This window comes from bacterium (genome assembly GCA_030647555.1).
Lineage (GTDB): Bacteria > Patescibacteriota > Andersenbacteria > UBA10190 > CAIZMI01 > CAIZMI01.
In genome coordinates this window covers 1-40,998 of sequence record JAUSJG010000015.1, presented here as the reverse complement: position 1 = coordinate 40,998, position 40,998 = coordinate 1, and the positions used below count along the sequence as shown (strand labels likewise).

The following is a 40,998-nucleotide window of genomic DNA, read 5'->3' as shown; positions in this document are numbered from 1 at the left end:
GAGCCGTTTTTGTTGTGATTTTTTCGGATGAACACTAAATAATTCTAGCAATACAGTACCCAAATAACCATCTGAAATAAAAGAAATCGGCTTAAATCAGCCAGTATTTAAAAACGAAAAAACCGTCCGCCGAAGACAGGGGCAAGGCGTGGCAATCTCAAGTATTTGTACGATTGATTTACGGGAGATTGCTTCGCCTCGCTTGAAAGCGATGGCTCGCAAAGATGGACGTTAAAATTGTGCTAATGCTTTGTTAAAACCATGTTTTGCGTATGACCCATGACAACCTTGTTTTATCGAACATTTTGCATTACCTTTCCTTTATGACTTCTTCCACTATTTCAGACGACGAAATCTACAAAAAATATTCATTGATGTCACGGCCGGATATTCTGGAAGCGGTAAAACGAGGAGATATTTATTACGAGGATGGCAAAGAAGACAATATAAAATCCTCCAGCGTGGATTTGACGCTCGGTCCGTGGTATTGGGAAGAAACTTCTCCAACAATTGAACGGCGGATTTTTAATCCCAATTCGCAAGAAGACGTTAATCGTGTTTGGGGTCGGCTTTGTTTTGCGCCACGTCACAGTTGGTGGTTGCATAATCGTTTTATTGAAAACACTCTTGAGGGTTTTCATCCGGAAGATAGGATCTATTTTATCGCGCCGCAAAAGCAATTACTTACCAGTACCCGCGAATTTATTGGTGGCACAACACGTGATATTACAACAATGATGAAAGCGCGTTCCGGGGCCGGGCGCAGTTTCTTGGAAGTGTGTCGTTGCGCGGGGTGGGGCGATATTGGTTACCACAACCGTTGGACGATGGAATTCAATAATTCTTCGGATACACACTATATTCCATTGAAAGTGGGGCAACGTTATGCGCAACTTGTTTTCTTCCGTGGCCGCGAGTTGGGACAGAACGATACGGATTACCGGCAAGACGGAAAGTATCAAGCCAACGTTTCGCAAGGCGTGCGCGCCCAATGGACACCCGAAATGATGCGTCCTGCCATGTTCCGCGATCCGGAAATTATGTGCAAAGATTGCGTGCAAAAAGTTTATTACCGTTGCGAAAATCCGGCTTGTGCCAAGGATGGTTCGGCTGTGATTACTGAGGTGCCGCGTCAGTGCATTGCTTGTAATACGCGCGTCAGAGTATATGAAACGCCACCGGCGATCGAAAAAGTATGGCCGCTTTATGACGTTTGTGTTGATTGCGGTTGCATTCACGGGGTGACGCAAAAAGCGACGCGTAATGAAAGTCGGGCATATCGCGCCCAACAGGAAGCGGAGCGAGGAAAACCATTGTTGTGCGACAAATGTAAAATTGGTTTTCGGCATTTTGTGGGTGGTGATTATGAAGTTTGGTTGCCTGATGCTACCTGCTTGCAATAAAACCCTGATTTAAAATTTTAAATTCCAAACCAATGATTCGCTCTGAAATCCAAAATCTGCTCGCATTCTTCGTTTCGCGAGAGGTGCCAAAGCGGTCTACCGGAAACGATGATGCGATAGAAATTTATTCGGCGACCCAACAGGTTGATTCCGCGTATGAAAGGTTTCGTAATTTGTTGGATCCGGGAGACGAAGATGTTTTAAGACGGAAGGCGATTGGACGCTTCATTAATTTGCGTTGGGAATTGTCATCCGAGACTGAAAAATTCGCGCTAGCGCTACTGAAAGATTTGGCCCGTGGTCATTATATTCCTGTGACAACATCACGAACTTTAGCGGTGGATATTTCTATTGTTCTTAAACGTGCCGTACGTTTTATTAATCACAATAACCAAAACGTGCCAAAATGGTTTTTACCAATGGTGGCCGTGGAGGTGGATCGTGTTGTCTACCCGCGCGATGGAGATGACGCGCTGGTTTATTTCTTTTTTGAAGAGTTGGAGAAAAAAACAATTTGGAAAGATGATACCATCGACGCTGAAGATAAAAACACGCAATTGTTTCTTGCTTGTCACCGCGTGCTGGCAAAAACCGATGAAGCGGAACTTTTCTGGCATCTTTACAGAACGGCAGAGCCGGTGTGGCTGAAAAAAGATTTGAATGATTCGGAATTAGATTTGGTAGTGAAAAATTTTGGACACTTACAACAGGAAATAGAAACGGCGCTTTATTCGCCAATGTCGGTGAGGGTGTTGCGCAGGCTCCACGGACCGGCTGTACCGTATCGTATTTTGCGCGACGTTCTGCGACAGCCGAATGCCACGGTAATTCTTGCTAATAACGATTTATTGGCCGTGAGCGTGCGTGATTTGTTGTTGCGAAGAATTAAAAAGACCGAACAGCAAATGCTGAAACGGGTTTGGCACGCGGCCGCTTTTCTTTTTCTTACCAAAAGTATTTTGGCTATCGCGACGGAAGTGCCATATGAATTGTTTCTTGGCGGGGTACGATATTTTCCGCTAATGATTAATTTACTATTTCCATCCACTCTGCTTTTTTTGATGGCGGGAACAGTAACGCGACCGGGGAATGATAATACAGAACGGATGGTTAAGCTTGTTCAAAATATTGTTGCTAAAGACGCCAGCTTGCCCGATGTGCGTATTCCAGCGGTCGAAGGGAAGTCTTTTCGAAAAAACATGTTTGCGACATTTTACGTTTTGACAGCCATTATTTCTTTGATTGTTATTGTGTGGGTGCTTAATTTTCTTAATTTTTCCTTGCTTGGCGGGTTTTACTTCATTATGTTTTTGGCATTAGTTAGTTTCTTGGGGTTACGCCTACGTTCCGCAATGCGAGATTTTCGTGTCGTTACCAAGAAGCAAGGTTTCTTTTCGTTTGTTTTTGATTTCTTAACGGTACCGGTAATAGACTTTGGTCGGGAGATATCAATGCGGGCGACACAGATTAACATTTTTCTGTTTATTATGGACGCGCTTATCGAGGCGCCGTTTAAAGTGGTGTTGGGACTGATTGAGGAGTGGTTTTCGTTCGTTCGAGAACGGAAGGAAGATCTCGTATAATGATCAATTTTCAATGGTCAATTATCAATTAATGATCAAGTCTTAAATTATCAAAAGACGACGCCGTAATTGATAATTGAGCCATTGCCTGCCGGCCGAAGCTTTAGCGAAGGCTGGATAATTAATTGAAAATTGGGAATTGATAATTGAAAATTCGCCACTGTGTTATATTAAAACCATGTCTGTTAAGCACATAGTTAGTAACTATAACTCTCTTATCTCAACGCCTTTGCGGCGCGTTGCCTTGGATATTTTTGAAGCGGGAATGACGGCGGTAAGCACGGAAACGGCGATTCGGAGGCATGTGGCTGTGAATGGAGGTAATTTGCGGGTGGGAAAGAAAGTTTACGACTTGGAAAATTACGAGAAAATTTTTGTGATCGGATGCGGTAAGGCATCGGTAGAAACAGCGCGAGTTTTAGAAAAAATGCTGAGCAAACGCATCACGGGGGGCGTGGTGATCGATGTGTGCAGTGCCAAACTGCAACATATCAAAAGTATTGCCGGAACTCACCCTTTTCCAAGTGCTAGAAATTTAAAAGCGACGGCGGAAATTGTCGCTCTGCTTAAACAAACGGGTCCGAAAGATCTGGTGATTACGATTGTTTCGGGTGGGGGCTCGGCGCTGCTTTTCTGGCCGTACAGTATTCGACTAGAAAACTTTGTTTGTGTGACAAAAAACCTGATGCGCGCCGGAGCAACGATTAAGGAAATGAATACTGTCAGAAAACATTTGTCGGCATTGCAGGGTGGGCAACTGGTGAAAATGGCGCATTCCGCAACAATTGTTGGGCTGATTTTTTCCGATGTGCCCGGTGATGATATTGGGATGATTGCGTCGGGCCCGACGGTGTTAGACTCTACGACAGCGAAAGACGCAAAACGTATTTTAATAAAGTATGGGGTGGCGAAGACGTGCAAAATCGTTGCCGGTGATTTAGTAGAGACGCCAAACGACACAGGATTGTTTAAGAAAGTCCAGAATGTTTTAGTTGTAAACAATGTTGTGGCGGTGCGAGCGATGGTAGAAGCGGCGCGAAAAGCGGGATTTAAACCGCGGGTCTTATCGACCGCGCTGTCCGGGGAAGCACGTGAAGTGGGGGAAATGCTGGTAAAAAGCGTGAAGCGCGGCGAAGCTTTAATTGCTGCCGGAGAGACGACGGTTCATATAACAGGACGTGGCCATGGAGGTAGAAACTATGAAGTGGCCATGGGGGCTTTAGAAAAAATTCCAGTTAATACAGTTTTGCTTTCGGTTGCGTCCGACGGTCACGACAATTCTGCTGCCGCTGGAGCGTTGACCGATACGGAAGTCGTATTAAAAGCAAAGAAATTGCGACTGGATACGAAAAAATATTTAGCCGAAAACAACTCCTTCGAATTTACTAAAAAAACCGGCAGCCAGGTTTATACGGGTCTAATGAACATCAACATATCAGATTTGTTTTTGGTGTTAAAAAAATAATTTAATCCTGCACCGTTCACGGAGCGGAGCATCTCCCTTCGCACAATGCTACGGGGGACAAAGAGGTTGCTCCGCTCCGTGAACGGTTGCTTGGACAACAGGATACTAAACACAAGGATGTTGCAGGCAGGGTTTTTGTGTCCATTGGAAAATTTTTGATTTGTGATATGATGGGAAAATGGTTGAATTTAACGAAGAAAAATTAAAAGAGATGGCAGAAAAATACAGCTTGGCTGATGTTTATCTGTTTGGCTCAAGAATTTCCGGTTTTGCGAGAGAAGACAGTGATCTTGATATTGGAATAAGGTTCAAAAACGGCCTGCCTAAAGAAGAAGAAAGGGGAAAATTATATGGGAACATTTTTTCCGATTTATCGTCGTGTTTTGCCGAAGCAAAAATTGACTTGGTTTTTATTGACGAGGTCTTGTTGCATTTTCAGTATAAAATTATCAACGACGGTCAGTTGATTTATTCAAAAAATAAAGAAAATTCGATGAATTTTGAGGAAAAAATCGCCAATTATTACAGGGATTATAAATATTTTATAGATGAGTATTTTAAAGGCGTCTTAGCGTTTTCTGCGAAATAAAATGATGGAAGAAAATTTCAATAAAGAAAAAATAATTGAACGGATAGGCGATATTAAAAACGTTGTTTTGGAATTGGAAAAGTTTCAGAAGATGGATTTAGATGAATTCTTAAAAGATAACGACAATTACAATCTATCGGCTTATCATTTAAGAATTGCCATTGAAGCGGTTTTGACAATCGGAACGCATATTTTGTCGCGAATTCCTCAAAACGGAAAGAAAAAGGACTATACCCAGGTTATTTTGTCATTGGGTGATTATAACGTCTTATCAAAAGATTTTAGCCAGAAAATAAAGGGAATGGCGGGCTACAGAAACCGATTGGTACATCTTTATTGGAAAATAGAACCGAAAGAACTCTTGACGGTTATAAAAGAAAATCTAGGCGATTTGGGTGAATTCATCAGTTATATTGAAAAGTTTTTGAAAGATACAAAGCCCCTAAATTAAAGAAATCCACCTATTTGTACTCGCGAGAGCCTTGGATAAATGGATAACGTACCGACTATATCAAAATGGCGAAGAATGTCAATAGCGTAAAAAGGAGCCGGTATAGATCCAATCTATGCGACTCCCAACGAGGTTAACCCTAGCAAAACTTCACAACAATATCAAGAAGCCTTTGTGTAATCACAGGTTAAGGTATTTGACATAGTGGCCACATCGGAAGTGGGCGCGACGATTCTACGTTTTCTTGATCATTGTTCGGTTGTGCTTCAATGACAAAGCGGTTTTCGTGCTACAATAATCAGGAATACAAATACGTATGTTAAGAACTTTTAAATCGGTCTTTCTTGTCACTCTGACTGTTATTTTATTTATGGGTTGGTTTAGCTATGCCACGCCGAAGCTTTCCGCGGAGGAGGGCTTTGCTTCATCGCAAGAGACCAGTACCACTCCCGAAGTGGACACGTTGGCCACTTCGGGAGTGGTACTGGGTGAAGCAACTCCCACTTCAACACCGATGTCCACTTCTGATCCAACACCGACTCCAAATCCTACACCGCTACCAACTCCCGATCCAACGCCCGTCGTTACTCCGCCCGTTACCCCCGTTCCTAATCCCAGTCCCACGGCGACACCGGAGGGAAAGCCCAATATCACGAAAACAGAAGAAGACACGGATACGGGGAAGCTGGTGACACTTTCCGCACCGGACGAGACGGTAAATCCCAATGTCCAAATCCCAAATCCCAACAAAACCCTAAACTCTAATGACCAAAACGCGACGACCGGCGCCTCCGCCTACCAAAACGTCGTCACCGGCACGGAAATCCCCGAGATTTACAAAGTGGGGCAAGAAAACAAAATCCAAATCAAATGGCAGAACAACAATAACCAAGCCATGCCGTTCAAAGCCGAAGACAGAAATGATAACGGCAAGTTGGATTACATCGAATGGACCGTCCCGCATCTCTCCACCCAAGTCTTTGAAATCATCTACATCAGTAAAGCTTTTCAATTAGACGAGAACAAAGAAATAATCAGTGACATCTACGACAAGGTAAAGAGTCAAGACGGAAGCTGGGCAAGTATCAAACAAAACCAAACTGTGAGAGTCACTTTTCAGCAAGTGTTAGATAACACTAAGGACATCACCTTGTTCGCAAGGAATTATCAATTATCAATTTTCAATGATCAAAAACCAAAGATTGAAGTCTATCCGGTTTATACAGACGAAGACGGCAATGTTAAAGAAGGAGAAAAGATTGCAACTTTTGAAAACATTGATAAAGAAAACACCTACCAAATCCTTCTCACCAACCTCCAGACCCCCACAGACGAGTTTGACTTGAAGGTGGTCGGAGGTGGTGTTGAATTTGACTACATTGTGGACCCGGCGGGGTGGTACACAGGTTGGTCTTACAGAAAACAGCTCACCGTCTCAAGCACAGTTGTCTCCACCTCTGACCAAACCAACTTCCCGCTTTTAATCTATTTTGCCACTGACGCCAATATCGCCGCCAATGCTCAATCAACCGGCAATGACATCGTGATTACCTCTTCAGACGGCACAACCAAGCTCTCCCATGAAATAGAAAAATACACCTCGGCAACAGGCGAGCTCTGGGTGTGGGTGAAGATTCCCACACTATCTGTCTCAACCAATACCACCCTATACCTATATTATGGCAATACCTCTGCCGCGAGCCAGCAGGATGCGGCGAATGTGTGGGACGCGAATTATAAAGGGGTGTGGCACTTGAAAGAAAATGCCGCCAACACCACCGTTTCTGAATCAACATCAAATGCCAATACCGGCACAGCCCAGCAGAATACAAGCGCACTGACCACCACAGGCAAAGCTGATGGCGCGCTGACGTTTAATGGGACGAGTGATTATTTGAGCACGCTTTCAGGGATGTCGTATACGTCAATGACTTATACAGGATGGTTTAAATTTGTCAGCTTTCCAGGGGCTTGGCCGGGTTTATGGCAACGCGGTGCTCAAGGGGGTAATAATTTCCAGTGGCTCTATATAGACAGCGGAACCAACACCCTGCAACTTCAGTGGTCCGACGGAAGTGTAGGTTCCGTTATTGGCACATCCAGTGCACAAACATGGTTGGATGGCGGTTGGCATTATATTGCGGTCAGTGTCGATTCAGTCGCAAAGACGATCCGTATGTATAACAATAATAATAACATCCTTGACGGTTCGTTTTCGCAAAATAATCAGACTATTAGCGGAATACCAGGATATATCTCATCCTATCAGACAAATCCAGGCGGTAACTATTCTTTTACCGGTACTCTTGACGAAGTCCGCATCTCCTCCACTGCCCGCTCCGCCACCTGGATTGCCACGGAATACAATAACCAGTCCTCACCTGCGACTTACCAGACCCTCGGCTCGCAGGAAGCTATTACTGGCGGAAATTTTGTCTGGACCAATGGTTCGGGCGACAACTTGTGGAGCACAGCCGGCAACTGGCAAGGCGGAGCGGTTCCAACCGCCAGCGACATTGCAGTGTTCAATTCCTCCGCCACCGGTAACGCCACCATAGACCAAAACGCCAGTGTCAAAGGCATCAACATTGCCAGCGGTTACACCGGAACCATTACACAATCAGCAAGCTACACCGTCACCGTTGGAACCAACGGCTTTACCCAAGCCGACGGCGTGTTTTCCGCAGGCGCCGGAGCAATTACTGATTCGGGCACTTTTACTTTAAGCAGTGGAACTTTTGCATATGCGGGTAGTGCTGTTTCAGTCACCGGAGACATTACCATCACCGGCGGGTCAATCACTCGCACAAGCGGGACATTCAACTCCGGTGTTGTCACTGCGGATGGCACGACTCTTACCATCGCGAAAAACGGCGCAACTTCTCCAACCTTCACCGGCGCGTTCACGGCGACGTATCCGGGCATTCTCCTAAACGGTGGCATTTTTAACGGAACTGCCACATTCACCAAGACCGGGTCTTCAAACGATGCTGGCGTAGGTGGAAACACTTTTAACTCAACGTCTTCTTTTGCTAACAGTGGAAGTGGATATTTTAGCATAGCCCACTCTAGTGCGAATATTTATAACGGTGACATTGCTTTTACTAACACCGGAACGTCTGGTATAATAGTTTATCTTAACAGTACGGGAAACGTCTTCAACGGAAATATTATTGTCAACAACACGAATGGAACCGGCGGAGCTCAGTCAGGGGTTTTTCTGGGACGGTTTAACGAACAAAATTACACTGGCACAGGAAGCCTTGCGTCTACTAAAACCATTTCTGTCGGCGGGAGCGGATTTTCAGCAGGGTTCTTGTCTGTACGAGGTTTGACTTACAGCAATACCGCCGACCTTTCACTGACTCTTACAGGCTCAGCCAAGTTTTTGGTGGGTGGAACCACCAGCTTTGCCAATAACATCACGGTGGTTGCTCCGGACATTCAAATTAGTGGGGGTACATTCAACGGCACTGCCGCATTTACCAATAATGGCGACGGTGAATTGGGTTATGGCGCGGCAGGAGCGGGCGGGGCAGTTTTCAATTCTACCGCTTCATTTACCAACAGCAGCAATAACAAGTATTTGCTGCTTGGCTCTAATGCGGGAGACACCTTTAACGGTGATGTTTCCTTTACCAACAGTGGCTCAAACTCTATTTATATTGCCTACGGGGCGTTCACTACCACTTTTGCCGGCAATGTTACTATATCTGGCGGAACATTTCTCATTGGCGCTAATGGAGGCACCATGCAATTTACCAAAGCAACAGGCATACAGACTTTAGACACAGGTGGTAAAACAATACCAAAACTTGTCCACTCCGGAGTCGGCACGTTGCAACTCACAGGAAACAATCTGACGGTTACCACCACTCTCACCAACTCCGCAGGCACACTTGATCTGAATGACAAAAATCTTACAGCCACCAGTGCTACATTTTCCAACGACAACGGAACAATCGCTCTGCAGGGAGGTGAAACCATCACCGGACTCACGCAAGACGCCACGCACGGCACATTTTTGTACTATGGCACCAGTGGTCCTTATACTCTCAAGAATTACACCTATAATAATTTAACAATCAACGGCAGTGGCGCCACATTCAATTTACCAGCCGCGCTTACGGTAAACGGCAATCTGACAATCACCGCGGGCACATTGGACGCAACTGCGTCTAACTACGGTTTGAATGTTGCCGGCAATTGGAGCAATTCCGGCACCTTCACCGCCCGTTCCGGCACCGTCACATTTAACAAAGCGGGAACGCAGACCGTTAACGCCGGCGGTAGTCCTTTCTATATCCTTTCTATTTCCTCTAATTCCACCGTAAACACCAGCGGTAACAATCTTTCCATCACCACGCTGGATAACAACGGCACCCTTGAAGCCCTTGGATCCGAAACAATCACGATTACTAACGTTGATATTAATTCCGGCATCATTCTTTATGACGGTGGCGGGAGTTACACGCTTTCCAATCTTACCCCATATTATAATCTAACATTTAACAATGTATCAGGCAGTTGGACTTTACCGGCGGACACGGTGGTCAATAATAACCTCACCATCACCGCAGGAACATTAAACTTGAACGGCAAGAACCTTACCGTGACCGGAACATTCAGTAACCTCGGTAACCTCCAATTAACCAATGCGGAAACCTTAACCCTTACCGTAGACACCGATTCGGGAACGGTCACTTATACCGGCACAGGCATCCAAACCACTTGGAACTATCCGAGCAATAATCTCTTTTATAATCTCACGCTTAACGCGACAGGTGGAACATACAAACTGCCAGGTCTGCTCACTGTTAATGGCAACCTCACCTTGACCGAAGGAATATTGGATCTGAACGGTTTTAATTTAACGGTCGGCGGTAATATTGTCAGAACAAACGGCACTTTTGCCAACACCACTGGTCGAACCCTAACACTTAATGGTACCACTCAAAACATCAACACCGGGGAAGTCGCTTGGGACACGGTAACAGTTAACAGTGGTGTCACCGCCGGTTCCAACCTCTCCATTACCAACCTGTTATCCATCGCCGTCACTAAAACCCTTTCTCTCGCCAGCTACATCTGGTCTCTTGTTGGAAATCTCCTAAACCTCGGTACCATCAACGAGGGAACAGGCCGTCTTGACGCCACTGCCACTGATTTTCTTATCACCGACAGCAACTTTGATGAAGCCGGCGCCATTTCGCTTGACGTAGACAAGTTATACATCACCGTCTCGGACAAAGATGGCAATCTCAACGGCACGGTACCCGACACGATCACCGGCGCCGTCGCCGTCACTTGTGGCGCGGACGAAGAATCATTAGTCTTAACCGAAACCGGTAACGCCACGATGGTCTTCCGCTACACCGGCGGGTTAACCGTCAATCTCTTATCCGGCAGTCCCACGACAGAGAACGGCATCTTGGAATGCGCGGATAACGCCACCATCACCGCCCAGTACACCGATCCGCAAAATAATAGCGATCAATTAACGGATACCACGCTGGCCACCGTGGATACGGTTCCCGTTGCACCCAGTGGTTTAACCGCCACCGTTCTTTCTTCTTCTTCCATTAAGTGGGACTGGACGGATAACAGCAGTAACGAATCCGGTTTCAAACTGTATTCTTCTACAGGGACGCTTCTTGCGACCGTTTCAACCGGGGTAACTACATACACCGAGACGTCTCTTTCCGAAAACACCACCTATAACCGTAAAGTCGTTTCATACAACAACGCCGGCAACTCCGCTTATTCTTCTACCGTTTCCGCGCTTACCAAACTAAACGCGCCATCGCTACTTTCCGGTACCGCCATTTCTTCCACCGCCATCACTTGGAGCTGGACGGATAACAGCAGCGGGGAAACAGGCTTCAAACTCTTTGATGAGAATAACGACCTGATCAAAACCATTACCACAGCCAATACAACTTCTTATACCGAAACAAGTCTCACCAGGGGCCAGTCATACACCCGCAAAGTGGCTTCATACAACAACGAGGGCACCTCTATTTCTTCCAATTCCGTCACGGTAGCAACTCTCGCCCTCGCCCCCGCTTCCCCCAAGCTTTATGCTCCCGCTCCCGACAGTGAACTATCCACTCTTACTCCTTCCTTCACCTTTGGCCGAGTTGCGACCGTAGACGGTATCAAGTCGTACACCCTCTTCATCTATACAACAGCCGGCACAACTAAATCATACACAATAGACAATCTCTCCCCCGGTTCTACCGTCGACAACTCCGACTACACCGCTTCAGCCAACCAAGACACCATCACCATTACCCTCAAGTCCGAAGCGGGTCTCGTCAAAGGTCCCCACACCTGGAAGGTACGCGCCACGGACAACAACAACGCAACGGGCGATTCCGACTTTCTCTCCTTTACAATAGTGCTATTGGAAACAGTCACGACGGTTCCCAGTCCGGTAGTTTCTGTTTCGCCTACTCCCGCCCCGCTGGAAGAACTGGCCGTTAAACCTCTCACCCCCGCTGAAATAACCAAGCAGTACCAAGCCGGAAAAACTCCCTCCCGCACTTCTCCCGCTCTCTGGTTGGACAACCTGGAAAAACAGGCGGAGTTAAGAGCGGAAAAACAAGCCTTAAATCTGGACGCGTTCTTAGGTAGATTTTTCCCCATCGACAAACTGATCGCGTTCACTAACGGCATTATTTCTTTCTGGGAAGGACTTAAGAGTACGCTTCTTGCCTGGTTTAATTTCGCCAAAGATCAAACGATCGCCTTCTTTATGAATGCCAACACCACTATCCGCTACCGTGTTATCACCATCGCCATGACCTTTATGCAGGACACGGAGAACTGGTGGGAGAGAATGATGTGGGAAGGAAGAAGCAATAGATTAGCCCTTGCCGAACAAAGTGAACGCTTTACCAATCTGGCGGTTAATCCCGCCCAAAGACTGGCAAACAACCTTCAAGCGAGTGTGTTTGGTATGATGGAGAAGATCCAAGGGATCAACGTGCCGAAAGATGCCATCCTTGCCGATATCACGGCCAACCAGACCGCGCTTAAGCAATCTACCAATCGTCTGGTCGAAGGTACCGTCGATTTCTTCGGCCGACAGTTTAACGCGACGAAGCAGACCACCATCTCCCTCTTCGCGGGGGCGCACACCACGTTCCGTTATAAGGTTTTGGCGGGAACGGTAACAATCGCGAAGAACACCGGCACTTGGCTTCACAACCTCATGAGTCAAGGCCGAGAGAATCGCTTGGCGTTGGCGGGAGGAGGAACGCGGGTGGCGAACTTTATGGTGGAGCCGGTACAACGGGTGACGGAAAGATTGCGTCTTGCTTCAGTTGGTTCGTTAGAAGCTTTGCAGGGAAAATATGAACAAGGGCTTTCCATCGGAGACATTCATCTTTCTGAAATTACCAACAACACGGCCGTACTTAACTGGACAACCTCCCACGTTACTCGTGCCAAAGTCAATTACGGCGAATCGTTAATGTACGGCCAGGAGATATTTATCAACGACTATCGCAATCAACAAACGGCGAAGCTGACTAACCTCAAACCCAATACAAAATATTACTTTGAAATTATCGTCACCGATCTACAAAAGGAACAAACGTATGACGCTTATTATGGTTTCGTGACGAAAGGGGAGTAGAAGGGCACATTATTGTGCCCGAAATTCCCAATGTCTAATTCCTCAGCGAAGTGGATAGCGACGGCTGAGATATTAGTAATTAGAAATTCTTAAAACATATATTTTTTGTAGTATCTCTGATTTAGCGTTATACTGTTCACATTAACAAATAAGTTAAATTAACACTCCATGTTCCAACAAATAAAAAACAAACTAAATCTTGTTACCGTCGGCTACTTTTTCCTCCCGATTCTCTTCTTCATCCTCTCTTCCGTTAAACCGTTAAACAGTCTTTTGTATTTTGTCATCGCGTTGCTTTGTGCCGCGCTTCTTTTGCTAAAGTTTCTCCCTAAGCGCACTCCGCAGTTAGCCATCCTGCTTTGGGCAGTGTTCACTTGTGTCGTCGTCTCCGTCACCGGTTGGTTCCACTCGCCGTTCTTCTTCGCGCTGTACCTGCTTGGTGTCGGCCTTTCTTTCATCTATCCGTTCCGCGTTTCCGTCGTCTATACCCTCTCTCTTATCTTTATCTTTCTTTTCTCCGGTGATGTTGAAGGCAGTTTTGACATTATGCTCTTACTGTCTCTTCTTTCCGTCATTCCCATCTCGCTGGCGTTAAGACGTGACTTCCTTAAAGTCCAACAAGATCAAAAAGATATTCTTGTTCTGGAAACAGGAGATGACAAAAACAACTCCGCCTTGGAGAATCTCCTTCAAAACTCCGTTAACAGAGTAGGCGTCAATCTCCGTCAGCCCGTCACTTATCTTAAACAAGGATTGGCCGAGTTGGAAGAAGAAAATCTCTCTCCCAAAGAAGCCGCGACAATGTTGAAGAAAATGCGCGATACCGTAGAGGAAATCTTCACCATCATCCGTGAATTCGAGCACGGTGTTACCAAGAACCTCTTTTTAGCCAAGAAAGATAAAGGAACTAAAACAAAATGACTGCTGAAATCATAAAATCCATCCTCCTTGTTGAAGATGACGAAGCCTTAAGAGAGATGTACACGCTTATAATCACAAAAGCAGGGTATACATTAGAAACAGCCACCGATGGGGTGCAGGGTATCGCCAAGTTACGTCAAGGCGGATACAACCTTATCCTGCTCGATCTAATGATGCCTAACCTTGACGGTATCGGCGTCTTAAAAGCGATGCAAGAAGTGAGCAACAGACCTAAAAAACCGAACGGACCGGTTATCGTCCTCTCCAATGCCGGCTATAATAAAGTGGCGGAAGAAGCGTTATCCCTGGGCGCCAAAGGCTTCTTAATGAAAGCGGAACTGACACCGAAAGAGCTGGTCAAGGAGATACAAGACAGGATTGGGTGATTAACCTGTACCACATTCCAAGTGGACCAAGGTTGGTCCACTTGGAATGTGGTACAGGTATTAAGCAATTATTGTCCCGAAAGACAGCGTGTGATTTCGGTTCCACTTAATCCCGGTGTTAGATATTCCGAATATAGAATGCGGATTATTTCGCGATCAATCGGGCCGTAGGACGCGGTGCTGGAAGGGGGATTAGTGGTATGATCAATATTGTTATGATTAACGGCACATAAATTTTAAGCATATTATCAGTTGACTTGTCTGGAGAAGTATTCATGTTATTATAAAGGAAACTGAATGATAAGATAAATACACATGATGAACGATCTACAAGCGAAAGAAACAAACAGTAATCAACAATTGGTTTCGCTCATTGGCGTTTTTGTCCTGCTTGCGTCTCTGGTGGTGCTGGCGGTTATTTTGATAACCGTAGGAATGAAGTCGGAACTTGGTAAAAAAGTGGTAACAGATGCGACGATCTATGTTGATCTTTCAGGAAGAATAACCGTCGATAAGGTTTTGCAGATGAATGGCCCAAACGCTGTTCCGGTAACGGCTGGCACACATGAGCTGGTTTTCTTGGATCGTACTGATCTAAAACCAGTCACGTTGACCGTAAAAAGCGGGGGATTTGTTTACGTCCCGGATAATCAAGGAAAAACTTATAACTATAGCTATAATTACAACCCCGGCACCACCGGTTTGGTGCAGGTGGCCGTTTTTCCGCCGGACGCGAAGATATCCATTCCTGATTGCACACCGGTCGGGTCTAAATATCCCCTGGTCTGTGACGCGCAACATACGCAAAATGTTAAATTGTCTCCGGGTAATTACGTTGTTCGTTTTACCCACCCGCTTTTTACTGCAGTGGAAAAACCGATCACAGTTGCCCGGGATGGTGTTGTACGTGTTTCTCATTCGTTTATTTCCACTAATACGGAATGGGAAAATTGGCGTAACAACAATGCTGATGTTTTAATCCGTTTTGGCTATGGTAGGGCAAATTACTCTCGTGGTGAAGATGTTTTTCTTTTGCCTTTTAAGGCGGTAGGTTCAGTTCTTCGTGAATTATTTAGATAAGGGAACAAACATATGCAAGAAAATTTTGAAGAAAACTTAATAAAGAAGATCGATGAGTTGAGTGGCAAGGTTGATTATCTTCAGTCGCGTCTTTCCGTGGTGGAGAGTGCTGTAAAACAAGGGAGCGGTGAAAACAAACAAACAGTTGCTCCGATTGTTTCCGGACAACAAAAGACTATGGCTGGGAATATGTCGGAACAAGAAATAAATAGCTTGTATGGTATTAAACCCACTGGTGTTTCTCAAGTTAAAAAACAACCACAAAATAAGTCTGCGGAATTTGAGATTGGGCAGAAGTGGTTTAGTGTCGTTGGAGTTGTCCTGCTTTTTCTAGGGATCTTGTTTTTGGTCACTTATATGTTTAAATTCTTTGGTCCCGGCGGTAAAGTTGTTCTTAGTTACGCAGTTGGCGGAGTTTTGTTTGGTGTTGCCATCTTGACCTGGAAAAAATATCAACAGTTTGCGCAAATTGTCGCGGCGGGCGCTTGGGGTGTTGTTTATCTCGCAACGTATGCGATGTATTTTTTCTCGGCCACGAAGATTATCACCTCACCGGCTTTAGAACTTTTCCTCCTTGCTTTTGTGGTAGTAAGTCTTTTGGTTTTCGCATTGTTTGAAAAATCCCGTCTTTTTGTGGCGTTAGCCCTGATATTGGCAACACTCACCACAATTCTTTCTCCGTTGTCGCTGTTTTCAATTATCGGCTCGGTAATTATCGTCGCGGGCGTTGTGATTATCGCGCGTTTTATGCCCTGGGAAGCGCTTCTTTTGCCAGGTACACTTGGAGCTTATCTTTCCTATATTTTCTGGAGCATAAAAGTCGGTGGTTTATTGCCCGGGCAGGGTGGCGGTTTGTTTGAGAAGAATTTCCTTGGGTTGATTTGTTTAATCATTATTTGGGCTTTGATTGTTGCGGGGATCATTTTTTCCCGCGGTAACGAAAAGAGTGAAATTCCCAACTTTAATGTTATTACGCTTTTAATCTCATCTTTTGCGACAGTATTTTTTGGCCTGGCGGCGCTAAATCCGCTAATCGCTTCCTTTGAGCGTTTGGGTACAGGATATTATCTTTTTGTAATCTGCGGCTTGCACGCTGGTTTATTTTTGCTGTTCTGGGGAGAACAAAAGGCTCGTTCGTTAATGGTGGCTGTAGCATTATTTGCGTTAGTCACCGGCTTATTTGGCTTACCATTCTTGTTTGTTGAAAATAGCTCTGTTGTGTCTTTTGTGTGGGCACTTATCGCTTGGATTATTATTTGGGGGGCAATTTTGGTAAAGCGACCAAGACTGGTGGTTTATGCGTTATTACCTGTCGTTTTCGCGGTAGTTCGCTACGTCATCAACGATATCGGTAGCAACGGAATGCTTGATGTAATTCCAACGGATGTAATCACGGGGATAATTATTGCCTTTCTTTTTGTAATCGGCGCAATTCTTGCGCGGGGCACAAGGACGGCGTTTGTAAAAACATCCAATATGCTTCGGGTGCCGGCGATTATTCTCGGGGCGGGTTTGCTTGTTCTCTTTATTATGACGCAAAAAGAATTTTCAGCTGCTATTCCCTCTATCTTGTGGGGTTTAATCGGTTTGGTCGTCGTACTGGGTGGCTTTATGGGGAAGTGGGGCGATGCTCGTGTATTGGGTTTGGCGGCATTAGTAATTACGGTAGTGCGGGTGTTTGTTAATGATTTAGCAAATCTGGATATTGTAGCGCGAATTTTTTCGTTCATGATTTTGGGAGCCATTCTTTTGGGTATCGGATTTGCCTACAATCTCAACAAAGACAAATTACAGCACCTATTAGAAGAGTAGCTGTATCTTTTATGTTTCGCATCAATCGCACAATTCAACTGTTGATGGTTTCGGACATTTTTGTTTTGACCGGTTTTGGATTGATAGATCCTATTTTGGCTATTTATATTAAGGATGGTTTGGTTGGTGGGACCGTTTTTTCCGCCGCTTTTGCCAGCACGCTTTTCTTACTCGTTAAGTCACTTGTGCAACTACCATTTTCGCGAAGCGTGGATAAAATGACGGATGTTTCGCGCGGACGGTGGTTGCTTTTGGGTACTGTTTTTATTGCCGTGGTTCCTTTTATCTATATTTTCTCTTCATCAATTTCCTATATTTACTTGGCGCAGATTTTGCACGGAGCGGGGAGCGGGCTGGCTTATTCCGCCTGGCTTGGTATTTGGAGCACGCATCTCGATAAGGGGAGAGAAAGCTATGAGTGGAGTCTGTATTCCACAATGGTGGGGATCGGCACGGCGGTTTCTGCGTTTATCGGGGGATTCGTGGCGCAATACATCGGTTTTCGGCTTACTTTCGCGCTGGTTGGAGTGTTTGCTCTGGCGGGATGTGGGTTTCTGTTTGTACTACTGCGTCAAAAGAAGAATCTTGCAAGGATACAATCTTAACTGTCAATTTGGCATTTAAAACCCAAATCCCAAACCCCAATGACCAACAAAATCCCAAATAATTAATACCCAAATTTTACCGTTTTAGTCATTTGAGATTTTACGGTTTTGTTGGGATTTGGACATTGGGATTTGGGATTTAAATGTATTGTTTTTCGTTGTTGACACGGTTTTTTGACGAACCTGTTTTTAGGGAGGAGTATTACCTTTCGAAAGGGGGTGCTAACAAAAACATGCACAATCGGTCGGAGGTGCTCACGCACCTAAGGGAACACCAAAAATACCCAGCCCAAAAAGTTGACCTGACGCGCGCGTGCGATAATATGGCGGATCTGGAGCCGGAAGATCGCCAGTGGTTAGCGGAAACGCTAAGAGAAAAGCGTTATCGATCGGCGAGTGAGGTAATAGAAAATCTGGGTTGGTAATAGGTGTTCCAAAACAACAGGAGGCATTTGCCTCCTGTTGTTGTTGTGTCGTTCCAAATTGTGTTACACTAAAAACATAATTTATAACAAATAAAAAATGTCGATATCTTCCTGGTTGGCAACCGACGGGCAGACTACGCAAAAAAAGACACTGGTGGTGGGTGGCGTGGTTTTGCTGTTTGTAATAAGTATTGCCATGGTTTCGTACGCGTTTAGCGGTTATCTTAAGACTTCAACGCTACTCAAGGGTAGTAGTTCTAAACCAGCATCAACGCCCGTACCCCGACCCAGTGCCGCCGCCGTGAAGGTTCCCGTGGTAAATATTGCTTATTATGATGCAAAAAATTTCGATTTGAAATTTGCCTCAAATATCGGCGGAAACTGGGCATTGGCGAGCGTGGATTCTGAAGGAAAAGTTGGTCAAGATACGTCATTGGTTGTTGACAAAAATGGCAAAATGCATATTGCTTATTACGACGCGTCAGATAGTAATCTTAAATACGCTACGAATGCTTCTGTCTCGGGATCGTGGGAAACGACTGTTGTTGATAGTGTTGGCAACGTCGGTTGGTATCCATCGATAGCGTTGGATGAATATAATAAGGTCTATATTGCCTACGCGGACAATACCAATAAAGATCTTAAATTTGCGACTAATGCTTCCGGCAGTTGGGTAATGAGTGTTGTGGATAAAGGAGTTTCTACTCTTGACGTTCCGGGGCGATATATTTCCTTGGCTTTGGACAAAAATGTCAAAGCGCATGTTGGATACCAATTTCTTAGTGGCGGTAGAATTGGTTCATTAAGATACGCGACAAACTCAAGTGGAGTTTGGGTTACCAGCATTCTGGATAGAGAAAGTTATTCCGGTTTCGGTGTTTCTGTCAAAACTGACGCACTTGGAAAAGTACATATAAGCTATTACGGTAAAAATAAACCGAAATATATTAATAATGTTTCCGGTAAATGGGTGGGCTCTTTGGTGGATTCAGGACCGACAGCCGGTATTGGTATTGTTGGTTTTAATACGTCGTTAGCGCTTGATGTTAATAATATCCCATACGTTTGTTTTACCGGTGGTGCAAGTATTGTTAATTATCAGTTAAAATGTTTGAGTATGGTTTCCGGAAGATGGCAGTCATTAACGACAATAGGTCAAGGAAAAGTTGGGAAATATAACTCATTAGCGATTGATGATAAAAATAATTTGTATGTGAGTTATTATGATGAGGTAAAGAGAACATTGGAATTTGCTTCAAATGCCTCGGGTAGTTGGGCAACAACAACGGTGGACAGTGAGAGTCCTGTGGGCACGTGGACTTCGTTGGCGATGTCTTACAATTATGTTGTTCCGCCAACACCGCCGGTACCATACGGTCCTTATGTGCCGTCAACTCTACCGTTACCTTATGGTCCGTATGTTCCACCAACGCCACCGTTGCCTTATGGTTCTAATAATCCAGCAACACCAACGCCACCACTACCATATGGTCCTTATGTTCCGTTACCATACACGGGTCGCTAAAAAGATATATAAAAAAACGGCTCCCGTTGCGGGGAGTCGTTTTGTTTTTAGGTAAAGTCAAAGCATACTAATGAGTATTGAAATGAAAGAATTAAATTGGAAAAAAACTGGACTGATAGTGAGTGTGATCGCGATTGGACTTGCGTTGCGTTTGTACTTTATGTTTCATATGCCGTTTACGAATGATGAGGGGGCATATCTTTATGACGCAAAAACGATTTTGCGCGGGGAATTGCCGGGCGGTGATGTAGTTACGAAATCGCCGGTCGCGATTCTTTTATTTACTGTATTTACTTTTATTTCTAACGGGTCTCTCTTTTCCGCGAGGGTGACATCGTTAATATTTGGTTTGGCGACGTTACTTCCTTTGCTAATAATTGTTCGCTATGGACTTGAAAAGAATTTAATTATGGCGTCGACTATTTGGTTTACTTTTTCTGCTCCGGTCGTGCTTACAGGATTGGGGCATACCGAAGCGATTGCCGGCTTTTTTGCGGCAACTACTATCGCGTTGGCTATTTGGGCTGTTCGGAAGGAGAGACTTGGTTGGTGGATTGTATTGAGCGGGATATCATTTGCGTTGGCTGTAGGCTCACGCAAGATTAATTTGGTGTTGCTTGTGCCGTTGGTGTTGTTGGTTTTACAGAAGCGGAAAAATATTATATCAATTCGTAAATTTTTCTTGTTGTTCGGCTTTGGATCTGTTTTGGTGTTACTGCTGCTTGGGATTTTAATACTGAAACTTTACGGTTATTCTGGTTTAGGCGAATTATTTGGCAGTGGTTATGCACATATTATTGGTAGTCGGATTGCCGGTGACTCCAGTGTGAATATTTGGGGTATAACAATACTTGATACTATAAAAATTCTTGGTCGAATTGCGACGGCCCATGTCGTCATCGTGTTATTGGCGGTTGCGGGGATAATTCTAAAACTTACCAATTTCAAAAATTGGAAGTTTGGTAATCTACTGTTAATGGGGGTTTCGTGGATTGTTGCGCTTACGGCGCTTTATGCCACCTGGCCCACGTTTCTACCTGACTACGTTGCGGATTTTTTGGTACCGATCACTGTTTTGGGTGTCTGGGTAATTTCAAAAATCTGGAAACAAAATATTTTGCTTGTTAAAGTGTTGGTTGTTCTTTGTTTTGTTGTGTTAAATGTTTTGAGCTATGTATCGGTTTTTACTGCTCCTTGGACCGGCATGTTTACTGCTGACGCTTCCGAAACCATGGCCTTGGAGATGAAAAACCTGATTCCAAGCGACCAGTCGGTATTAACCGCGGCGACAGTCGTTCCTTATTTATCCGGTCATAAAACCTTATTCAATATCAGTCATCCATTGTGGTATCGGTATGATTTTATTGCCGAAGATGAGAAAAATTTGTTTTTGCCGCCCTGGGAAAAAGTTTCGTCTGCGATACAAGACGGGGAAGTGAGGTGGCTTTTAATGGAGCATCTAACGGATTACGCGTACTTTCGTAACGCCGATCAATTAATTAACTTGTTAAATCAAGATTGGGAATTGGTGGCTGTAGTGCCAAATAATACCGGTTTTCGGTCGAATATGTTAAAGTTGTATCGGCGGAAGTGAGACATGTTTACACCACATTTAAGAAAGAATATAATAGTGTCAACATCGAACATTAACAAATGAAAATGAATAATATTTCCAATGACAGTGGGTCGACGATAAATAAGACTTTAATCAAGAAGGTTTTTTATGCCGTCGGTGCGGGGATCGGTGCGGCACTAGTTTTGGTTTTTGTCGTGTTTTTCAGCGATTATCTTGGGGCATTGGTCTTGCAGGCAAATTCACCGCGTATGGCGGTAAAACAGGGTGAAATGATAACTTTGCCGTTACCGGCAGTAAAAGGTGTAACGGTGTATAAAATTGAGGTTTGTTCTCTCGTGAAACTCATAACTGTTTGTAGGCCGATTCCTTACAAAGTCCTGGATAAAACAATGAATTTTCAGTTACCCGCCAATTACGTGTTGGGAAAAGCGTATATCAAGATTACCGGAAGAGATAGTAATGGCAAACAGGTCGTTGTCGGCAAAAAGGCGTTATTGGTGAATAAGGCAGAGATTATTGCCGATGGTGGAGGAGAGAAACCTGAAAAAGGCTATGGCAGTTCGAATTCGAGCACGAATAGTGCGCCTACGCCTACACCAGTTGTAGCGTCCGCCACCCCAGTTGCCACGTCAACCGCCACGCCGACTCCTCCTGTTTTAGGGGCTAATCTTCCATGTCCATCGTCATATCTTGACGTAAATGGTGATAATAAACTTACGGCGGATGATGATAATTTAGTAAAAGCCTATTTGGACGGTGTTCCACGGACAATTACTAAAACGGGAGCAGTGTGGCAGAACCAATTAAATCCAGTAGATGTGAACAATAACAATATCGTAGAGGCGATGGATTCAGCTCTTGTTGTGAACGCAATCAATTTATATGGGGCCGGTGATATCGCGCCAAAAACTTGTGGTCTTGATTTAGCCTGTCCACAACCATATTTGGACGTGAATGGTGATAATAAACTTACGGCGGATGATGATAATTTAGTAAAAGCCTATTTGGACGGTGTTCCACGGACAATTACTAAAACGGGAGCAGTGTGGCAGAACCAGGTAAATCCGCTAGATGTTGATGGTAATCTAGTCGTCAACGCAACAGATTCAATCACCGTGGTAAACGCTATTGATCAAGGGACGGGTAATATTATGTCGCGTACGTGCGTGGCACCGTGAATTAAATAGTTTTATTATCGGTTATCTTTTGCTTGAAAATATAAGTGAACATAATGGTGCCGGAGTATTTATCACCAAGGTTGGGGATGGTAGTTTTTCTATCAAAGACGAGCAGGGGATTTTGGTGGGTTTAAAAAATCGTCAGCAGATATTTGCTGAAAAAAAACTTGCTTTAGAAAAAGCCGTATTTTGCCAACAAACACATAGTGATCATATTTTTATCGTGCGCGAGAGTGATGCTGGGCGGGGTAGTGTAGATTTTAATACCGGCATTCCTGATACAGACGCGTTGCTGACCAATTTACCTGAAATTACCCTGATGATTTTGGTGGCCGATTGTGTACCGATTTTACTTTACGATCCGGTAAAAAAAGTTATCGGCGCGGTGCACGCGGGCTGGAAGGGCACAATGAAACATATTCTGGAAAAAACTATCCAAAAAATGATTGTAAAATACGATTGCGATCCAAAAGATATTATCGCGGAAATCGGTCCGTCAATTGGTCCTGATTGCTTTGAGGTGGGAGAGGAAGTTGTTTTAGCGGCTGAGGTGGCAAAATTAACGCAGTTCGTTATTCACCGAAATGATAGAATTTATTTTGATCTCTGGGCAAGCAATAAGGAGCAATTAACGAGCACCGGCGTGAACGAGGATAATATCCAGATTGAAGGTATTTGTAACCACTGTAGTTCCGACTATTATTCATTTCGACGAGATAAAAATGCGAATCGGTTTGCGGCGGTAATTGCGCTAAAAAATTAGTGGTTCAAATAATCGATTTATAATCACCTAATTTGGGTTGACTTTGATTGGCTCATTTGGTTAAATAGTGTGTCCTAACTGATTGTCAGTTAGTGTTGATAGTGATGCTCCGTAACAATTTAATAAGAGGTGAAATATGATAAAAAACTCTCGACAATCGTTGAGCGCTCGTATGCAGGTTCGGGTGGCACAAGCACTAAATGAGTCATTTGGGGAAATCGCGGTTATCATGGATATTTCTGTTGAGACGGTTCGTAAAATTGCGACCGGCAACAAGAAGCCATTTGAAACTCGCGAACAAAAAGAAAGAGGGGAAGCTAGGTTGGAGAAGCGGGTTGTTGAGTTGAGGGCGACTGGTTTAAGCAATAAAGCTATTGCCAAAAAACTCAAACAATCTCGATTCAGAATTGGCGCGATTGCGATGAAACTAATCAGGGAAGGGCGGATTGTCCGTAGATCATACGGCAGAACCCCTATGCCGGATGAAGTAAAACAGGAACGAGAATTAAGAGTTGCCGTATTGCGGGCGCGGGGTTTATCAGAGGCGGATGTAGCGAAAGATTTGGGTATGACTACCGCGACAATAGAAAAATACTTTCCGTTACCGGTAACAGAACGTCAGTCTTGTGTAGGCACAACGGGTAGGTCGACTGTACGGGATATCAATTGCGATCGTGTGAGGACGATTATTCTCCTGGTAAATCGCACGGCAACGTTGAAAGAAATTGGTGAAGCTTTTAACGTGACTCGCGAGAGAGCGAGACAGCTTATTTCGGAGGTGAAAAGTATTCATGGTGAATCAGTTTTTCAAAGAAAGGATGAAAGGGAGAAAAAAGTTTGGACAATCAGCGAGGCCGCATCCGAACTTGGTGTTTCAAAAAATACAGTTGCTCGACTTTGTAGAACAGGTGTTGTTGTTTTTGAACGGAGAAGCACTAGTGAGTTGAGTGCATTTGTTATCGATGAGGAAAATCTTGCCAAACTGCGCTGTCATCCGCTTGTGACGGGAAAATGCACCTGTGAGATTTGCGGTGATGGTTTTGTTGTAGGAAGGCGTTCTCTTGCAAGAAAAGTTTGCGACAAGGAAAGTTGCGTCAAAGAACGGAATGTTAGACGTCGCGCTGTTTGTGTCGACAAGGAAACAACACTTCAGTCTGTGCAGGGTTGGCACAAGGAGGTATTTCTCGCTCTTACGGCAAGGTTGTTTTCGGAAGAAGCAGGGTTGCTTACGTTGGGGTTGGCGGCGAAGTGTGCCGGTATCAGCAACATGCAACTGTCCTGGTTAAGAAAGCGTAACATGGTTAATGTGAGGGAAGATGCAATCAGAACCTGGCGAGGGCGACCAATAACACTCTATCTGGTGAGCGAGATGAAGGAGATTCGGCGGGTTGTCGGGTGCAATGGTTGTTCACGGCCGAAAAAAATAAGTTGAACGGAAGGTAGGTAATCGTTTACCTAAACACCTTCCGTTTTTTTTGTGATTATGTAGTTTTGCTAAGCGAAACAAATCTCGAGTAGCCCCACGGGGAATCCTTCGCCTCCAAAAATTTCCGCTCGCTGCTGCTCGAAGGAAATTTTCTCCTGCGAAGCCTGGGTTTCAAAAAATATGAAGCAGTTCATATTTTTTGAATACCCTTCAATTCCCCGTGTTCGACGAAAGATAAACAAAAACAACTCCATGTAGGAGTCGTTTTTATTTATCTGTAGCCCCACGGGGAATCGAACCCCGATTACGAGAATGAAAGTCTCGTGTCCTAGCCGTTAGACGATAGGGCCATGGTTGGATATTTCTTCTTCTGTTTATAATATCAATGTGCATCTTTGGGAATCGCCCGCTATTTCAGCGGGCGCCCGCCGTGTTGGCGGGCGAACCCCGATTACGAGAATGAAAGTCTCGTGTCCTAGCCGTTAGACGATAGGGCCATGCGAAGAGGTCGGAAGTCAGATATCGGAAATCAGAACTATAACAGAATAGATAATTTTCAAACAAGAAGCAAGTTTCTGGGGCAAGATTTGTGGAACAAAGGCGGTTTATCGTGCTAAAATGTAATTAGTGCACAAAAATGGCATAATTCGGTTAAACATTAATCTTTTTGTTAATTTATGGCTCAAAGCAAAGTTCTCTTGGTTGAAGATGATGATGCGTTACGGGATATGTACAATATAATTCTTACTCGTAAGGGTTTTGAGGTTGATTTGGCACAAGATGGAGAAGAAGCATTGATAAAGGCGAGAGGTGGGGGGTACGCAGTGATTCTTCTTGATTTGTTGATGCCTAAATTGGATGGGATGGGAGTGCTTCGTCGGTTAAGTGTTGAATCGCCCGAACTTCCAAATGGACCGGTGATTTTACTTTCAAACGCGCAATTTGATGGAATGGAAAAAGAAGCGAGGGCATTGGGAGCAAAAAATGTTTTATTTAAGACGGATATATTACCGGCGGAATTATTGAAAGAGGTGAAAAAATATGTCAATGTGGGAGTGGTCGTGTAGGATGGTGTGATTAATTAACTTAATTTGTTTATGAAAAAAAATGGAAAATAATAACAATATACCGCTCGCCAATCGATTGATCGCACTTGGAGAACTTTCTTCTCTCACAGCAGTGGACATGCCACAAGAACAATTATTAGCGTTATTCTCGACGAAACTGCATACACTGTTTGGTGCTAAGGCGTTAGCGCTTTGGTTCTATGATCGTAAAGAGAAAACAGTTACGCTCAAATATAGTCACGACTTAAGTGACGACTTGAGTGTTTTTTGCAAAGATGCTGTTCCTGCTGATCAGTTTCCGGAAGTGAAGTATGCCATTGACAGTGGAGTGGCGTGGACGACGGAAGATTTAAACGATACACCTCTTTATAGTAAAAAAAATGCAAAGAAAATCTTGGAGGAAATGGGGGTGCGTGCGGTAATGGGGGTGCCGTTACGGGCGTTAGCCAATGTTTTGGGGGCAATTAGCTTGTATTATGAAAAACCTCATGTTTTTGATTTTGATGAGAAAGCATTGGCGCTGGCTTATGCTAATTCCTTGGCACTTTCCTTAAATAATGTTGAGGCATATTCGCGACTAGTCGCGCTGGAGCAGGTAAAAAATGAAGTGATTAATATTGTTGCGCACCAATTTCGTACGCCAATCGCAACGTTGCGAGGGAACGTTGAATTACTGAAAGAAGTGGATATACAAGCCAACAAAAAAGAATTTAATCAAATAATTGGAGAAATTGAAAAAGTGGGAATTAAACTAAGGATGTTTGTGGAAAGTTTTTTGAATGTAAAAGCTATTGACGAAGGTGATTTGGATCCAAAACCACAACATGTTTCCGCGAATTTGTTGGTTGATCAAGTGATAAAAGATTTGGAAAAATACCGCAATCAACATAAGGTAGATTTAACGTTTAATAAATTTAACGGTAACGATAATATTTTTGTTGATCAATTGTTGATTCACGAAGCAGTTACGAATGTTGTTAATAATGCGATAAAATATGCCAAGTCGCGCGTCATGGTTAAATTGGTGAGCAAAAATAATGATATTGTTTTAGAAGTAACAGATGACGGCGCAGGTATTCCCGAAGGCGAACAGCAGATGATTTTTCAAAAATTATATCGCGCATCAAATGTGTTGCGACACCCCGAAGCTTCATCCGGTTTGGGGATGTTTATTGCAAAACAATATATTAACTCCAACGGTGGGAAGATTTGGTTTACATCTGCAGGTGAAGGAAAAGGCTCAACTTTTTATGTTTCATTTCCAATAAAATCATTATGAAAAAAACAAAAATTCTCATCGTAGAAGATGACGAACAATTTCGCAATCTATTACAGCGCTTTCTAGAGGCTACTTGTACCGTTCTTACTGCGGTGAATGGTGAGGAAGGGTTTGCGTTGGCAAAAACGGAATTACCCGATCTTATTATGACGGACATATTGATGCCAATAAAAACGGGCGTGGAATTAATTAGAGATTTACGTGATGACAAAATTACGAAAAATATTCCGATAATAATTTTATTGGCGACAGCTTATACTCAAGATTTAAAGGCCGCGCAGTCATTTAATCCGGATAGTGTTTTGCGAAAAGAACAAGTTACCAGAAAAGTGTTGTTTGATTTAATTGAAAAATTCGTTCCGCAGAAATAAATGAATTTTTGAATTTTGATAAATATTCGAAACGTTAGATTAATGTCCGACCTATAAAGGTCGGACATTAATGCGAATATGTAATTTTGTGCTAATCTGGTTTCCATGCAACGTGTCTTAGCAATTGAAACATCGTGCGACGAAACGGCGGCTGCGGTTGTCGAGTTTCATCAATCATCAATCGGAAATCAAAATTCAATCGTCGTTTTGTCGTCCATCGTTTCTTCGCAAATTGATATTCATAAAATTACTGGCGGGGTTGTGCCGGAAGTGGCGGCGCGAGCGCATGTTGAGGCGATTGTTCCTGTAATTTCAGAGGCAGTGAAACAAGCGAGAATAACTAAAGAACAAATTGATGCTATCGCAACAACCACGCGACCGGGGCTACGGCCAGCATTGGTGGTGGGGGAGACGGCGGGGCGCGCACTTGCGGTGGCTTGGGGAAAGCCGTTTGTTTCGGTTCATCATATTGCGGGGCATATCGCGGCGAGTTGGTTGCTCGATGATGGTGAATCCACTCCGAATCTTCGAGATTCGGAGTGCCTGATGGCGGCCCCGGCCCTCCCTTGGAAAAGGGAGGGAGACGCGATTCCTCCCCTTATCAAGGGGAGGCGTGGAGGGGTTTTGTCTGTTACACATCAATTTCCCGCGGTTGTTTTGGTAGTTTCTGGTGGGCATACGCAACTTTTTCGGTTGAACGAAAAATTGGAATTAAAACTCTTAGGTCAAACGAGAGATGACGCGGCGGGGGAGGCGTTTGATAAAATTGCGCGCCTGTTGGAACTTCCATATCCGGGGGGTCCGGAATTGGCAAAATTGGCCTTGCAGGGAAACGAAAAAGCTTTTGATTTTCCACGTCCGATGTTAAATACGGATAATTTGGATTTTAGTTTTTCGGGATTAAAAACGGCAGTGTATTACGCAATTCGTGACAAAAAATTATCACTGCAAGAAAAAGCGGACGTGGCCGCGAGTGCGCAAAACGCAATTGTGGATATTTTAGTGCAAAAAACTTTAAAAGCGGTTCAGCAAGAAAGCGCGCAGGAAGTAATTATTGCCGGTGGTGTGGCTGCTAATACAAAATTGCGTGAGACAATGAAAGTCGCCTTGGGGGACACTCCGTTAGTTGTTCCACCAATTAAATATTGTACGGATAATGCGGCGATGATCGGTGTGGCGGTTCTGCTTGGCATTGCGATGCCGGGTGCGTGAATGATGAATAATGATTTATGAATGATGAAAATATCCCCCTTCGCCAAGGCTACGGGGGATTATTTTATTTTGCTTCGGCAAAATAAAATAAAAAAGCCGCGTGGTTAGCGGCGGGGGGGGGATTAATCAATACCCCGGTTCTTTGGTGATCGTGATTTTTCCGGCGAATGATCTGTTTCTCTTCACTAATTCTTGTGTCGCAATGAGTTCGTGTGACCCCGAAAGATCTTGTGCCCATACAATGATCGCATCCATGAGGTCGATGGTATCAGCAAGCGCCGATTCTCGGTTAGTACAAAGAGGTGCGAATTCTACAGCGACGACCACCTTGCCAGAACTGTCCGCAAAGAGATTTAAGACTTCGGCAGCGATTCTTGCAGCTTCTCCCCAGAACGTTTCGTGACCAATTTGATGAATTGTTGCTCCACAGTACCCGTTTTTTCCTGACATTTTGATTGCCCTTTCCTGAGCTATGGTTGAACGAACAAGCGTAACGGGGTATCTTACTCTGGTACTTACTTTATGTCAACTGATACTGAAAACATGGAAAAAATCTCCCCCCGCCCCGCTCCGCAGAGCGAGGCTCGCCCAGATGGGCGGCCCTCTTTGGTAAAGAGGGGAAACGGACGACCCTACGATCCTTCTTTAACCGAGGAGAAAATTTATAAATCTTGGGAACGCGCGAAGGCTTTTCAACCGGCTGTAAAAAAACCGCGCGGGAAGAAATCTTTTTCGATTGTTATTCCACCGCCGAATGTGACTGGTTCTTTGCATATGGGACACGCCCTGAACGCATCGATGCAGGACGCTTTGATTCGTTATCACCGGATGAAAGGGGACGACACAGTTTGGATTCCGGGAATGGATCATGCAAGTATTGCCATCCAGAATGTCGTTGAGAAACAATTAAAAAAAGAGGGTCTAACACGTCATGATTTAGGACGTGAGAAATTTATCGAACGTGTTTGGGAATGGAAAGAACAATATGGAAAAACCATCAGTGGACAATTACGGCGAATCGGTTCTTCCTGCGATTGGACTAGAGAGCGGTTTACATTGGACAAGGAATATGTCCGCGCCGTGCAAGAAGCCTTTATTCATTACGCCAAAAAGGGTTTGATTTATCACGGTGATCGAATTGTAAACTGGTGTCCGCGTTGTGCTTCTTCAATTTCGGATTTAGAAGTGAAGCACGAAGAACGAGATGGTTTGATCTACAATATTCGATATCCACTGTCTGATGGTTCCGGCTCAATTATTGTGGCGACAACGCGTACGGAAACAATGCTTGGTGATACAGCAGTGGCGGTTTATCCAAGCGACGAACGTTATCAAAAATTGGTTGGTAAGAAAATTAAATTACCATTAACAAATCGTGAAATTCCGATCGTAGCGGATCATGCAGTTGAAAAAGAATTCGGGACGGGCGCGGTAAAAGTTACGCCGGCACATGATCAAACGGATTGGGAAATCGGTGAACGGCATAAGTTGCCGGTGATTAATGTGATTGGGGAAGACGGAAAAATGACGGTGGCGGCCGGAACGGAATATGTCGGCTTAACAACTAACGAGGCGCGTGAAAAGGTTTTGGATAACTTAAAAAAAATAAATTTATTGGAAGGTGATCCTAAAAAGATTCGTCACAATGTCTCTTTGTGTGATAGGTGCAACACAGTAATTCAACCGCTAGTTTCCAAACAATGGTTTGTAAAAATGGCACCATTGGCGCAACCGGCAAGAGAAGTTATCGAAAAAGGTTTGATCAAAATGCAACCGGAGCGCTGGAAGAAAATTTCTTTGGATTGGCTGGCTAATGTAAAAGACTGGTGTGTTTCTCGTCAACTGTGGTTTGGTCACAGGTTGCCTGTTTGGTATTGTCAGGCTGACAAGGGTACAGGGTACAGGGTACAGGGTACAGGGGGCGCGGATGCGCACGTTGTGTTTTCTCCCATTAAACCTAAGAAGTGTCCGGAATGTGGTGGAACGGCGTTCGTCCAAGACCTTGATACTTTGGATACTTGGTTTTCAGCGGCGCTTTGGCCATTTGCGGTATTTGGTTGGCCGGAAATGACCGATGATTTTGCGCGTTTTTACCCGACATCCGTTTTGGCGACGGCTCGAGATATTGTTCCGCTGTGGGTGCTTCGGATGATTTTTTCCGGTTTGGAGTTCACGGACAAGCATAAATATCTGCCAGCCAAACAATATGGCAAGAAAAATTTGAGTCAGCAGATTCCATTTCAAAATGTCATTATTCATCCCACGGTGCTAAATTTAAAAGGTCAGCGGATGAGTAAGTCTTTGGGGACGGGGATTGATCCGATGGATTTGATTAATCAGTATGGCGCGGATGCGGTGCGTTTTGGTTTATTGATTCAAACACAGCAAGATCAGCAAGCACTGCGTTTTGATGAAAACGCCGTACGGGTTGGTAGAAATTTTGCCAATAAATTATGGAATATGGGTAAGTTTATTGGTTCCGCGAAGAAATCGAAAACAGCCCCGACTGTATTTGATAATTGGATTTTACAGCGCCTTGAAATAGTGTCCGCGGAGGTATCTAATGCCTTAGATGAATTTCGTTTTGGTGACGCGACCAGGGGCTTGCACGCCTTCATTTGGGATGAATTTGCCGACTGGTACATTGAAGTAAGTAAGGTTCCTGGTCTCACAAGCGCAAGTGTCGCCAAAGATGTGTTCAAACAATGTTTGTTATTATTGCATCCATTTATGCCATTTGTGACAGAGGAATTATGGAAGGATTTTGGTGATAAGAAAGGAATGTTGATTAACACTGCTTGGCCAAAACAAGTGAAGACCAAGAAGAAAGAAATAAAGGAAATTAAAGATTTTCAGGCTATTGTAAGCGAATTAAGGAGTTTGCGGAATTTGTTGGGTATTCCAAATGGCAATAAACCAATAATTCTTCTGCAAACAGAAAAGAAGCTAAAACCTTTGTGGTCAGCGATCGCGCAATTGAGTAACTTTTCAAAAGTTGTAGAAAAAGAAGAAGGCACAAAATGGGTGTCGTTGCCGGCGTCAGCTTGTTCAAAGATTGCTTTGACCGCTGAAACACTTTCAACTTTGCCGCTCAAAGAACGGATGATTGCCATGGAGGCTGATACCAAGAAAGCGCAAGAAGAAATTACTAAATTGGAGCAACGCTTGATTCAGATGGGCGATAAGGCACCGGCGAACATTATCAAAGAACTAAAAGATTTACTGGTTGTGAAGCGGAACGAACTTGAAAAACAGAAGCAAGGAATCGCGGCCCTGAAAACGTTAATCGAAAGTATTTAGGATTGGTTGTTTTTTTGTTTGGTTCAATAAGGTTATTGAATTCCAACAAACCGAGTTGTAATATTAAAATCATATGAAATACGTACATAAAATTATTATCGTCGTTATTGGGATTGCGATAGTTGCTTTCTTAATTGGTGGAGTAATTTATTTATATGTAAAATTAAACACAGTTGTTCCGGCTGGTATCAATGTGACAACAAAAGTTTCGTCACCCGCTTTGATTTCATACAGCAACAATGAACTGGGAATTAGTTTTGATTACCCAGCTTCTTGGGGTCAGCCAATTTTTAAAACGAATCCCGAAACCTACTCAAGTATTATTTTTCCTTCTGATCCGAATTTGAATTTTCAGGTAACACTACAGAAGGCATCTAGTCTCGACAGCACTTCCGGTTCTGGATATTACCCCAGTGGAATTGTAGAAGAAAATATTCTTAGAAAAGCTTATAAAAATGCAGCATCTGAGGAGTTTTATAATGCCTTAGAAATGTACTCAAACTTAAAAAGTGACCAGAAAGAGGAAAAGATCGATATCAACGGACATGAGGCCATACGTGTTAGTTATGTGTTTCATAGCGCGATTGATCCATCGGCAACCCAATATGCAAAAATATTTATTTCCGCAAGTAATAACCGAGTTATTACCTTGTTTTATTCGTATGATCTGGCGGGTGTTACGAGTAAGCAATCGATTTTAGATAAGGTGATATCATCGTTAAAACTAGATGATTCCGCTTCACGTGTGGGTATTGTTTTACCTCTTTCAAGGGGTCTAGTAGGCGAGTGGCAAAAAGAGACGAATGGCGGTGCTCTGTATCAATTCTTTGCATCCGGAAAATTCAACTATTTGCAATGTTCCTCCAAGGATCTTGGTTATTCTGGGTATTGGAAAGTTGTCGGTAACAATCTTCAGTTGACCAAGGTGGTAAAGACTACGGGGGAATTGAGTTGTGTTCAAGGGAATAGCATTATCGGGAAAATTGATACTCAAAAATACGTTGGTAATCAGGTTGAAGAATTGAGTGTTTCATCCTGCGATAATTCCGAAGGAGGCAGTCAGTGTTTACAATTAGGAAATACAAAAGTTTATAGATATAATTTTGATCCCACGGACGAATCTGATGAACTTTTGAGAAAAGAGCCGGTTCTATAGTAGGAATCCAACTTTTATGAAAACATGGGGGTTTCGTTAAATAATCACTGTGCTATAATGTTTCCATATGGGAGAACGACGATCACTATTTCAACGCCTAACCGGTTCGGTAAGTCACGATGTGGACATCGAAAGTGACGATGATGAAAAAGTTGTGGAAATGCTTTCTGATGAAGACAAGGATCAGCCGACCAAAATTACACCAAGTGCCCGCGGAGAGAAGGGGGCGATGGATGAACAAGAGGGTCAGTTAACAGTTGATGTTTATCAAACACCGGAATTTATTGTTGTTAAGTCCACGATTGCGGGTGTTAAACCGGATGACTTGGATGTTTCGATTACCAATGACATGGTAACAATTAGAGGCACTCGTCGGCACGATGAAGAAGTAACGGAAGAAGATTATTTTTATCGCGAGTGTTATTGGGGTTCATTCTCACGTTCGATTATCTTGCCCGTTGATATTGTTTCAGAAAAGTCGGATGCGTCATTAAAAGATGGTATTTTGACGATTCGGATTCCTAAGGCCGACGCACTGCTTACTAAGAAGGTAAAGGTTCGTGGATTTTAGAAGAATTATATTCATTGAAATGAGGTCTGTTGTAGGGGCAATTCCCGCCGTCACCAAGGTTATGGCGGGCAGGCATGAATTGCCTATTTGTGGTGTTGAAGGGGTATATTTGGTATGACAATTGTATGACCATCAGTTGGTTCATCTATTTTTTGATCCTGTTAGCGGGCGTAATGACGGCTGTCGCCGCGTGGAAGGGCGCACCTTTTGTTCCAACGCCAAAAAAAGCGGTAGAAGTGGCATTGGATCTGGCACAGGTAAAAGAGGGGGATACTTTGGTTGATATTGGTGCGGGTGATGGGCGAGTGTTGGTGATGGCCGCTAAGAGAGGGGCTAAAGTAATCGGTTATGAATTATCACCGTTTCTTTGGTTGTTGGCTGAAATTACACTGTTGCGAAATGGAGTAAAAGGTTCTGTTAAATTGCGGGACGGTTTTGCCGCTAATATGTCGGAAGTAACAGTTTTATTTCTGTTCTTGATGCCGAAAACATTACCAAATCTGATGCGTGAGCTACGGCAAACATTAAAAACCGGAACCAGAATTATTACTTACACTTTTCCACTCCCGGGTTGGCAAGCAGAGGCGGAAATGAGTATCGAAGGTGTGGGAAAAGTGTATCTGTATCGTGTGGAATCGTCATAAAAACAGGTAAAAATCGGGTAACTCCTCACTTGCCTGAAAGTAATTCGAAAAACGCCGTCTTATAAAGGGTAAGTATAATCCGTTAGTCGTTTTTGTTATGCTGAAAACAGGAAGAAGAAAACGAGGCCGTCTATGGCTTTTAAGCCACGCGCAATGCCATTTTCTCTTCCTGTTTTCAGCAGAATGTTCGTTTGCATCTCCGTTATCGGGTATGGCAATTAGCCACTTTAACCAATATGACAGGGACAAATGAAAATACTTTTCTGCATCTTAATCTTAAACATACAAAAGTATGAGTAACAAAGAAAAACAAACAAAGGATATTCTCGCCGTCGGTATCGATGTTGCTAAAGCTTCAATGAGCATCTGTTTGAAATTCCGGGAAGGATTCTCAAAAGCGCTTAAGTTTAGCAACACCGAAACAGGCATCAAGAAACTAGCAAAACAATTGGTGGGTTATCAAGGAAAGATTGTAATGGAGTCCACCGGACATTACCACTGGTTGATTGCACTTATTCTTTCAAAAAACAATTTGGATGTCCGCGTGATTAATCCACTCCTTGCTAAAAAGTATACCCAATCTTGTATCAGGAAGGTCAAGACAGACAAAGCGGACGCGAAGGTATTAGCTAATGTTGCACTACTTGAAGAACACTTACCAAAACCCTTTTGTATGACCGGTGATGAACTTGTTCTGCGCAAGAAATTGGCTTGTATTGGCTCATTAAGTCACACCTTGCAATCCATGCAAGCGATCATCGACAGCTTCACAGAAGCGAAAGATAACTTAAAGTCTCCGCTTACCGAAAACGAAAGACAATTACTTGAAGCGGTAACAAACATCGAAAAGAAAATTAATAAAATGGAAAACGAAGTGGTACGGGAAGTCAAAGGAAACAAAGAACAATCAGAAAACATCAAGAACCTTGTTTCCATTCCAGGTGTCTCTGTATTCGCGGCCACATTGGCGACACACTTCTTTTCTGCGGATTATCCTTCGGCTAAGTCATGGATCGGTTATGCCGGATTAGATGTTTCATCGCGAGAAAGCGGTACATGGAAAGGTCAGTGCAAGTTAACTAAGCGTGGCAATAATTTCTTACGGCGCAGACTGTATAACGCGGCCTGGGGAGCGACAATGAACAATAACGATTTTCGCGCATATTATGATTATCTGCGGGAGCAAGAAAACAGAAACCATGTCGAAGCATTGGTGATTATTGCCAGAAAAATTGTTCGCATCATGTATGTTGTGATTTCGCAAAAAACAACCTTCGATCCTTCACGTACTTTTTATGCAACTGCAAACTAAAATTATTACCTTGAAAAAAAGAAACTATTTGACACGTTCCTTTAACGGGTATTGCGAGGCGTTTCAACGCCGAAGCAATCTCCCGCGAGAAACAAAATGCGCTAAGATTGCTTCGCCCTTGAAAGGGCTCGCAAAGACGAACTTTCAAACCGGTGAGTAGTTACAAAATCGGATATTGACAAATATCACACTTGAGTATATAATACTACGTCTATGTCAAAGCAATACATCGTTACTGGAGGAAACCCCTTAAAGGGGTCTGTTACTGTTGGTGGGTCAAAAAATACGGTCACAAAGATGATGGTGGCCTCGCTTTTGACGTCTGAACCGGTAAAACTGTCCAATATTCCGCACATTGGTGAAGTGGAACTTACGATGAGTCTGCTTAACTCTTTGGGCGCGCAGGCGATGTGGGACGGCGATAATGATTGTTCTGTCCATTTGGTTTCTCCGTGCTTGCAGACTGCGGTTGTGCCGGCGGTTTTTTCCGGTAAACATCGTATTCCGATTTTGTTAGCCGGACCGCTTTTGCACCGGATGGGTTATGCCGAGATTCCAATTGAGGGTGGCGATCGCATTGGTCCACGGCCTGTTAATTTTCATTTGGCCGGTTATCGCGCAATGGGCGCGGAGATTACGGAAATCGGCAACATACTTGTTTTCAAGGCGACTAAATTGCATGGCGCGGTAATTGATCTTCCGTATCCAAGTGTCATGACCACGGAGAGTTTGCTTTTGGCCGCTGTTTTAGCGGAAGGGAAAACGGTGATTAAAAATGCTGCTATCGAACCGGAAATTATTGAATTAGTTGATCTCTTACAAAAAATGGGAGCGATAATTTTCTTGGAACCGGAACGGACCTTTGTTATTGAAGGTGTCGCAAAACTTAACGGGGCCGAGCACCGGGTGGCGCCGGATCGGATTGAGGCGGCGTCCTTTGCTTGTGCAGCTATCGCTACTGGTGGCAGTATTTTGGTGAAAGGAGTTAGCCAGCACGGGATGCGTACGTTCTTGAATATGTTGCGTAAAATTGGCGGGGCGTTTGAAATTACCAAAGATGGAATTTGGTTTTATTCCACCGGCCAGATGAAGGGAATAACAATGGAAACAGGAACACATCCCGGGTTTATGACTGATTGGCAACCACCCTTTTCTTTATTGCTGATGCAAGCCAATGGAATGTCGGTGGTCCACGAAACTGTCCACGAAAAACGCTTTGGCTATTTTGAGGGCTTGAAAAAAATGGGCGCGGACGTGAATTTGTTTACCGATTGTTTGGGTGGGCACAGTTGTCGTTTTCAGGGGATGAATTGTCCGCACAGTGTGGCGGTGCGCGGACCGGTTAATTTGAAAGCGGTAGATTTAGTTGTGCCGGATTTACGGGCCGGATTTGTGTATGTGATCGCGGCTTTGATGGCGCAGGGAACGTCAGTAATTAGTGGTGTTGATCAACTGGAACGCGGTTACGAATCGTTGGTGGAAAAATTACGTGGCTTGGGCGCGGATATTCAAGTGCAAGATGATGTAACTGGACAAATCGTGACTGAATCAAAAGTGCCGTCGCAAATTTCAGTGGGGTATTCTGAAAAAGAAGCAATCCCATTACCACCGGAACCGGTGGAGTTTGTAATATAGGGTTGGACTGCATAAGCGGTCCGACCCTCATTGGTCGTCGTTGAATTGCCATATTAAGTCGCTGACCAATTAGGGTCGGACCCCCTCGAGGAGTCCGACCCTGTTTCGCGCGAACGAAATTTGACAGGTTTAATAATAAATGCTATATAGTATAACTCCCTGAAGTTTGGGAGGTGTCCGTTTACAACTTGTTTTCTCTATTTGGAGGTACTTCTGTGCGTCGATCAGCTCTTCTCTTTGGTGTGGATAATCGTCCCACCTGGGCCTTTGCGGCTTTTTTGCGCGATGTTCAAGTTCCTGGTCGCGACCTGATCGCCATCGACTATGCGCTGCAAGATCGGTTTTTTCAGAAAGATAAGATTACAGGGCAACCACTCGAACGGTGGGAATTGTCGGAGGTTAATGTTTCTTGTCCGCCGAATCAATTTCGGCGTCACCTCGCGGCTTGTGGTTTTCTGCTTTCCACTGAACCTGAAAAGAAAGAGTATTTGCGTGCGGCATGGCCAGGTGCTCTGGTGGTGCGAGCCGGGGCGCGACTTGCTGATCTTTTCGGTGCCTGGAAAAGCGGTGTGCGCTGGAATGAGATTGTTGTGTTTGGTGGAAAACGGGAATTGCAGGGGCCGAAGGAAAATTTGATGACCTACTGTTTCGCCGTTCACCCGAATGCGGCGAATGTCTACGGTGATGGGCTTAAAAAGCTTTGGCGGAGCAATGAACCCAAAACCGAGTTGCAGATGATACGGTTTCTTTGGGAGGCTGCATGTCTGTGTTATGCAGACTCAACTGGCGAGGAAATGTGGAAGTTGCCAATCATATTTGTGGATGCCCCAATGAAGCCGCCGGCTACACCTGGGGGCAAAGAACAGCGTCCCACCACCGAAGACACGATCGCCGAATGGTTGCGTATGCAACCGACTCCAGGATCGATGTTGGTGTCGTCTGGTGCGCCCTATGGAATGGCGCAAGATGAGGCGTTTCAGGTGTTGCTTACGCCGCATGGTCACACGGTCGAGATGTTCGGTCATTCTGCACCGGAACTCCCCGTTGAAAACTTCATGCGTGAAGTGGCTGGTTGCGTGAATCGGATCCGGAAAGCACGACTTCCGTCGTAAGAGTTTGTTCATTCAGGGTTCTTTCTCTCCCGTTTTCGGACGGGAGATTTTTTATTTAGAGCGACGGGGGATGTTTTGATTAATTATAATTAAACGAACCTGTACCACATTCCAAGTGGTCCAATCTTGGACCACTTGGAATGTGGTACAGGTGTGTCGCAAATCTGTGATAAAATAAAACAAATGTCAAAAACATACATCATAAACGGAGGAAATCAATTACACGGTCAAGTGAAGGTCAGTGGATCCAGAAACGCGGTCACGAAAATGATGATTGCTTCGCTTCTTTCTTTTGACCCAATTCGTTTAAAAAACGTCCCTGAAATAGGAGAGGTGCAAAGTACGATGGAAATGCTAGAAAAGATTGGCACACAGATTACTTGGGATAAAGAAAATAAATTTATGCATTTAACGACGCCTGAAGTGAGGGATAGTAAAGCGTCCGTTGAGTGGCACGGAAAAAACCGTTTGCCGATGCTTTTGGTCGCTCCGCTTTTACATCGTTTCGGACACGCGGAAATACCACTTGATAGTTCACAAGAGGGTGCGCAAAAACTGGTGGATTATCACATAGAAGGGTACAAGGCGATGGGAGCCATTGTAGAAAAAAAAGATAATATGTTGAATTTTCGTGCCGGTAAATTGAAAGGGGCAACAATTACACTCCCGTATCCTAGTGTGTCAGCGACGGAAAATTTATTACTGGCAGCTGTTTTGGCAGAAGGAAAAACAGTGATAAAAAACGTAGCAGTGGAACCCGAAGTTATTGATTTAACTAATTTGCTTCAAAAGATGGGCGCGGTAATCTTTCACGAACCGGGAAGAATGTTTGTGGTGGAGGGTGTGGGATTTCTCAATGGAGCAGAACATAGCATTATTCCGGATCGAATAGAGGTAGCGTCATTTGCGTGCGTGGCTATCGCTACACAAGGAAGTGTGTTTATTAACGGAGCGGTGCAAGATGAAAATCAGACATTACTGAATGTCATAAAAAAAATTGGCGGTAGTTTTAGTGTTATTGACGAGGGGATTGCGTTTTCGCATGAAGGTGAGTTAAAAGCTATTAATCTGGAAACCGGTGTCCATCCGGGATTTATGACCGATTGGCAACCACCGTTTTCGGTGGTGTTGACGCAGTGTAATGGCGCGTCAGTCTTGCATGAAACGGTTCATGAGCAACACTTTAGCTACATCGATGATTTGGTGAAGATGGGGGCGGATGTCCAAGTTTTTGCGGAATGTTTGGGTAGTAGTGAGTGTCGTTTTAAAAATAAGGGCGAGAAACACAGCGCAATTATTAAAGGACCAACGGCTCTTGTGGGAGGTAATTTGATGATTTCGGATATTCATTCCGCTTTTGCCTACGTGCTTACGGCGCTAGTTGCCACTGGGACAACGCGAATTAAGGGTGTGGAAAAGTTGGAAAGGGGATTTGATCATGTCGTCGAAAAACTCGCTGAATTGGGGGCGGATATAACGGTGGAGGAAGAGTAAACGGAATTATCAATTTTCAATGACCAATTATCAATTAATGTTCAATTCTTAAATTATCAAAAGACGACGTCGTCAATTGATAATTAAGTCATTGCCTGCCGGCCGAAGCTTTCCTGACCCTCGTAGCTTTAGCGAAGTGGGTAGCGAAGGCTGGATAATTCATTGAAAATTGGGAATTGACAATTGAAAATTTATGAGATTCGAGTTCTGTTGATTATGAGTGTCCTCTATATTTAGCTATTATTAACAGGGTCTGGAAAGTGTATCTTGCAAGTATTATCCATACAGTGTCGGTCGTTGCAGATGCTGTAGTTGATATATTCATTCAGTTTTTTTGCTTTGGCATAAGCGTTGTTGAGTAGTTCGGCCTTTTTTTTATCATCTAATTTGTCAAAGATACCGTCACGGAGAAGGTCGAGGGTGCCGATTATTGACGTAACAGGGGCGCGAAAGACGCGCGCCATGTACTCGGTGCTTAAGTTGTTTGTTGGGGGATTGGTGTTATACATTTGTCCGTAATAGTTAACATTTATGATTATTTTGGCCGTTATGTCACGATTGCGATGATATATTGCCTTATAATTAGCTTTGGAGTATTCATTATAGCTGTTCTAAAAAAATATGTCAATAGAGTCTGACAAAAATTGGTTGGACTCCACGGGTCGGACTTTTCGCAAAGGTCCGACCCGCATTGGTCGGCGACGCAATACGATCCAATCAAGACCTCAAATCTTCCGTCAAGTGGTACATCATTTCCGTTCCTCCTTCAGTTCTCTTTTTTCGTAAGGCGTCCCTCGTTGTAAAACAGCGAAGACTCTAAAGCCCATCTTGCGTCCAAGAATGCACAATACTTCTCGGTACTTTCTGCCTTGATCGCGCTTGTCTTGATAGTATTTCTTTAATTCCGGATCATACATCTTAGCAATCCCCGCGGCACAAGTTAAAGCACGACGTAAATGTTTCGAGCCACGTTTAGTGATTTTGCCGTTGGTGTTTAGATTGGCACCGCTCTGTT

33 protein-coding genes and 1 tRNA gene are annotated in these 40,998 nt (G+C 44.2%); 29 read left to right on the top strand and 5 right to left on the bottom strand.

The genetic code is table 11. The features are described 5' to 3' along the window. Positions 1–323 precede the first annotated feature (323 nt). The 17 genes from Q7S57_04325 (at position 324) to Q7S57_04245 (ending at position 24,836) form a co-directional block, all read left to right on the top strand. Positions 324–1,403, top strand: coding sequence for a hypothetical protein (locus tag Q7S57_04325; GenBank protein MDO8512473.1), 1,080 nt, complete (start codon positions 324–326; stop codon positions 1,401–1,403). 32 nt (positions 1,404–1,435) lie between these two features. Then, positions 1,436–2,986 carry a hypothetical protein gene (locus Q7S57_04320; GenBank protein ID MDO8512472.1) on the top strand — a complete coding sequence of 517 codons (1,551 nt, stop codon included), beginning with the start codon at positions 1,436–1,438 and terminating at the stop codon, positions 2,984–2,986. Between the two features lie 178 nt (positions 2,987–3,164). Beyond that, entirely contained in the window at positions 3,165–4,451 is a 1,287-nt protein-coding gene (locus tag Q7S57_04315) for a DUF4147 domain-containing protein (protein ID MDO8512471.1), read from the top strand. Positions 4,452–4,629: 178 nt separating this feature from the next. Next, positions 4,630–5,040, top strand: coding sequence for a nucleotidyltransferase domain-containing protein (locus tag Q7S57_04310; GenBank protein MDO8512470.1), 411 nt, complete (start codon positions 4,630–4,632; stop codon positions 5,038–5,040). A gap of 1 nt (position 5,041) precedes the next feature. After that, complete coding sequence (locus Q7S57_04305) at positions 5,042–5,491, top strand: DUF86 domain-containing protein (protein ID MDO8512469.1); 450 nt, start codon at positions 5,042–5,044, stop codon at positions 5,489–5,491. Between the two features lie 316 nt (positions 5,492–5,807). Further along, entirely contained in the window at positions 5,808–13,133 is a 7,326-nt protein-coding gene (locus Q7S57_04300) for a DUF2341 domain-containing protein (GenBank protein ID MDO8512468.1), read from the top strand. Between the two features lie 168 nt (positions 13,134–13,301). After that, positions 13,302–14,054, top strand: a complete 753-nt coding sequence (locus Q7S57_04295) for a hypothetical protein (GenBank protein MDO8512467.1) — start codon at positions 13,302–13,304, stop codon at positions 14,052–14,054. Beyond that, complete coding sequence (locus Q7S57_04290; protein MDO8512466.1) at positions 14,051–14,440, top strand: response regulator; 390 nt, start codon at positions 14,051–14,053, stop codon at positions 14,438–14,440. Before Q7S57_04295 ends, Q7S57_04290 begins: the two co-directional genes overlap by 4 nt. Before the next feature lie 315 nt (positions 14,441–14,755). Next, on the top strand, positions 14,756–15,520 hold the full coding sequence (locus tag Q7S57_04285; GenBank protein ID MDO8512465.1) for a hypothetical protein: 765 nt from the start codon (positions 14,756–14,758) through the stop codon (positions 15,518–15,520). Between the two features lie 12 nt (positions 15,521–15,532). Next, positions 15,533–17,332, top strand: coding sequence for a DUF2339 domain-containing protein (locus Q7S57_04280; GenBank protein ID MDO8512464.1), 1,800 nt, complete (start codon positions 15,533–15,535; stop codon positions 17,330–17,332). Positions 17,333–17,343: 11 nt separating this feature from the next. Beyond that, complete coding sequence (locus Q7S57_04275) at positions 17,344–17,937, top strand: MFS transporter (protein ID MDO8512463.1); 594 nt, start codon at positions 17,344–17,346, stop codon at positions 17,935–17,937. Between the two features lie 143 nt (positions 17,938–18,080). After that, complete coding sequence (locus Q7S57_04270; GenBank protein ID MDO8512462.1) at positions 18,081–18,362, top strand: hypothetical protein; 282 nt, start codon at positions 18,081–18,083, stop codon at positions 18,360–18,362. 97 nt (positions 18,363–18,459) lie between these two features. Next, positions 18,460–19,887, top strand: a complete 1,428-nt coding sequence (locus Q7S57_04265; GenBank protein MDO8512461.1) for a hypothetical protein — start codon at positions 18,460–18,462, stop codon at positions 19,885–19,887. Between the two features lie 82 nt (positions 19,888–19,969). Beyond that, positions 19,970–21,481 (top strand): glycosyltransferase family 39 protein, encoded by a 1,512-nt coding sequence (locus tag Q7S57_04260; GenBank protein MDO8512460.1) that lies wholly within the window; start codon positions 19,970–19,972, stop codon positions 21,479–21,481. Positions 21,482–21,546: 65 nt separating this feature from the next. Next, positions 21,547–22,641, top strand: coding sequence for a dockerin type I domain-containing protein (locus Q7S57_04255; GenBank protein MDO8512459.1), 1,095 nt, complete (start codon positions 21,547–21,549; stop codon positions 22,639–22,641). A gap of 28 nt (positions 22,642–22,669) precedes the next feature. Further along, positions 22,670–23,404: a peptidoglycan editing factor PgeF gene (gene pgeF / locus Q7S57_04250; protein ID MDO8512458.1), complete on the top strand. Its 735-nt coding sequence runs from the start codon at positions 22,670–22,672 to the stop codon at positions 23,402–23,404. Positions 23,405–23,540: 136 nt separating this feature from the next. Then, positions 23,541–24,836 carry a sigma factor-like helix-turn-helix DNA-binding protein gene (locus Q7S57_04245; protein MDO8512457.1) on the top strand — a complete coding sequence of 432 codons (1,296 nt, stop codon included), beginning with the start codon at positions 23,541–23,543 and terminating at the stop codon, positions 24,834–24,836. A 272-nt stretch (positions 24,837–25,108) separates the two neighbouring features. Here the strand turns inward: Q7S57_04245 and Q7S57_04240 are convergent. Further along, a tRNA-Glu gene (locus Q7S57_04240) sits at positions 25,109–25,180 on the bottom strand. Positions 25,181–25,507: 327 nt separating this feature from the next. Between Q7S57_04240 and Q7S57_04235 the strand changes: the two genes are divergently transcribed. The 4 genes from Q7S57_04235 to Q7S57_04220 all read left to right on the top strand — a co-directional run bounded on the left by Q7S57_04235 (position 25,508) and on the right by Q7S57_04220 (position 28,759). After that, complete coding sequence (locus Q7S57_04235) at positions 25,508–25,897, top strand: response regulator (GenBank protein ID MDO8512456.1); 390 nt, start codon at positions 25,508–25,510, stop codon at positions 25,895–25,897. A 40-nt stretch (positions 25,898–25,937) separates the two neighbouring features. Continuing rightward, on the top strand, positions 25,938–27,176 hold the full coding sequence (locus tag Q7S57_04230) for a GAF domain-containing sensor histidine kinase (protein MDO8512455.1): 1,239 nt from the start codon (positions 25,938–25,940) through the stop codon (positions 27,174–27,176). Next, entirely contained in the window at positions 27,173–27,547 is a 375-nt protein-coding gene (locus tag Q7S57_04225) for a response regulator (GenBank protein MDO8512454.1), read from the top strand. The genes Q7S57_04230 and Q7S57_04225 overlap by 4 nt, the downstream gene beginning before the upstream one ends. Positions 27,548–27,652: 105 nt before the next feature. Next, the gene (locus Q7S57_04220; GenBank protein ID MDO8512453.1) at positions 27,653–28,759 is read left to right on the top strand and encodes a tRNA (adenosine(37)-N6)-threonylcarbamoyltransferase complex transferase subunit TsaD; all 1,107 of its coding nucleotides are present in this window, start codon (positions 27,653–27,655) and stop codon (positions 28,757–28,759) included. Between the two features lie 126 nt (positions 28,760–28,885). Here Q7S57_04220 and Q7S57_04215 read toward each other — a convergent pair whose 3' ends face one another. Beyond that, positions 28,886–29,209, bottom strand: a complete 324-nt coding sequence (locus Q7S57_04215) for a hypothetical protein (GenBank protein MDO8512452.1) — start codon at positions 29,207–29,209, stop codon at positions 28,886–28,888. 72 nt (positions 29,210–29,281) lie between these two features. Here Q7S57_04215 and Q7S57_04210 point away from each other — a divergent pair, with 72 nt between their 5' ends. The 4 genes from Q7S57_04210 (at position 29,282) to Q7S57_04195 (ending at position 34,430) form a co-directional block, all read left to right on the top strand. Next, positions 29,282–32,059 (top strand): valine--tRNA ligase, encoded by a 2,778-nt coding sequence (locus Q7S57_04210; GenBank protein MDO8512451.1) that lies wholly within the window; start codon positions 29,282–29,284, stop codon positions 32,057–32,059. A 73-nt stretch (positions 32,060–32,132) separates the two neighbouring features. After that, positions 32,133–33,215, top strand: a complete 1,083-nt coding sequence (locus Q7S57_04205; protein ID MDO8512450.1) for a hypothetical protein — start codon at positions 32,133–32,135, stop codon at positions 33,213–33,215. A gap of 67 nt (positions 33,216–33,282) precedes the next feature. Continuing rightward, positions 33,283–33,786 (top strand): Hsp20/alpha crystallin family protein, encoded by a 504-nt coding sequence (locus Q7S57_04200; protein MDO8512449.1) that lies wholly within the window; start codon positions 33,283–33,285, stop codon positions 33,784–33,786. A 125-nt stretch (positions 33,787–33,911) separates the two neighbouring features. Beyond that, on the top strand, positions 33,912–34,430 hold the full coding sequence (locus Q7S57_04195) for a class I SAM-dependent methyltransferase (protein ID MDO8512448.1): 519 nt from the start codon (positions 33,912–33,914) through the stop codon (positions 34,428–34,430). 95 nt (positions 34,431–34,525) lie between these two features. Here the strand turns inward: Q7S57_04195 and Q7S57_04190 are convergent, their stop codons facing one another. Then, positions 34,526–34,648, bottom strand: a complete 123-nt coding sequence (locus tag Q7S57_04190; GenBank protein ID MDO8512447.1) for a hypothetical protein — start codon at positions 34,646–34,648, stop codon at positions 34,526–34,528. Positions 34,649–34,722: 74 nt separating this feature from the next. On the opposite strand from Q7S57_04190, the gene Q7S57_04185 reads away from it, so the two are divergent. The 4 genes from Q7S57_04185 to murA (Q7S57_04170) all read left to right on the top strand — a co-directional run bounded on the left by Q7S57_04185 (position 34,723) and on the right by murA (Q7S57_04170) (position 39,983). Next, positions 34,723–35,742: an IS110 family transposase gene (locus tag Q7S57_04185; protein ID MDO8512446.1), complete on the top strand. Its 1,020-nt coding sequence runs from the start codon at positions 34,723–34,725 to the stop codon at positions 35,740–35,742. A gap of 213 nt (positions 35,743–35,955) precedes the next feature. After that, on the top strand, positions 35,956–37,377 hold the full coding sequence (murA, locus tag Q7S57_04180) for a UDP-N-acetylglucosamine 1-carboxyvinyltransferase (protein ID MDO8512445.1): 1,422 nt from the start codon (positions 35,956–35,958) through the stop codon (positions 37,375–37,377). A 173-nt stretch (positions 37,378–37,550) separates the two neighbouring features. After that, entirely contained in the window at positions 37,551–38,489 is a 939-nt protein-coding gene (locus tag Q7S57_04175; protein MDO8512444.1) for a hypothetical protein, read from the top strand. A gap of 183 nt (positions 38,490–38,672) precedes the next feature. Then, the gene (gene murA / locus Q7S57_04170) at positions 38,673–39,983 is read left to right on the top strand and encodes a UDP-N-acetylglucosamine 1-carboxyvinyltransferase (protein ID MDO8512443.1); all 1,311 of its coding nucleotides are present in this window, start codon (positions 38,673–38,675) and stop codon (positions 39,981–39,983) included. Between the two features lie 233 nt (positions 39,984–40,216). On the opposite strand, the gene Q7S57_04165 is transcribed toward murA (Q7S57_04170), so the two are convergent. Together Q7S57_04165 and Q7S57_04160 are read right to left on the bottom strand one after the other, a co-directional pair. Continuing rightward, positions 40,217–40,492, bottom strand: a complete 276-nt coding sequence (locus Q7S57_04165) for a hypothetical protein (protein ID MDO8512442.1) — start codon at positions 40,490–40,492, stop codon at positions 40,217–40,219. A 240-nt stretch (positions 40,493–40,732) separates the two neighbouring features. Then, the coding region (locus Q7S57_04160; GenBank protein MDO8512441.1) for a transposase at positions 40,733–40,998 on the bottom strand (266 nt) is incomplete at its 5' end.

Bases quoted from the DNA above. Each gene is read 5' to 3' on its own strand.
- Q7S57_04325 (MDO8512473.1), top strand. From the start codon at position 324: ATGACTTCTTCCACTATTTCAGACGACGAAATCTACAAAAAATATTCA.
- Q7S57_04320 (MDO8512472.1), top strand. From the start codon at position 1,436: ATGATTCGCTCTGAAATCCAAAATCTGCTCGCATTCTTCGTTTCGCGA.
- Q7S57_04315 (MDO8512471.1), top strand. From the start codon at position 3,165: ATGTCTGTTAAGCACATAGTTAGTAACTATAACTCTCTTATCTCAACG.
- Q7S57_04310 (MDO8512470.1), top strand. From the start codon at position 4,630: ATGGTTGAATTTAACGAAGAAAAATTAAAAGAGATGGCAGAAAAATAC.
- Q7S57_04305 (MDO8512469.1), top strand. From the start codon at position 5,042: ATGATGGAAGAAAATTTCAATAAAGAAAAAATAATTGAACGGATAGGC.
- Q7S57_04300 (MDO8512468.1), top strand. From the start codon at position 5,808: ATGTTAAGAACTTTTAAATCGGTCTTTCTTGTCACTCTGACTGTTATT.
- Q7S57_04295 (MDO8512467.1), top strand. From the start codon at position 13,302: ATGTTCCAACAAATAAAAAACAAACTAAATCTTGTTACCGTCGGCTAC.
- Q7S57_04290 (MDO8512466.1), top strand. From the start codon at position 14,051: ATGACTGCTGAAATCATAAAATCCATCCTCCTTGTTGAAGATGACGAA.
- Q7S57_04285 (MDO8512465.1), top strand. From the start codon at position 14,756: ATGATGAACGATCTACAAGCGAAAGAAACAAACAGTAATCAACAATTG.
- Q7S57_04280 (MDO8512464.1), top strand. From the start codon at position 15,533: ATGCAAGAAAATTTTGAAGAAAACTTAATAAAGAAGATCGATGAGTTG.
- Q7S57_04275 (MDO8512463.1), top strand. From the start codon at position 17,344: ATGTTTCGCATCAATCGCACAATTCAACTGTTGATGGTTTCGGACATT.
- Q7S57_04270 (MDO8512462.1), top strand. From the start codon at position 18,081: ATGTATTGTTTTTCGTTGTTGACACGGTTTTTTGACGAACCTGTTTTT.
- Q7S57_04265 (MDO8512461.1), top strand. From the start codon at position 18,460: ATGTCGATATCTTCCTGGTTGGCAACCGACGGGCAGACTACGCAAAAA.
- Q7S57_04260 (MDO8512460.1), top strand. From the start codon at position 19,970: ATGAAAGAATTAAATTGGAAAAAAACTGGACTGATAGTGAGTGTGATC.
- Q7S57_04255 (MDO8512459.1), top strand. From the start codon at position 21,547: ATGAATAATATTTCCAATGACAGTGGGTCGACGATAAATAAGACTTTA.
- Q7S57_04245 (MDO8512457.1), top strand. From the start codon at position 23,541: ATGATAAAAAACTCTCGACAATCGTTGAGCGCTCGTATGCAGGTTCGG.
- Q7S57_04235 (MDO8512456.1), top strand. From the start codon at position 25,508: ATGGCTCAAAGCAAAGTTCTCTTGGTTGAAGATGATGATGCGTTACGG.
- Q7S57_04230 (MDO8512455.1), top strand. From the start codon at position 25,938: ATGGAAAATAATAACAATATACCGCTCGCCAATCGATTGATCGCACTT.
- Q7S57_04225 (MDO8512454.1), top strand. From the start codon at position 27,173: ATGAAAAAAACAAAAATTCTCATCGTAGAAGATGACGAACAATTTCGC.
- Q7S57_04220 (MDO8512453.1), top strand. From the start codon at position 27,653: ATGCAACGTGTCTTAGCAATTGAAACATCGTGCGACGAAACGGCGGCT.
- Q7S57_04215 (MDO8512452.1), bottom strand. From the start codon at position 29,209: ATGTCAGGAAAAAACGGGTACTGTGGAGCAACAATTCATCAAATTGGT.
- Q7S57_04210 (MDO8512451.1), top strand. From the start codon at position 29,282: ATGTCAACTGATACTGAAAACATGGAAAAAATCTCCCCCCGCCCCGCT.
- Q7S57_04205 (MDO8512450.1), top strand. From the start codon at position 32,133: ATGAAATACGTACATAAAATTATTATCGTCGTTATTGGGATTGCGATA.
- Q7S57_04200 (MDO8512449.1), top strand. From the start codon at position 33,283: ATGGGAGAACGACGATCACTATTTCAACGCCTAACCGGTTCGGTAAGT.
- Q7S57_04195 (MDO8512448.1), top strand. From the start codon at position 33,912: ATGACCATCAGTTGGTTCATCTATTTTTTGATCCTGTTAGCGGGCGTA.
- Q7S57_04185 (MDO8512446.1), top strand. From the start codon at position 34,723: ATGAGTAACAAAGAAAAACAAACAAAGGATATTCTCGCCGTCGGTATC.
- murA (MDO8512445.1), top strand. From the start codon at position 35,956: ATGTCAAAGCAATACATCGTTACTGGAGGAAACCCCTTAAAGGGGTCT.
- murA (MDO8512443.1), top strand. From the start codon at position 38,673: ATGTCAAAAACATACATCATAAACGGAGGAAATCAATTACACGGTCAA.
- Q7S57_04165 (MDO8512442.1), bottom strand. From the start codon at position 40,492: ATGTATAACACCAATCCCCCAACAAACAACTTAAGCACCGAGTACATG.